At 52.3% G+C, this 57,671-nt stretch carries 49 protein-coding genes (2 of these 49 only partly in view); 11 read left to right on the top strand and 38 right to left on the bottom strand.

All coding sequences use genetic code 11. The annotated features are described in order from the left end of the window. From FIM25_RS01710 to FIM25_RS01675, 8 genes are all read left to right on the top strand, one after another. Nucleotides 1–1,986: the 3' portion of a 6-hydroxymethylpterin diphosphokinase MptE-like protein gene (locus FIM25_RS01710; protein WP_139445543.1), read on the top strand. 1,350 nt of this gene lie to the left of the window's left edge; only the last 1,986 of its 3,336 coding nucleotides appear in the window; its start codon lies off the left edge, out of view; the stop codon is at nucleotides 1,984–1,986. A 98-nt stretch (nucleotides 1,987–2,084) separates the two neighbouring features. Then, nucleotides 2,085–5,924, top strand: coding sequence for a flagellin N-terminal helical domain-containing protein (locus tag FIM25_RS01705; RefSeq protein WP_139445540.1), 3,840 nt, complete (start codon nucleotides 2,085–2,087; stop codon nucleotides 5,922–5,924). 255 nt (nucleotides 5,925–6,179) lie between these two features. Then, nucleotides 6,180–6,473: a hypothetical protein gene (locus FIM25_RS01700; protein WP_139445537.1), complete on the top strand. Its 294-nt coding sequence runs from the start codon at nucleotides 6,180–6,182 to the stop codon at nucleotides 6,471–6,473. 243 nt (nucleotides 6,474–6,716) lie between these two features. Then, nucleotides 6,717–10,625, top strand: a complete 3,909-nt coding sequence (locus FIM25_RS01695) for a flagellin N-terminal helical domain-containing protein (RefSeq protein ID WP_179953075.1) — start codon at nucleotides 6,717–6,719, stop codon at nucleotides 10,623–10,625. Between the two features lie 294 nt (nucleotides 10,626–10,919). Further along, nucleotides 10,920–12,626, top strand: a complete 1,707-nt coding sequence (gene fliD, locus FIM25_RS01690) for a flagellar filament capping protein FliD (protein WP_139445532.1) — start codon at nucleotides 10,920–10,922, stop codon at nucleotides 12,624–12,626. Nucleotides 12,627–12,696: 70 nt separating this feature from the next. Beyond that, nucleotides 12,697–13,281, top strand: coding sequence for a flagellar export chaperone FliS (gene fliS / locus FIM25_RS01685; protein ID WP_179953074.1), 585 nt, complete (start codon nucleotides 12,697–12,699; stop codon nucleotides 13,279–13,281). An 11-nt stretch (nucleotides 13,282–13,292) separates the two neighbouring features. Beyond that, nucleotides 13,293–13,688, top strand: a complete 396-nt coding sequence (locus FIM25_RS01680; RefSeq protein WP_139445527.1) for a flagellar protein FliT — start codon at nucleotides 13,293–13,295, stop codon at nucleotides 13,686–13,688. Nucleotides 13,689–13,706: 18 nt separating this feature from the next. Further along, the gene (locus tag FIM25_RS01675; RefSeq protein ID WP_139445525.1) at nucleotides 13,707–14,135 is read left to right on the top strand and encodes a flagellar protein FlaG; all 429 of its coding nucleotides are present in this window, start codon (nucleotides 13,707–13,709) and stop codon (nucleotides 14,133–14,135) included. A 29-nt stretch (nucleotides 14,136–14,164) separates the two neighbouring features. On the opposite strand, the gene fliW is transcribed toward FIM25_RS01675, so the two are convergent. From fliW to FIM25_RS01510, 33 genes are all read right to left on the bottom strand, one after another. After that, complete coding sequence (gene fliW, locus FIM25_RS01670) at nucleotides 14,165–14,614, bottom strand: flagellar assembly protein FliW (RefSeq protein WP_179953073.1); 450 nt, start codon at nucleotides 14,612–14,614, stop codon at nucleotides 14,165–14,167. 28 nt (nucleotides 14,615–14,642) lie between these two features. Next, complete coding sequence (csrA, locus tag FIM25_RS01665; protein ID WP_139445519.1) at nucleotides 14,643–14,888, bottom strand: carbon storage regulator CsrA; 246 nt, start codon at nucleotides 14,886–14,888, stop codon at nucleotides 14,643–14,645. 26 nt (nucleotides 14,889–14,914) lie between these two features. Further along, a complete protein-coding gene (gene flgL, locus FIM25_RS01660; protein ID WP_139445516.1) occupies nucleotides 14,915–18,109 on the bottom strand; it encodes a flagellar hook-associated protein FlgL in 3,195 nt (1,064 codons plus the stop codon). Nucleotides 18,110–18,113: 4 nt separating this feature from the next. After that, complete coding sequence (flgK, locus tag FIM25_RS01655) at nucleotides 18,114–22,232, bottom strand: flagellar hook-associated protein FlgK (protein ID WP_139445514.1); 4,119 nt, start codon at nucleotides 22,230–22,232, stop codon at nucleotides 18,114–18,116. A gap of 2 nt (nucleotides 22,233–22,234) precedes the next feature. Further along, nucleotides 22,235–22,723, bottom strand: coding sequence for a flagellar export chaperone FlgN (gene flgN, locus FIM25_RS01650; protein ID WP_179953072.1), 489 nt, complete (start codon nucleotides 22,721–22,723; stop codon nucleotides 22,235–22,237). A gap of 202 nt (nucleotides 22,724–22,925) precedes the next feature. Further along, nucleotides 22,926–23,249, bottom strand: coding sequence for a rod-binding protein (locus tag FIM25_RS01645; RefSeq protein ID WP_218961213.1), 324 nt, complete (start codon nucleotides 23,247–23,249; stop codon nucleotides 22,926–22,928). Between the two features lie 210 nt (nucleotides 23,250–23,459). After that, nucleotides 23,460–24,569 carry a flagellar basal body P-ring protein FlgI gene (locus FIM25_RS01640; protein ID WP_139445509.1) on the bottom strand — a complete coding sequence of 370 codons (1,110 nt, stop codon included), beginning with the start codon at nucleotides 24,567–24,569 and terminating at the stop codon, nucleotides 23,460–23,462. 28 nt (nucleotides 24,570–24,597) lie between these two features. Further along, entirely contained in the window at nucleotides 24,598–25,299 is a 702-nt protein-coding gene (locus FIM25_RS01635; RefSeq protein WP_246051952.1) for a flagellar basal body L-ring protein FlgH, read from the bottom strand. 289 nt (nucleotides 25,300–25,588) lie between these two features. Continuing rightward, nucleotides 25,589–26,524 (bottom strand): flagellar basal body P-ring formation chaperone FlgA, encoded by a 936-nt coding sequence (gene flgA / locus FIM25_RS01630; protein ID WP_179953071.1) that lies wholly within the window; start codon nucleotides 26,522–26,524, stop codon nucleotides 25,589–25,591. Nucleotides 26,525–26,534: 10 nt separating this feature from the next. After that, nucleotides 26,535–27,317 carry a flagellar basal-body rod protein FlgG gene (gene flgG, locus FIM25_RS01625; RefSeq protein ID WP_139445503.1) on the bottom strand — a complete coding sequence of 261 codons (783 nt, stop codon included), beginning with the start codon at nucleotides 27,315–27,317 and terminating at the stop codon, nucleotides 26,535–26,537. A 37-nt stretch (nucleotides 27,318–27,354) separates the two neighbouring features. Then, nucleotides 27,355–28,038 (bottom strand): flagellar hook-basal body protein, encoded by a 684-nt coding sequence (locus tag FIM25_RS01620; RefSeq protein WP_139445501.1) that lies wholly within the window; start codon nucleotides 28,036–28,038, stop codon nucleotides 27,355–27,357. Between the two features lie 164 nt (nucleotides 28,039–28,202). After that, nucleotides 28,203–28,508, bottom strand: coding sequence for an EscU/YscU/HrcU family type III secretion system export apparatus switch protein (locus tag FIM25_RS01615; RefSeq protein WP_139445498.1), 306 nt, complete (start codon nucleotides 28,506–28,508; stop codon nucleotides 28,203–28,205). A gap of 24 nt (nucleotides 28,509–28,532) precedes the next feature. After that, nucleotides 28,533–29,585, bottom strand: coding sequence for a flagellar hook-length control protein FliK (gene fliK, locus FIM25_RS01610; protein ID WP_139445495.1), 1,053 nt, complete (start codon nucleotides 29,583–29,585; stop codon nucleotides 28,533–28,535). Then, nucleotides 29,585–30,058, bottom strand: a complete 474-nt coding sequence (locus tag FIM25_RS01605; protein WP_179953070.1) for a DUF6115 domain-containing protein — start codon at nucleotides 30,056–30,058, stop codon at nucleotides 29,585–29,587. Before FIM25_RS01605 ends, fliK begins: the two co-directional genes overlap by 1 nt. A 21-nt stretch (nucleotides 30,059–30,079) precedes the next feature. Further along, the gene (locus FIM25_RS01600; RefSeq protein ID WP_139445490.1) at nucleotides 30,080–30,385 is read right to left on the bottom strand and encodes a hypothetical protein; all 306 of its coding nucleotides are present in this window, start codon (nucleotides 30,383–30,385) and stop codon (nucleotides 30,080–30,082) included. Between the two features lie 88 nt (nucleotides 30,386–30,473). Further along, nucleotides 30,474–32,741: a CBF/MAK21 family protein gene (locus FIM25_RS01595; protein ID WP_139445488.1), complete on the bottom strand. Its 2,268-nt coding sequence runs from the start codon at nucleotides 32,739–32,741 to the stop codon at nucleotides 30,474–30,476. A 19-nt stretch (nucleotides 32,742–32,760) separates the two neighbouring features. Beyond that, the gene (locus tag FIM25_RS01590; RefSeq protein WP_246051950.1) at nucleotides 32,761–33,504 is read right to left on the bottom strand and encodes a FliA/WhiG family RNA polymerase sigma factor; all 744 of its coding nucleotides are present in this window, start codon (nucleotides 33,502–33,504) and stop codon (nucleotides 32,761–32,763) included. A gap of 42 nt (nucleotides 33,505–33,546) precedes the next feature. Continuing rightward, nucleotides 33,547–34,440 carry a MinD/ParA family protein gene (locus FIM25_RS01585; RefSeq protein ID WP_246051948.1) on the bottom strand — a complete coding sequence of 298 codons (894 nt, stop codon included), beginning with the start codon at nucleotides 34,438–34,440 and terminating at the stop codon, nucleotides 33,547–33,549. A gap of 24 nt (nucleotides 34,441–34,464) precedes the next feature. Continuing rightward, nucleotides 34,465–35,706, bottom strand: coding sequence for a flagellar biosynthesis GTPase FlhF (gene flhF, locus FIM25_RS01580; RefSeq protein WP_139445485.1), 1,242 nt, complete (start codon nucleotides 35,704–35,706; stop codon nucleotides 34,465–34,467). Between the two features lies 1 nt (nucleotide 35,707). Next, entirely contained in the window at nucleotides 35,708–37,792 is a 2,085-nt protein-coding gene (flhA, locus tag FIM25_RS01575; protein ID WP_139445482.1) for a flagellar biosynthesis protein FlhA, read from the bottom strand. Nucleotides 37,793–37,898: 106 nt separating this feature from the next. Next, the gene (gene flhB, locus FIM25_RS01570) at nucleotides 37,899–38,969 is read right to left on the bottom strand and encodes a flagellar biosynthesis protein FlhB (protein ID WP_139445480.1); all 1,071 of its coding nucleotides are present in this window, start codon (nucleotides 38,967–38,969) and stop codon (nucleotides 37,899–37,901) included. Between the two features lie 9 nt (nucleotides 38,970–38,978). Further along, nucleotides 38,979–39,767 carry a flagellar biosynthetic protein FliR gene (fliR, locus tag FIM25_RS01565; RefSeq protein WP_139445477.1) on the bottom strand — a complete coding sequence of 263 codons (789 nt, stop codon included), beginning with the start codon at nucleotides 39,765–39,767 and terminating at the stop codon, nucleotides 38,979–38,981. A 6-nt stretch (nucleotides 39,768–39,773) separates the two neighbouring features. Further along, complete coding sequence (fliQ, locus tag FIM25_RS01560) at nucleotides 39,774–40,043, bottom strand: flagellar biosynthesis protein FliQ (RefSeq protein ID WP_139445474.1); 270 nt, start codon at nucleotides 40,041–40,043, stop codon at nucleotides 39,774–39,776. 10 nt (nucleotides 40,044–40,053) lie between these two features. Then, complete coding sequence (fliP, locus tag FIM25_RS01555; RefSeq protein ID WP_139445470.1) at nucleotides 40,054–40,755, bottom strand: flagellar type III secretion system pore protein FliP; 702 nt, start codon at nucleotides 40,753–40,755, stop codon at nucleotides 40,054–40,056. 205 nt (nucleotides 40,756–40,960) lie between these two features. After that, nucleotides 40,961–41,347 carry a flagellar biosynthetic protein FliO gene (gene fliO / locus FIM25_RS01550; RefSeq protein WP_139445468.1) on the bottom strand — a complete coding sequence of 129 codons (387 nt, stop codon included), beginning with the start codon at nucleotides 41,345–41,347 and terminating at the stop codon, nucleotides 40,961–40,963. A gap of 87 nt (nucleotides 41,348–41,434) precedes the next feature. Then, a complete protein-coding gene (gene fliM / locus FIM25_RS01545) occupies nucleotides 41,435–42,433 on the bottom strand; it encodes a flagellar motor switch protein FliM (RefSeq protein ID WP_139445466.1) in 999 nt (332 codons plus the stop codon). A gap of 102 nt (nucleotides 42,434–42,535) precedes the next feature. Further along, nucleotides 42,536–43,057, bottom strand: coding sequence for a flagellar basal body-associated FliL family protein (locus tag FIM25_RS01540; RefSeq protein WP_139445463.1), 522 nt, complete (start codon nucleotides 43,055–43,057; stop codon nucleotides 42,536–42,538). Then, on the bottom strand, nucleotides 43,047–43,694 hold the full coding sequence (locus FIM25_RS01535; RefSeq protein WP_139445461.1) for a flagellar motor protein MotB: 648 nt from the start codon (nucleotides 43,692–43,694) through the stop codon (nucleotides 43,047–43,049). Before FIM25_RS01535 ends, FIM25_RS01540 begins: the two co-directional genes overlap by 11 nt. After that, nucleotides 43,691–44,371: a hypothetical protein gene (locus FIM25_RS01530; RefSeq protein WP_139445457.1), complete on the bottom strand. Its 681-nt coding sequence runs from the start codon at nucleotides 44,369–44,371 to the stop codon at nucleotides 43,691–43,693. Before FIM25_RS01530 ends, FIM25_RS01535 begins: the two co-directional genes overlap by 4 nt. After that, nucleotides 44,361–45,131 (bottom strand): motility protein A, encoded by a 771-nt coding sequence (locus tag FIM25_RS01525; protein ID WP_218961211.1) that lies wholly within the window; start codon nucleotides 45,129–45,131, stop codon nucleotides 44,361–44,363. The genes FIM25_RS01530 and FIM25_RS01525 overlap by 11 nt, the downstream gene beginning before the upstream one ends. A 212-nt stretch (nucleotides 45,132–45,343) precedes the next feature. Continuing rightward, complete coding sequence (locus tag FIM25_RS01520) at nucleotides 45,344–48,088, bottom strand: flagellar hook-basal body complex protein (protein WP_139445452.1); 2,745 nt, start codon at nucleotides 48,086–48,088, stop codon at nucleotides 45,344–45,346. A gap of 65 nt (nucleotides 48,089–48,153) precedes the next feature. Beyond that, a complete protein-coding gene (locus tag FIM25_RS01515) occupies nucleotides 48,154–49,236 on the bottom strand; it encodes a FlgD immunoglobulin-like domain containing protein (protein ID WP_139445449.1) in 1,083 nt (360 codons plus the stop codon). Between the two features lie 16 nt (nucleotides 49,237–49,252). Beyond that, the gene (locus tag FIM25_RS01510; protein ID WP_139445448.1) at nucleotides 49,253–50,974 is read right to left on the bottom strand and encodes a flagellar hook-length control protein FliK; all 1,722 of its coding nucleotides are present in this window, start codon (nucleotides 50,972–50,974) and stop codon (nucleotides 49,253–49,255) included. A gap of 358 nt (nucleotides 50,975–51,332) precedes the next feature. On the opposite strand from FIM25_RS01510, the gene FIM25_RS01505 reads away from it, so the two are divergent. From FIM25_RS01505 to FIM25_RS01495, 3 genes are all read left to right on the top strand, one after another. Then, the gene (locus tag FIM25_RS01505) at nucleotides 51,333–51,980 is read left to right on the top strand and encodes a hypothetical protein (RefSeq protein WP_139445446.1); all 648 of its coding nucleotides are present in this window, start codon (nucleotides 51,333–51,335) and stop codon (nucleotides 51,978–51,980) included. Between the two features lie 7 nt (nucleotides 51,981–51,987). Beyond that, nucleotides 51,988–52,431, top strand: a complete 444-nt coding sequence (locus tag FIM25_RS01500) for a hypothetical protein (protein WP_139445443.1) — start codon at nucleotides 51,988–51,990, stop codon at nucleotides 52,429–52,431. Nucleotides 52,432–52,710: 279 nt separating this feature from the next. After that, nucleotides 52,711–53,697: a hypothetical protein gene (locus FIM25_RS01495; RefSeq protein WP_139445440.1), complete on the top strand. Its 987-nt coding sequence runs from the start codon at nucleotides 52,711–52,713 to the stop codon at nucleotides 53,695–53,697. On the opposite strand, the gene FIM25_RS01490 is transcribed toward FIM25_RS01495, so the two are convergent. The 5 genes in view from FIM25_RS01490 to fliG are tightly spaced (at most 1 nt apart) and all read right to left on the bottom strand, a layout consistent with a single transcriptional unit that may run on beyond the window. Further along, nucleotides 53,687–54,229 (bottom strand): MotE family protein, encoded by a 543-nt coding sequence (locus tag FIM25_RS01490; RefSeq protein WP_139445435.1) that lies wholly within the window; start codon nucleotides 54,227–54,229, stop codon nucleotides 53,687–53,689. The genes FIM25_RS01495 and FIM25_RS01490 overlap by 11 nt on opposite strands. Next, nucleotides 54,226–54,675 carry a flagellar export protein FliJ gene (locus FIM25_RS01485; RefSeq protein ID WP_139445434.1) on the bottom strand — a complete coding sequence of 150 codons (450 nt, stop codon included), beginning with the start codon at nucleotides 54,673–54,675 and terminating at the stop codon, nucleotides 54,226–54,228. The genes FIM25_RS01490 and FIM25_RS01485 overlap by 4 nt, the downstream gene beginning before the upstream one ends. Then, the gene (locus tag FIM25_RS01480) at nucleotides 54,672–56,015 is read right to left on the bottom strand and encodes a FliI/YscN family ATPase (protein ID WP_139445431.1); all 1,344 of its coding nucleotides are present in this window, start codon (nucleotides 56,013–56,015) and stop codon (nucleotides 54,672–54,674) included. Before FIM25_RS01480 ends, FIM25_RS01485 begins: the two co-directional genes overlap by 4 nt. Before the next feature lies 1 nt (nucleotide 56,016). Continuing rightward, nucleotides 56,017–57,060, bottom strand: a complete 1,044-nt coding sequence (locus tag FIM25_RS01475) for a FliH/SctL family protein (RefSeq protein WP_139445427.1) — start codon at nucleotides 57,058–57,060, stop codon at nucleotides 56,017–56,019. After that, nucleotides 57,053–57,671: the 3' portion of a flagellar motor switch protein FliG gene (gene fliG / locus FIM25_RS01470; protein ID WP_139445425.1), read on the bottom strand. It continues 380 nt past the right edge of the window; only the last 619 of its 999 coding nucleotides appear in the window; its start codon lies beyond the right edge, outside the window; its stop codon occupies nucleotides 57,053–57,055. Before fliG ends, FIM25_RS01475 begins: the two co-directional genes overlap by 8 nt.

Genomic DNA, 57,671 nt, shown 5'->3' with positions numbered 1-57,671 from the left:
TGCACAAAAGAGGTCTCCGCAGAGACCATCATCAGCCAGTCCAGCCAGCATGTGCCCTGGAAACAGACACCAGCAGGCACCGAAAAATCGTTAAAATCCACCCTGAAAACCATCCATAAACTGGAAAAGCTTCTGAAGGTTTGCCAAAAAGAAGGAGAGTCGGCACTGCAGGGTGTGGATAAATTGATAAAGGCAGGCAAACAGTATCCAGCCCTCACCACCCTCCCCTCCCCCCTGCGCCGGGCCATTGAGGCAGCAGACAAAGCCCATAAACAGGCAGACCGGGAAAAAATATGGGCTCTTATGGATGATATTACCCTGGAAGGCCTGCGAACCAGCGAGCGTATGCTCATGGAAATTGACCGCCTTGCGGAAAACGGTCCTTACCTCCAGTGGCTCCGCCTCAGCCTTGAAAGACTCAACGAAATCAACCGGGTCAGAATGAACGGCCTGTCTATTATGAAATCCGGTGTGGAAAATGCCATCCAGTCCATGGAAAAAAATCCCGCTTTCCATCCGGAAAAAAAACTTTCTCTTCTGGAGGCACTGCGGTTTTTCCATGAAACGGACGATCTGGCTTCGGCCCGTAAAGTGATCGGCCAGATGTCAGATGAAGAAAAAAATATGGATGAGGTACTCCTGATAAGGGGAAAAATTGCTGCCACATACATGGATTATGAAAAGGCCAATGGTCTTTTTGCCAAAATCCATCCTCCCCCCCTGCAAAAAGAAGTGGATAAATTCAGAAAAAAGTGGGGAGATACCTATACGGACTTTGCCGCACTCAGAACATCAGCCAACATCAGGGTAAGCCTGCGCATGCTGCAGAAGGGACTTGCCATGGCACCGGACCATTACGGACTGACGCTTCTTTTACAACGCTTTTTCCGCAGGATGCTGCACAGCCTGCAGCAGGGGCTGGAGCAGGGCCCTGCCCTCCTTGCCCTGTGGGAAGACTGGCTTTCCGAAAACCCGATGATTCCGGAGCTCCTGTCCCCTTCGGATTTTGCCACATTCCTGGAAATAAGGGCAGAGAAGGAAGAAAAAGACAGCCTGCCGGAAAAGGCCCGTATTCTTCTGGAACTTGCCCAGACAAAAGAAGAAACCGCCCCCCGTCACATCAAGCTCATGCACCTCTGCTTCAGCCTTGAAGAGTTTGCTGCAGGCCTGCAGCACCTTCAGGCTGCCACAGACCTGAATGCAGACATGGCCATGCACTGGGAAAGCATTGGTGACAGCCTGGAGGCAAACGGCGAGGATGCAAGTGCTCTGGAAGCCTACGGTAAAGGCCTTGAACTTCTGCCCCTGCATGCTCCTTTCCATTTGAAAGCAGGGCAGATCCTTTTACGCCATGGAGATATCGGGCAGGCAAGGCATCACCTTGGCATGTATAAAGAGCTTATGGAAAAACCGGCGCAAGCCCCTGAGGAGAGCATACCCAATCAAGCAGAACAGCTTCTGGCCAAAGAAAAACCTGAAGAAGCCCTCCAGCTTCTCATTCCCCTGCAGCACACCCAAAATGAGAATGCAGACTTCTGGAACCTCTTCGGCTGTGCCTGCCACCGCACAGGCCGTATGCAGGATGCGGAGCAGTGCTTCCGGACGGCTCTCACCCTTAAACCCGACCACAGCCTTGCCCACTATCATCTGGGCCTCCTTCTTCAGGAAAACGGCTACTTCCGTGAGGCAGAAGCAGCCTATTCCGATGCCCTCCGTACAGACCCTGAAATGACATCTGCCCTTACCAATCTGGGTGTCCTCGCATTCAACCGGGGAGAATACACAAGTGCCGCAACCCGCTTTGAGAAGGTGATGGCCATTGCCCCCCTGAATGCCGATGCCTTTTATAACTACGCAAAAACCCTGGAGGCCATGGGAGAAAAGCAGAAGGCTCTTAAGGCCTATGATCTGGTTCTGGAGCTGAACCCGGATCACAGCATGGCCCTTTCGGCCCAGGATAATCTCCGTCAGGACAGAAAAAGTTAAAAAAGTATTAAAGGTTTCTTCCCTGTCCTCCGAAAAGTCTGTCAGAGCAACCAAACCGGGCGCATGGACGCGCCCCACTCAACCACAAGGAGGGAACCATGGGTCTTCGAATTAATACCAACGTGGCAGCACTCAATGCCCACAAAAATCTTGGTGCCACCGACGGAAAAATCTCCACATCACTGGAGCGTCTTTCCTCGGGCATGCGTATCAACCGTGCAGCGGACGATGCCTCCGGCATGACCATTGCCAACTCCCTCAAGTCCCAGCACATGGGCCTTGGACAGGCCATCCGGAATGCCAACGATGGCATCAACATCGTACAGACTGCGGATGCGGCTCTGGAAGAATCCATCAATATTGTTAACACCATCAAGGAAAAATCCATTCAGGCAGCCCAGGACGGCCAGACTTCCGAATCCAGGGCAGCCATTCAGGCTGACATCGACAAACTCCTTGAAAACCTGGACACCATTGCCAAAAACACATCCTTCAACAACCAGAAGCTCCTTTCCGGTAACTTCACCAACAAGCAGTTTCAGGTGGGTGCCTACTCCGGCGAAACCGTGAACATCTCCATCGGTGCTTCCCAGTCCAGCAAAATCGGGCATACCACAACAAGCACCCTGACCCTGAAAGACAATGCTCCCGGCACCGTGGATCTGGCCATCTACTCCAACACCCTGGACCAGACCTTCAACATGAACGCCATTGATGTGAAGTACAACAATGACAGGGAAAACGGTATGGGCGCCGTTGCAGACTCCATCAATATGCTCAGTGACGTACTGGGAATTTCTGCCACAGCCTTTGTTTCTTCCACCACGGATCTCAGCGTGGCCCAAGGCCGTACAGACAACGATTTTTTCATCAACGGTACCCGCATCGGCGCCGTAGACGTGCAGAATAACGATGCCAATGGTGCTCTGGTCAGGGCCATCAACCAGAAAACCGCCGATCATGGCGTATTTGCCTCCGTGAATACGGAAGGAAAACTCACCCTCACCTCCACGGATGGCCGGGCCATTAAGGTGGATACGGGCGGTGAGGGTACGGAAACCGTACTCCGCGGTACAGAAATGAGCACCGTAGGCCACATCCAGCTCACCCAGATGACTTCTTCGGAAATCATTATCAACAATGTGGGCGGCGGGGATGCCGTGGCCTTTGAAAACAACATCCAGATTCAGGGCAACTCCGAAGCAACCACCCTGGAATCCACCCTCAAGGAAGGCTCTGTTCTGGCCCAGAACAGTGAACTGGCCGCAGGTTTCACCACAGGTCAAACCCTCACGGGAGCAAGCGTTAAAAACAGCAGCATCAACACCAGTAAAGAAAGTGTTCTGACTGAAGGCTCCGTAATTGTGGCCAACTCCGTTCTGGGCGCAGGGTCTGTCATCGGCGGTCAGGTAAGAATCGGTGAAACACAGGCTACAACAGAGGCCAGCACCCTTGCCAAAGATTCTGTCATTAAAGCAAAATCAGAAATTGCAGCCAACTCCACCCTCGGCGGCAGGGCTACCCTGAGCGGCACAACGGAAAGCACCAACGGAGATTCCCTCCTTATGGCAGGCTCCCGGCTCGAAGCTGGCACCATCATTGCAGCAGACTCCACTCTGGGTGGCAATGTCACCCTAAGCTCCAGCACCGGCTTTACCAGTAAGGAAGGCCACATCACAGCGGGCTCCGAACTGGCTGTTGGTTCTGTGATCGGAAAAAACACAGAGCTTGGCGGTGAAGTTACTCTCGACCATTCAGTAACATACAGCAAGACCACCCAGGACAGTGTGATCACCGCAGGAAGTCAGCTGGGTACAAGCACCATCATCGCAGCCGACACGAAACTGGGCGGGGATGCCACACTGGGTGCTGCCACAACGGCCATCGGGGATAAGGGAGGGCTGGCAAAGCAGGGTTCGGCACTTGCAGTAGGTACCGTCATTGCCGCAGGCTCCACTTTCCAGGGAGTTGCAGCAACACAAATCGCAGCAATGACCGACACAACCACCGAAGAAAGCACCATAGCTCAGGGTTCGCTCCTTGGTATAGGCAGTACCATTGGCAACGGTACGGTGCTGGGAGGTACGGCCACCACCACAGGGGTAACCACAACTACAGACAAAAGCTTCAATATAACCGGAACCCTTGGTTCTGGAGCTGTACTAAGCTGGGATACGGTTCTTGCCAATGGGCAGGCAATAACATCCGCCTCCATGGATGGCACCCATACAGCCATCACCGGAGATGGCAACCTCACCCTGCGCCAGCTGGTGGAAGCCAACAGTGGTGCCACTGCTACCATTGCAACCAATCTCAGTCTTGTAAGTGATGAGACAGTAGCATTTACGGACGGTGGCATTCTGGAAATGGGCATTGGGTCCGAAATAAGCTCAGGCTCCGCTTTATACGCCGGTTCGCAGATCGGTGAGGATCTCACCCTCCGCTTAGGCCTGAGCGTCACCAATGAAATGACCCTTGAGGCCGGATCCCAGCTGATTGGCACCACAAACATAGCCAGAGGCTCCACCCTCTCTGTGGATACAACCACTGCGGCAGTAATGAACCTTGCCTCAGACATGCAGCTCAACGAAGGCTCAAAAATTGCCACCGCCAGTGTACTCAAGGAAGGATCCCGTATTGATGCGGACATAACCCTTGGGAATACAGTCATGGAGGTGAAAACTACCATGACCCTCAATGCTGGCTCCACTCTGAAAGGTGGTGCAGCTGAAGCAACTAAGCTTGCGGCCGGATCCCGGGTGGATACGGACATCACCCTCTCTGCAGATGCCACCATGGACCGGGACATGACCCTGCAGGCAGGCTCCAGGATCGTTAGCGGCAGCACCCTTAACACCAGCAGCCGTATTGACCAGACCATCAACACAACAGGTGTAACCGTTCTGAACCAGAACATGACCCTCAAGGGCGATTCAAAGATAGCCGCCGAATCCCGCCTTGAGGCAGGCTCCAATGTGGGTGCCAAAATCACCCTCAAAAACGACATGCGTCTGGATCAGGACATGACAGCCAATGCAGGCTCTCTCTTTAAAAGCGACACCCGCCTTGCCGCAGGCTCTGTGATCGGTGCGGATGTCACCACCCGCAACAACATGACCCTTACCCAGGATGCGGCCATAAAAGAAGGCTCCACCCTGGTCACCAGCAACGCCTTCAAGGCAGAGGCTGGCTCCACCATCGGCGGCCGGGCGGATCTGGCCACAGACCTTGCCATCACCGCAGACTTCACCCTTGCCAAGGGTTCTGTGATGGCCAACAATACCGTGCTTGCCAACGGCTCCACCATCGGCGGCACCATCACCCTGAGAAACGATGAAACCGTATCCCAGGAAACGGATCTTCTGGTGGCAGCAGGCAGTACCCTCAAGGCCGGCTCTTCCCTTGGGGTTAATACCCTGCTCACCATGGACGTGACCGACTCAGCAGGAAACCTGCACACCGCAGGTACCGTACTCACGCAGGGTATCACTCTGGCCGAAGATCTCACCCTTACACAGGACATGACCCTGCAGGGCGGTTCTCAGGTCAAGGCAGGCTCCACACTGGCGGCCAACAATGCCAGCTCCGATTCTGCCACGGCAGAGCTCGGTGAAACGGAACTGCTGCGGCTTTCTCAGGTGAATGTTCTTACTCAGGAAGGTGCCCAGAAGTCCATCGCAGTGGCAGACGCAGCACTGAAGGATCTGGATAAGATCCGGGCAGACCTTGGTTCCGTACAGAACCAGCTGACCTCCACCATTGCCAACATCTCCACCACAAGGGTGAATGTTATGTCCGCCGAATCCACCATCCGTGACGTGGACTTTGCGGAAGAATCCTCCAACTTCACCAAGATGCAGGTTCTGATGCAGGCAGGCACCTTTGCCATGGCTCAGGCCAATGCCAGCTCCCAGAATGTCATGAGCCTGCTCCAGTAAGCCTTAACCCCGATTAACCCTTAACCTTAAAACCCCCCTCCTGCCGGAGGGGGGTTTTTTGTGTAGGCCCCCCGTAGCTACCCACAACAGGGCAGGCTTCGTTATAGCCCACCCTTCAATCTGGCATTCAGATAAAAAGGGTCACCCCTTTTATTTTTTGGCATTGATATTGCTTTATTTTTTTACAGAAAAACAAAACACAGGGAAAAACCCTGTCACAAAGCAATTTTTCCATGAGCCAGAAGGAGGCATACCATGAGCATCCAGATATCCAGCAGCCAGATCAACACCCCCATGCACAGCACCAGAAAGCCTGCCGCAGAACCCCATGTTCAGGAAAAACACGGGCATCAGAACCCCACCAGCCCTCAGGATAAAACCACCCTTTCCCGGAGCAGCATGGCTGCGCCTGAGTCTGTGCAAGCGGTAAACCTTGGGGAAGAGGATACCAATATGGCAAAAATTGCAGGACTTTCCAAAGCAGAAGGCCTTGCCACCGCCCACAGCCCCATCAGCTATGAAAGGGTAATGCAGCTGCTGGAAGGCTGAGTACCCGACACCAGCCCCCCTTCCCCAGCCGGAACGGATCAGGGCCCCGACCCGCAAAAAGCGGCAGGGGCTTTTTTTAACTCCCGGAAACAGTAAAAGCCCTTTTTCAAACAGATCAAAGCGGAAGAATTTGCCCACTCCCCCCCGCTGTTTTCCCACCCCGCACTGCTCTGCCTCCGAAAAAAAGCCTTCAATGCGCATGACAACACCCGATAATCAAAGAAAAAAGAACAAAAAAACAACGTGGCACCCATTTTGCTATCCATGATTTTTCAGAAAAATCAGGCCAGAGTGGTACCCGTACCCTCGGGCAACAGGACCGAAGATTTATCCGCCAAAGGGGGAAAAACCATGGGCTTTCGCATCAACACCAATATCTCATCACTGAGTGCACACAGACACCTTACCCGGACCGACGGCCACCTTTCCACCTCCCTTGAACGGCTGTCTTCGGGCATGCGCATCAACAGAGCCGCCGATGATGCCTCCGGCATGACCATAGCCGACTCCCTGAGATCCCAGCACCTGAGCCTGGGGCAGGCCATCCGGAATGCCAGTGACGGCATCAATATAGTACAGACAGCCGATGCGGCTCTGGAAGAATCCATCAGCATTGTCAATACCATCAAGGAAAAATCCATTCAGGCCGCCCAGGACGGTCAGACCACGGAATCCCGTGCCGCCATCCAGTCCGACATTGACAGGCTGCTGGAAAATCTGGATGCCATTGCCAAAAACACCTCTTTTAACAACCAGAAACTCCTCTCCGGAGCCTTTACCAATAAAAAATTTCAGGTAGGTGCCTACTCAGGAGAAACGGTCAATATTTCCGTTCCCGCTTCCCAGTCCAATAAAATCGGCCACACAACCGTCAGCCGCATGACCCTGAAGGATGATCAGCCCGGCACCGTGGATCTGGCCATTTACTCCAACATTACGGATCAGACCTTTGATCTGGAAACCGTGGAGGTACAATACAACAACAGCCGGGAAAACAGCATGGGGGCCGTGGCCGATTCCATGAACCGCTTAAGCGATGTCTTAGGCATTTCCGCAACGGCCTTTGTATCCTCCACAACGGAACTCAGTCTGGCGGCCGGAACCACGGATCATGACTTTGCCATCAATGGTGTCACCATCGGTGCTGTCGATGTGAAGACCAATGACAGCGACTACGCCCTGGTGAAATCCATCAATCAAAAGAGTTCCCAGCACGGGGTGGTGGCATCCATCAATACCAGCGGGCAGCTCACCCTTACCTCCAATGATGGCCGTGCCATTGGCGTTACCGCCGGAGAACAGACCGAAGCTGTTTTCCGGGGCACGAACATGAGCACTGTGGGATATATTCAGCTTACCCAGATGAGCGCATCGGAAATCATAGTACACAATGTGGGTGGCGGTGACGCGGTTTCCTTTGAAAGACCCATCGAAATTGAGGGAAATTCGGATCGGACAAGCATGGAAGCCCTGCTGAAGGAAGGCTCCGTTCTGGCTGTGAACAGTGAGCTGGGTGCGGGATTCACTACGGGGCAGGAAATCACCCATACCCTGATCAAAGATAACATCCACACAAGCAAAGAATCCCACTTCAAGGCAGGCTCCGTTCTGGCAGCCAATTCTTTTCTTGCGGCAGGGTCTGAACTGGGTGCCCGTACCCGCATTGCCAAGACAGAACCCACCACATCTCCCAGCCGCCTTGCCATAAACTCCATTCTGGCCACAGGCAGTATTATAGCCGTAAACTCCACGCTGGGTGGACGGGCCGTTCTGGCCGAAGATTCCCAGCGGACCAACGGAGACTCCTACCTCACACAGGGGTCACGGCTGGAATCAGGCAGCATCATCGCCCCGGATTCCACCCTGGGAGGCCCCGTAACCCTTGATGCCAATACGGGCTATACCAGCAAAGAAACCGTCATTACAGCAGGATCGGAACTGGCATCGGGATCTGTGATCGGAAAAAACACCCTGCTGGGAGGAACCATCACCCTGCAGGATCCTACTCCTCCTCCCTACAGTAAAACCATAGTGGACAGCACCATAGCCAAGGGGAGCAAACTGGGTCAGGGATCGACTATTGCCGCCGGAAGCAAACTGGGAGGAGACTGCACGGTAAATACGGCCACCCAGGCCACATCCGGCGGAGACAGCCTCCTCAAATTAGGTTCCACCATTGTGACAGGCTCCACCATTGCCAAAGATTCGGTCTTTGGTGCCGACATTCAGATCACGGGGATGCAGGCCACCGTACAGGAAAGCACCCTGGCACCGGGCTCCATTATCGTTACAGGCAGCGTTATCGGTGCCAACAGCACCCTCGGTGCGGATATCACCCTGTCTCCGGCTGTGGTCACCACGGATATCAGCACGAATATCACCGGCACTCTCAACGCAGGCAGCCTTCTTTCCTGGGATACGGTTCCTGCCAAGGGTCAGGAGATACCCATTGCGTCCCCCGTAACGGGCAACGGGACAGCCACCCTGCGGCAGCTGGTGGAAGCCGAAGGGGGAACACCCGCGGGCTCCACTGCGACCCTTACGGGTCCAGCAGATCTGAATGACGGAGGCATCCTCGTTCTCGGAATCGGTTCAACCATTGATGCTGGTTCCGCACTGGGCATGGGTTCCAGCATTGGTGCCGCCATAACAGCCAGTATCACCTCCGCCCACCTTACCAATTCCATGGTACTGGAATCAGGATCCCAACTTGCGGATGAAAGCACCGTAGCCCGGGGTTCCGTTCTTTCCGTAGGCGTGGATACCCACGCCAGTGCCACCCTTGTAACGGACATGGAGCTCACCCAAGGGTCCCGCCTGGCTGCCAACAGTATCCTGAAGGAAGGTTCCACCCTCCATGCGGATATCACCCTCGCCGACACCGCAGATATCAGCCAGACCATGACCCTCAAGGCAGGCTCCACCCTTTCCTCCACGGCCGGTGAGAAAACCGTACTCACAGCCGGTTCCAGAGTAGATACGGATATTATCGTATCCGGGTCTGCCACCATAGATAACAACATGAGCCTTCAGGCAGGCTCCATGGTAACCGCAGGCTCCCGCCTCCAGACAGACAGCAGGCTGGATGTGGAAATCACGACCGCAGGTGTCAGCATCCTTGAAAAAGAAATGGTTCTGAAAGGAGACTCCCTCATCGCTCAGGGGTCCCGCATGGAAACGGGCAGTCGTATAGGTGCGGAGATTAAACTGGAGTTTGCCATGCGGCTGGATCAGGACATGGTGGCACAAACAGGTTCTGAATTTGAAAACGATACCCGGCTTGCAGCAGGCTCTGTTATTGGCGCCAAGGTTCATATCCTTGACAATATCATTCTCGAACAGGATGCCACCATTAAGGAGGGATCCACCCTTCTTACGGGAAGTGCTTTCAAGGCTGCCGCAGGCTCCACCATTGGCGGAAGTGCGGTGCTCACGCGAAACCTTGCCATTGAAGATGACTTCGTCCTTGCCGAAGGTTCGGTCATGGCCAGCCGAAGCCTCCTTTCCAGCGGATCCACCATCGGCGGCACCATTACCCTGAAACATGACGAGGTGGTTGCAAGGGATGCGGATCTTTTTGTCCGGGCTGGCAGCATACTGACCGCAGGCAGCACCATAGCCGAAAACACGGTGCTCACGGCGGACATGACGGATGCGGCAGGCAATTTTTACAGGGCCGGAACCATCCTGACCCAGGAGATCATCCTGGGAGAAGACACGAAAATTCCCAATGACATGACCCTGCAGAGCGGCTCCATACTCAAAGCCGGGTCCGAACTGGCCCCCAACAACGCCATCTCCGGAACGGCCGAGGCCGAAATAGGAGATACGGAAATGGTACGGCTTTCCCAAATCAATGTACTCAATCAGGAAAACGCCCAGAAAGCCATTGCCGTTGCCGATGCGGCCCTGAAGGATCTGGACAGAATCCGGGCAGACCTCGGCTCCGTGCAGAATCAGCTGGCCTCCACCATAGCCAATATCTCCACCACCAGAGTGAATGTGAATGCTGCCGAATCCACCATCCGGGATGTGGACTTTGCCGATGAATCCGCCAACTTCACCAAAATGCAGGTGCTCATGCAGGCAGGTACCTTTGCCATGGCTCAGGCCAATGCCAGCTCCCAGAATGTCATGAGCCTGCTGCAGTAAAACACATCAGAGGGCAGGAAGCTGCTGTACCTGAGCCAAGGGGCTCCCCGGGCGTTCCCCTGCCCGGCAAAGGCCGGTTTCTTTGAAAAAGGAAACCGGCCTTTATTATTCAAAAGAGTGGCCACAACCAAAAAGATGGCACTATTATTGCCTGATAAAGACAAAACAGTGGGTATGGAAAAATTTTCACAGATACCTTAAGGTTTTAATGTCTGTTTACCGATAGAAACCATATGGCAGGGGAAGCGGCCCCGGCTACTGGAAAAGCGGGGCTTTCCCCGCAAGGAGGACACCATGACACTGGGAACCATCAGCACCGTCGGACTGGGATCCGGCCTTGGACTTCAGCAGATGCTGGATGATCTGCGTGAAATTGATGAAGCCCCTATTAAAAGGCAGAAAGAAAACCGGACCCTTATGCAGGCCCAGGCCCGGACGCTGGACACCCTGAATGCCGATCTTATGGGTGTCCGCTCATCTGCCAGAACCCTGTCCCTGGAGTCCCACTTCCTTGGACGTAAAGTTTCTTCGGGCAAAGACGATGTGGCAACGGCCACGGCCTCTTCGGGTATTGCCACAGGCAGCCACAGCCTTGAAGTTCACTCCATGGCCAAAAAAAGCACATGGCAAAGCAGCGGGGGCTTTTCCGACCCATCGGCAGCCTTCTATGAGCATCCCAAAACCGGGCTCCTTTCCGGAGACAGCGTGGCACTGGAAGACGCAACCACCATTCATCTCACCTTCGGAAGCCGGGAAGAAAAAATAAGTGTGGATATTCCCGCCGGGGCCACCCTGAATGAGGTGGCGGAAGCCATCAACAATGCCCCCGGTAATCTGGATGAAAACGGAAAACCCCTCATGAGGGCATCTCTGGCCACGGCCCCTTCCGGAGACAGCTATCTTTACATTCAGCCCGCCGATCCGGATGAAACCGTTCATCAGAACATCATCATTGAAGGCACAGAAGAAGGTCCGGACCTCAGCTTTTTGAAATCAGACATTACCTTTTCATTTAAAGTGGGGGCTGAAAATGATCCCATTTATGTCCGCATACCACCGGGAAGCAGCTATCAGGGCATGGTGAGTGCAATCAATGAACAGGCGGAAAAGCATGGGATGGATGCATCCATTATCAATGACGGAAGTTCCAAAGACCCCTATAGATTCACCCTGACCGCAAGGGAAACCGGGGAAGCCAGCCGTATTTTTTTAAGCCCCAACTTTGCCGGTATCATGGATGAAGTGCAGGGCGGTGAAGAAGAATCCCTGAATGCAAGGTTCACGGTCAACGGTATTACCTATCAGCGAAACAGCGACAGGGGCCTTGAAGATATAATTCCCGGCCTCAGCCTGAATCTTGAAAGCGAGGGGAAAACCACCATATCCATTACTGCGGACCATGATGGAGTAAAAGAATCAATCATGGAAATGATGGAAGGCATCATTAAATTCTCCGAAGACATTGCAAGACATACCAAAAGGGAACCGGAAGAAGAGGACGAGGGGCTTCTGAAGGATCTTTCTTCCGTAAGAAACATCGAAAGGGAACTGAAAACCCTTATTTCCCAGAGGGTGGGACAGGGAAGCGTAAGCTCTCTCTATGATCTGGGCCTCTCCTTTGACGGTGCCGGGCGCATTTCCTTTGACGAAAACAAGCTGGATAAAATGCTTGAATCCGATCCCGAAGCCGTAAGAAACTTCTTCCTCGATAATAAGGAGACAGAGCAAAAGGGCTTTGCCAGCATAATGAACGAGCGGCTGAGCCAGCTGACTTCGGACACGGGTCCCCTCTCCCTTCAGAAAAATACACTGGAAGAAAGGGAAAGAAGGCTTGAAACCACCATAGAAAACGCCACAGTCCGCCTGGACAAAAAATACGAAATTATGACCCATGAATTTATCCGGCTGGACAAGGCTATCAATTCCCTGAACAGTCAGGCCGACTTTATGAAAAGCATGTTCGATTCCTTTAACAATGCAGCAAACAACAATAAAAAATAGTTCTAATGATTCTGAATATTTTCCATATACCGAATACATACAGACAATCTTCCCATCAAGGAGGAAACCCATGAGTGCAGCCACAGCTTATAAAACCTACCAGAGCAATCATTTTGAAGGCATGGATCCAAGAAGACTGATCCTCATGCTCTACGATGGTGCCCTGCGCTTCCTTAAGGGTGCCCGTGAAGGGGCTCTGGAAAACAATCCACAGAAACGGGGAGAAAATATTGGCCGCGCCATTGCCATCATCACTGAGCTTCAGGCTTCTTTGAACCCAAACATGAACGATGATGCCACAGAATTTCTCAGGGGCCTTTACACCAGCATTCTTGCGGAACTTCCCACGGCCTCCATTGCAAACAATGTCAAGCCCATTGAACAGACGGAACGCTACATTGCCCAGCTCAGAAAAATCTGGGCCGAAGAGGTCATGGCCCTTCCGGCTACCCAAACCGATGCCGTTAAAACCACACTGAACCAGCAGACAGAAACCGTAGCATCTTCCCAGGAACAGGCCGCCAAAACACCTGCAGCTCCCCAGCCGGTTCCCGGAGGCTATCCGCCCCAGCAGAAGCCTGCTGCCCCGCCTGCCCCCGGATACGGTGGCAAGGGACAGGCTGCACGGAACTACGGACGCAGCTTCACCGTTTAAGGGGGTTTTTTATGGATTTTTTACCGGAAACTCTGATAAACAGTTTTGATACATATATCAGGATGCAGAAGAATCATCTTCTGAACCTTGAAATGCCGGAACCGGACATGGAAAACATGAATTTCGAAAGGTCCAGAAATTATGCAGATCTGGAACAGGAACTCCGTAACCTTTTGCGCCAGATACAGACACCTGCTTTCAACGATGAAACCAGAGAAGAAATGGTGACTGCCTGTAACCGCAGAATCCGTGCAATTATGGATACGGACGCAAGAATCACAGAAAAGATACGGCAGCACAAAGAGGAGCTGTCGAAAAAAATGCAGGAAATAAAAAGGGGGAAAACCGCAGTCAGCGGATATGGCGCTGGAATTAAGGGAAAAACTCTGGTTCGGCTTTCAGGGTAAAGAGAAAAGGGGGGCATCATGGAAATCAGTGTAAATCAGGGAGTAAAACAGACTGGCGAAATCAGTAAAGTTAAAAATATTTCCGAGGCTCAGGGGCTTCCTGATAATAAAGCCAGATCCGGCCAGGAAAAAAGAGCGCAGTCCAGCGAGGAAGCCTTTAAGTTCAGGACAGACACAAACCTTGAAAAAGCCCGTCAGACGAAGGAAAAAGGCAAGGACACTCCGCTGGAAGACCTTGAAAAGGCAACGAAAGATCTCAACAAGTACATGGATGAACTTAAAACAAGCTTAGGCTTTACCATCCATGACGAGACCAATGAACTTCTGGTGAACATCATCAATCGGGATACCAAGGAAATCATCAAGCAGATTCCTCCTGAAGAACTTGTGGCCATACGGGAAAAAATGGCGGAACTGGCAGGTATTCTTCTGGATGAAAGGGTCTGAAATCATCAGACCCTGAATCCAAAAGAGCTTCATACCACAGGATGTTCATAGGAATAATGGGTATCGTACATGACAATCTGTACGGCCTGCCGTTTTTCTGCGTTCACCAGAAGGGGGCTTGCAAGATTGGCCACCAGACGAAGGGCGGCCTCCTTTTCAGGATTCGCAGCCTCTTCCGAGTACATGCGAACCACAACATAAAGTAAAAGATCATTTTCCGGTTCACCGGTCCACCCCATCTCCTCACGGACGGGGGCCAGATCCACGGAATAGTCCGGTTTGAAAAGACAGGGATCCATGAGCATCAGGGCAATGTCCGGCACATCCACACACTGCAGCCAGCAGAAAGGTCTTGTGTCTTCCTTGTCCAGAATCACAAAACGCTCTTCACCGGGAAACCCCGCCAGACCATAGGGCAGATAAAGAATTTTTTCTTCTTCAACCTCAATCACACCAAATTTTGCCGTTTCAATCTGCATCGCTTCCTCCGGATCCAAAGTGATTGTTTCAGCTTTTCTCCATACGCTCTTTCCAGAGACGCAAGGCCGCATCCATGGGCCGCAGCCGTACATCTTCCATGGCAGCAAGGTTGCACTGCCTCACCCTCTCAAAAACCTCTTCCCTGTGTATGGCAATACTTTCCGGCGCCCTGATTCCAAGCTTGACTCCGCCCTTGCCCAGCTCCAGCACCTGAATTGTAATATCATTTCCTATCCGGATCTGTTCACCGGCCTTTCTTGTCAGAACCAGCATGATCATTCTCCCGGAAAACAAAAGGCCTACATATAATCCATGAGGCTCATTTTCATAATTTTGGATGTGGAACTCATGGCTGCCTGATAGCCCAGCTCCCGGGCCTGCAGATTCATGATGGCCTCTATCATATCCGCATCTTCCAGATGGGACCGGTGATCTTTGATGCTAAGCCGCATGTCCTTATGAATACCCTGCTGAATTTCAAGACGGTTAAAACGGATACCCGTGTCCGCATGCAGGGAGTTCACATGCTGAAAAGAGGTTTCCAGACGCTGCATACCCTGCTCCATTCCCTCCACATCATTGGATTCAAGGTCAGCCATCAGATCGGTCATCGTACGGAAAAGACTCCATTCCACATCCCGGCTGCTCTGCATGGGCATAAAGGAAATATCTTTTTCGGAAAAACCGATAATCCCGGCCATGCTCTTACCCGTACCGCCAGTATCTGCAGAACGATTCCGGCCGGTTTCAAAAAGAAGGTCCAGTGAATGCAGACGGTCCGACTCCTCACGGATGACGAATTTTCCCGTTTGTTCATCGTAAGTAACATCATAACGGATACCGTAGCCCTTGTCACGGGATTCCTTTTCCATTGCCTTTTCAATGGCTTTCGCTAAATCCTGCATGTCCGTAAAAACCAATTCCGTCCAGTCATCCGGTGGTTCTGGTTTCGGGAAAGGTACCACAGAGGCCGTGAGTTCACAGAACTCCTGATGCTCCCCTTTTCCCACGACCTCTCTGAAGTCCAGACGATTATTATTCTGATCCAGCACAACCCGGACCACCTTATCATCACTCATGGGAAATCCGGCCACCGTATCCGCAGCAGGATCAAAGCCCAGGGTCTGCCCTGCGCTTCTGTGGGCGTTGGGCCCGCTGTTCCACAGAAAACGGACCTCACTCACCTCCTGAGTACCGCCACGGATGGAAAAGGTATTCGTGATTTCGTTATAATCCACGGCGTACGCCAGCCCGGAAGGGGAAGTCTCCCGCAGCTCTGCCTGTATATCCGCCGCCAGTTCACGGGGATCCGTATATTCTTTCATCGGCAGCATAATGGAAAGTACCTTGCCCGGATTGCCGCTTTCATCCACTTCCTGGAAATCCAGATATCTGTTTTCCTTGGTGATACGAAAAAGAACCGCATCACCATCCGCCGTGTACGTAATGGGCGTTGTATCCGGAAAAGATATTTCAAAATCCTGAGCATCATAACCCAGCATGGCAGCCATGCTTCGGTGGCTGTCCCCGCCACTTTCCCAAAGAAAACCAATGGCAAAAGGATCAGCGGGTGACGGCACCACGGAGGAAGCATCCACTTCCATGGAAAAACGCCTGTCTCCCGTTCCCGTAAGGGGATCATAACCATAGCTGAGATCATAGATCACGCCGTTACCCAGCATCTCGGAGGTATCGGTCATGGCTTGGCTGACAGCATCCTCAAAATCGGCCACGCTGGTGTAGGCTCCCGCAGGAATAACGGCCGTGAGGGTTCTGGTTTCCATTTCCCCATCGGCATTGACAAAGGATTCCGTAAAATTAATGCGGTTATTTTCCGGTGTCACATCAAACAATACGGCAGCATCCCCCACGGGAGACTCTACAACCATATCACTGACATGAAAACCAAGGCTTTCTCCCGCACTGCTCACCCGTGAAGCTGGTCCCGTTTCCCAAAGGAGTTCCAGTTTCTGCAGGGTGCTGCCTTCCTCACGGATCATGAAACGGCTGGTGGCCGGATCATAGCTGACAGCATAGAGAATTCCGGGACGGGGAGGAACTTCAAGCTGACCCGCATCATGGGAAGCCTCTTCCATGGCCCTTTTGATCTCTGCGGTCAGCTCTTCCATGCTTTCATAATTTTTATGGGCTATACTGGCCGTAAGTTCAGCGGAGCTGCCATCCGGATGGATTTCCCTGAAATCAATGTGCTGATTGGTTACGCCAATTTCTATGGCTGTGATATAGGGTGGCTTTGTGCTGCTCATCGGAGGCAGAAGACTGGTATTGCTGCCGTAAAAACCCATATCCCTGCCAATGGAGGTCATACCGGTAAAAGGCACCAGATTCAGCTCAATGCTGTCTCCGGCCTGAATACCTGTCATATCCACCGTTATTTCCAGATCCGTGCGGCCATTGTCGCTGAGGTCCAAAAAAATTTTTCCGTTCACCGGGCTCACCTTACCCGGAAGAACATAGCCCGGATTGTTTTCAACGGTAAAACTGTCCTTCCCGTCCCACACAAGCCGCATGGGCTCATTCTCCTGGGTGGCAAGGGTGAGATGTTCCGGATTTCTCAGGTTCACGGTAAGGCTTTCGGGCAGAATGGAGCCCGTTACGGCGGCATTCTCCACCCGGGCATTGCCTCCCGTATCCCAGAGAATTTCCGTACGCACAAAGCTGTCCGTACCCGCCCCCTTTTCCCGGATGACATAGCTGCTGGCTTCCTTATCATAGCGTACGGTATAAGTCAGCCCGTACCCGTCTTCTGCGGAGGCCGCATTCATCTGCTTCTCCACTTCAATGGCCAGTTCCTCTTTCGTATAGGAACCATGGGGAATTTCAACGGTCATGGTTTTCCGGTAGGCGGGTCCCAGCCCCCTGTCTTCCTGAAAAACAAGGCTGTGGTTGGTTTTATTCACCTTCAGATAATCCATATAAAAAATGGTTGACCCGTCCCTGCCCACTTCCATGGATTTCTGATCACCCGTACGGATACGAAAGGCCTCATCATCGCCCTCATAGCTGACACGGGGGGGATTCTCCCGGTCATGGTAGATAAAAGGCGGCTTATCCGTACGGGATCCCCCGAAAATATAGCTTCCGTTCACCTGGGTATTGCCCAGATCCACAATCTGCCGCAGCATTCCGTCTATGCGGGCAATGGCATCATTTCTCTCCTGAGGCCCGGCAGCGGAACTGACCAGCTGGCTGATCTCCAGATTCACATCAATGATCAGCTCCTTCATGCTGTCCATGGCCGAATCCGCAGCATCCAGCCACGTTTTGCCCATATCCATATTTTTATTGAGCTGTTCAAGACCGGCAATGGAGGAATTCAGGCGCATGACCTGGGCCAGACCCATGGGATCATCATGAATATGGTTAATCCGCTTGCCCGTTGTCACCACCTCATTGGCCTTGTAATAGGCACTGCTCTGGCTGCCGAGACGGTGGGTGGAAGTATCAAAAAGGATTTTATTGGGTACACGCATGGAATCACCTCATATTGACGAGGGTGCTGAGCATTTCATCGGATACGGTGATCAGTTTGGCCGCTGCCGTATAAGCCTGCTGATACTTGATGAGGTTCACCATTTCCTCATCCAGTGACACGGCGGAAAGGGAATCCCTCTGCTGGCCGAGATTGTAAAGCATGGTACCGTAAAACTCCATGGAGCGAAGCTCTGTCTGATAGCGGGTTCCCATATTGCCTACTATTTTCTGATAATAGCCTTCCAGGCTGGCATCGGTCTGGGTGGCAAAGGCTTTACCGCTGCGGGAAAAACGCCACTCTTCAAACTGAATGCTCTTTCCCTGAAGATCGGCCATGGCAATGGCTGTGCTGCCGTCACCGGGACGGATCTTTCCCGTGGCCGGATCTATGGTGCCTGCACTGATCAGCCCCGTTTCCTTCACCACATCATTCACCTTTATACTGGAGGCATCCGTACCCGTATAAAAAGTGTTCACACCCAGAGCTGCGGCCAGACCGCTGTTATGGGCCTGTTCACCGGAAAAGGCAAATCCGTAGTGATCGGGCTTTCGTTTCAGAATATCCATCTCCACATAACCGGAACCCGTAACGGGCTGATCAAAACTGAGCTGAATATCCGCAAGGCCGTTACCGTTGAGGTCTATGCCGAAACCGGAATCATCGCCATCTTCGGGTACAAGTTTTGCCACACCACGGGTATAATCATTACGGATGGACCACTTGCCGTCTTCATCCCTTTCCAGTCCGAAATCAAGGGCTTCTTCCTGAAGGGCCGTTGCATCCAGTATGGTTATACGGGTGTTCACATCACAAAAACCATTCACACCGGAGCAGCCTAGATCTGAGATGGCAAAGGTGGGCGTTTTCGTGGTAAATTCAAGACTGCCGTCATGCAGTACCCGGGCCGTCACGCCCTCACCCTGTCGATTGAACTGGGCAGCAAAGCTGTCTGTGGTCCAGTGCCAGTCCGATCCTTTGAGCAGGGTGCCATTACCATTGGCATCCGTTTCGATGACAAAAATATCATCTTTAAAAAGAATTCCGGAATCAAAACCCAAACGCATGCCATCCACTTCTACGTAGATCGGTGGTTTTGTGCGTTCATCCACCTCCACCACCACCTCCCCATGGCCGTAACGACTTTCCCACTGAAGGGTAACCGTTTCTTCTCCGAGGGCACCACCGGGGGGTTTTACCGTAAAAATATAGCTGTCATTGATGCTCCCGGCCCGACCCTTTAACGACATATTCAAAGGAGCTGCCCTTCCTTCATCATCCGTATTGATGGAAAAGGTATTGCCCGCCACAAGGGTTCCGGGGGCAAGATGAAAGGAAAGATCCGTGCCACTCAGCCCATAGGGACCGGAATCCTGAATGGAAATCAGCCCCGAACGGCCCGTAAACTCACCATGACTGTCATATTCCCGCCACTCCATAGCAGCACCCGTACCGAAAACAGCAGACTCCGCATGGGGACTGGCATTGTCCAGAACCGATTGAAAAGGCCCTTCCAGTCCAAAACCGCTACCCGTGACCACACTGAGTTTAGCCGCCAGGTTATCGTCAACCTCAAATTCTGAAATGCGGATGTTTTCCCCGTCATTACGCAGAATGGAAACCGAGCTGCCCGATCCTGCAATGCGGTACAAAGAGGCATCCAGCCCGGCACCCAACAGGGCTGTTTCCAGATCTCCGGCAAGCGTGCGGTCATCCGATGCCGTGACAGGGAAGGTCACGGTCACACCATCCACCTGAAAAGAAACCTCATCCCCCACATTAAAATCCGTAAATCCACCGTCACCGCCCAAGGTGAGGATGGCATTGGCCGCAGGCACAGAGCTGTCCGCCGTGACATTGAACAGGCTGCCTCTGGCCGGATCCGCACTGCTGCGGATTTCCATTCCCGGTGCGGCAAAAACGGTAAAGGTAGCTGTTTTCATAGCAGAATTGTGCCCGACACCGCCAAGGGTTTCTGAATCCACACCCAGCGTTACCATACCGCCAGACTGTTCATAGGGAGCCACCGTCACTCCGGAAACGCTATCCCCAACCAGGTTAACACTGCCTGCGTCCGTATCATCCACAAGGGTTCCGGAGGCTCCTGTCACCCTAAAGCCACCGGTTCCCGCACTGGCTTCATCATCCAGTCGGGTATTCAGGCCGCTGATGTCCATCGCCGCGCCGCCGCTCCCCCGGAGGTTTAGGGCATTGCCATTCCGCTCCCATGAAATCCCACGGCTCTGCAAAGCCGTCTTTTCCCGCATCAGGGCCGCTTCCAGATTTTTTGCCGTCGCTTCCTGATCGCTTTCATCTATATGAAAACGGATCTCCACCCCTCCAAGGGTAAAAGAAGCCAGACCGGGGCCATCTCCATCTTCCACAAAAGTATCCAGTGTGATGCTGGCATTATCCACTACCCGGAAATCAGCAATCCCCAGATTCTCACCCTTTGTGCTCTTCAGAACCGCCACCGTAGTACCGGCAGAAGGATCGAACTCCAGATTCAGATCCTCGGACTGATCCACAACAGCCCTCAGGGCAGCATCAAAATTGGAGCGTGTGGCCGCATCATCCTCCCCAACCCGGAATACCACCTCTTCCCGGATATCGCCCGCTATCAGGGTAAACATGACCTCATCATGTTCCTGCATATGTGCACTGCCCATAATGGAATCCATGTCCAGTTCCAGCTGATTGGAAAGACTGTAGGACTGCAGACCGTCCACCCCGTTCAGGGCCGCCGCAATGGCGGCGGATGAAGGCTCGATCATCCCTTCTCCATGACCGATCTCAAGGGTCTGCACATTCCCGTTGCCATCCGTAATGGTAAGGGTCTGCCGCCGGATGGCCTGGGCCAGGGCCGTTTCCGGATCAGCAGCCGTCTGCACCGTACCCAGATTCTGCCCGTCAGCCAGCCAGAGGGATTCTCCCGTGGTGCCGCTTCGCACCACCTCAAAATCATAACGGCTGTCCGCAGCTCCCGTACCCGACCAGTTCTGGACAGCAGCCGTGGAAACCCCCATATCCACAACGGTCTGGGTGTAGGAAGAGGGAATGGTACCCTTGTTTTCCACCCACATACCAAAATCCTTTGAATAATCGATACGATCTCCGTAAGGAAGGGTGGCCAGCCAGTTGCTTTGTCTGGGCTGATAAGTCCCTTTCAGGGGTTCGGTCATGTAGTAGGAACCGGCCCCCATGCTATGGCTTTTGTTCACATTCCAGATGGTTTCTCTGGCCAGTGCGTCCATTTCCCTCCGGTAACGGGGAATCTCCACATCCCGCATTTCCAGCCAGCCCCCAAGTTTTCCTCCCTGTATGCGCTCTGTGATATCCACCCTTCCACCGTCCGAAGCAACCCACTTCACCTGACCGGATTCGTACTTCAGATCATAGGATGAATTACCGGAAACCAGAGGGAAACCTCCTGCTGTGGTAATGGTTACCGCACCCTTTTCATCCTCAAAACTTTTGATATCAATAATTTCCGAAAGCTCTTTGATTTTTTCATTACGGAGATCCCTGTTATCATTGGATGTTCTCTGGCTTTCCTGCCCCATGACAGACTGGTTCAGACGGGCAATTTCAACGGTCAGCTGATTGACCCTGTGTACACCATTCTGAATATCTGAATGCAGATCCTGCTCCAACTGCCAGAGATCCCTTTCCATAATATTAAAACGCTCACTGAGCTTCACCCCGTTTTCATACACATTCATACGCTCCGCAGCGCCATCGGGGTTATTGGCAAGGGTGTTCCAGGAATCCCAGAAATCCGGAAGAAGCTGGCTGATGCTCGTATTGGAGCTTTCACTGAACATCCCGGACAACACCTTCATATAGTTCATAAAAGCTTCCGATGCGGAAAAAGCCGACTTCTGGCTTGTGATACGATCTTCCAGCAACTGGTCCGCCGTCTGACGGATCTGCTGGCTCATGACCCCGTTACCGATGAGGTGCCCGGACTGAACAAGGGGGGCATTGGCAGCCTGGGACACGGACTGACGGGAAAAATTCGGGTTGTTCACATTGGCAATATTGTGGCCCGTTACGTTAAGGCCAAGCTGCTGGGCCGCAAGTCCCTGCTTTGCAATGTTCATGGTGCTGTTGATTCCGGCCATGGTCAGACCCTCCGGTTGACATACCCGTTTCCGGTTCCGGTCATACGACTGCTGCGGTCATAGCCCGCCTGCTTCTGCGGCCGCATGAATACGGACATCATTTCACCCACCACATCCAGACAGAGACTGACATAGGTGATATTGGCATCTGCTGCGCTGCGCACCTGTTGCCCCAGATCCTCTGCTTTAAGAAAAAAAGGCTCCAGATCTGCCTGCTCTCCGTGGGAAAGCCTGTCCTTGAGCACCCGGGACTGGAAGTGAATGGCTTCCACATCCAGCGGCCTGCCTGCCCTGACCATGACCTGCTTGATGCGCTCCCTTACTTCCATGATGGCTCCGGCGGCCTTCTGCTTCTCCTCAGCCAGAGGCCAGAGGGGGGCCACATCTCCTGATTTAAGAATATCTGCTTCTTTATCCAGCACGGAAAGAAGGTTCTCAAAGCAGGCAATTTTTTCATTGTAAAGGCTCTGAAGTTCCGTTGTCAGTGTCATGTCTGCCTCCTCCATGCTGAATAAAGCGATGATGTATATTCAGGATGCCCTGCCGTTTTTTTTGAAAAAACATGAGCCGAATCAAAAAGGGCATAAAAAAACCTATGCAGAAGATCGGCATATCCGAGCCTCTGCATAAGTTTTTTTGCATAATATGTGCCAGAGCTTTAAAGCTCTCTGCTTCGCATGAATCAACCTGAAATCAGCCGTCCCCGCCAGACCTTGAAAGCTGCCGGTAAAGGAAATCCCGCAGCCCCGGACTGTTGCCTCCCTTGGAAATGCGCTCAGCAAGCTCCTGATCCAGCCGGGACTGCCAGATCTCCTCGGCCTGTCCCTGACCAAAAATACCATCCCCCGGCAAAGTTTGCCGCATACCCTTCAGCATGGTCTGCAGCATAATAGCTTCAAAACCGGCGCATGCCTCCTTCAGTCTGGCATCTTCAGCAGCCCTGGCCGCAGCCTTTGCATCCCCGGCCAGCCGGGACTCCGAAACCATAGACATCTGTACATCGCTATTCAGGCGCATAGGGCATCTCCCTGCTGTTTGAACTTCCATTAAGGTGCTTAAACTTTTTAAGGTCTTTAGAGTCTTTAGGGTCTTTAATGAAGGCAGGCACCAGAGGCCTGCCGGGTTTAGAGCCTTTAAGGTCTTTAAAAAAGGCTGTGAGGGTAAAAGGTGTTGTAGGGGCAGACCCCTGTGCCTGCCCGTCTTTAATGTCTTTAAGGACCTTAGACCCTAAATAATCTCAAGATCCGCCTGTAAGGCTCCGGCAGCCTTGATGGTCTGAAAAATACTGATCATATCCCTTGGTGTAACACCGATGGCATTCAGGGCCCGCACAAGCTCACCAATGGTGGCCCCGCCGCCCATGAGCATGACCTTGGCCATTTCCTCATCCACATCAATCTCGGTTTCCGGCACAACAACGGTTTCACCTTCACCAAAGGCCTCAGGCTGACTCACCCTTGCCATCTCCCGCACGGAAATACTGAGATTGCCATGGGCAACGGCAACGGTGGATATCCTTACATTTTCTCCGATGACCACCGTACCTGTTTTTTCATTCACCACAATGCGGGCAGGCATATCCGGATTCACCTCCAGGGCTTCAATACCTGCAATGAACATGGGAATGGAAGACTGGAGGTGTTCAGGCACATGAATCTGAACAGCTCCGGAATCCAGTGCCATGGCAAGGGGCTTGCCAAGGGCATTGTTAATGGCTTCCGTCATCCGGATCACCGTTGTAAAATCCGGCTGATACAAAGAAAGGGTCAGGCTGGATCTGCCGTTCAGTTCAAAGGGAAGCTGCCGCTCCACAGAGGCACCTCCGGCAATGCGCCCCACAAGCAGATGATTTTTCACCCTGGCTGCTCCGGCACCATCAGCACCATGCCCCCCCAGAGCGATGGCACCCTGGGCAAGGGCATAGACATTACCATCCACCCCCTTGAGGGGAGTCAGCAGAAGAGTGCCCCCCGCAAGGCTTTTGGCATCTCCCATGGAAGAAATGGTCACATCTATCTTATTACCCACACGGGCAAAGGGAGGCAGGCTGGCCGTTACCATGACCGCTGCCACGTTTTTGACATTGATCTGGTTCCTGTCAATGCTGATACCCATACGGTCCATCATACTGGCCAGGGCCTGGGTGGTGAGGGGGGTATTCTTGTCCCCTGTGCCATCAAGGCCCACCACAATGCCGTACCCCAGAAGCTGGTTGGAACGCACCCCCTGAAAGGCGGCCATATCCTTGATTCTCGCCCCGTGCGCAGGAAAAACCAGCACCCATACCAGAAGGCTCAGCAGAAAAAAGATGCTCTTTTTTGTATAATCATGCGCCATGGCATCCTCCGGGTTCTTTCGGTATTCTCTAAAATGGCCAGTATCTGTCAACAAAGCGTGTCATCCACCCGGGCCTCTGCTTTTCATCAATCACGCCCCTGCCGGAATATTCAATACGGGCATCGGCCAGCACCGTGGACTGCACCCGGTTGTCCGATCCGATATCCTTGGGCCGGATTACCCCGGAAACGGTGATAAACTGCGTCTCATGGTTGACTTTAAGCTCCCGGCTGCCATAGACCATGACATTTCCGTTGGGCATGACCTTGATGACCCGGGCTCCGATGGATGCGGTGATACGGCCGGACCTGTCACTCTGACCGGAACCCTTCAGCTCGGTCCGGGTGTTGGCTTCAAAAAGGCTGGCCGCATCAATGTTGCCTCCGAGATTCGAAGTAAGACCCAAAGCATTGGGTATACCTGCCCTTGTAGTGGTTTCCCTCTTCAGGTTGGTGTTGGCCGCCACCTGGGAAGTGGCATTTTCAACAATATCCACAATAACCGTATCCCCCACACGTCTGGCCCGCTGATCCGTAAAGAGCATATCTCCTGAATCACTCCAGAGAGATCCCTCCGGTGGAGGCACAGCCCCAAAAAATGCTGGCGGCGCCTCCATGCCCATGGGCTGAGGCACCAGAGCTGCCTGGGGTACGGACTGGGCTGCACAACCTGCCATTAGAAAAAGACAGAAACCCGCCAATATAGAATTCAGCCCCATTGTATTTTGCATCCCTCGCCTCCTTCGGGTCATTACTCCTGACTCCAGTATCTTTTATGCCATCCCAGACCAGTAAACCTCAGTATCTTTAGGCTATTTCCGAGATTATACTCCACTCGGCCATTCATAGGATATTTGACAATTTGAACAATACTTATCAGCACTGTTCTTGTGACCTTTCATTAAGGGACGGCGTTTCAAAAATAGCCCTGTAGAGTATAAAATATTTAGGAAAAACCAATGGACATAATGCCTTTTAAAGCTTTCTTTCCACTCTCCACTTCCAACTCCCAACTTTCCACTAAAAAGCCAGCCGTACCTGCCCTGCCGCCGTCACTTCTCCCTGTACAACCTTGCCCGTACGAAGATTTTCCACGGGTATGCGTTCCCCCATCCCCCCATCCCTGAGGGCCTGACCTGCGGTATGAACCATAAGGGTCTCACTCTGCACCACCATCCGAACCCGGTCTCCCCGCCGTACCAGAGGCGGGACCATCAGCCGGTCCGCCCGAAGGGCATCTCCTGCACTGATTCTTAAGCGGACAGCCATCCCATAGACAGCCTCAGCATCCAAAACCACATCATCCCGCAGCTCAGAAAGATTCCTGCGTTCCATTCGCAAATCATCAGGACCAATGACGGCATCCCTCTCCATCGTACGGACCGCAACAGCCACACTGCCCATGCGATCCACCTGGGCGGCAAAACGGAGATTCCCCATGGACTGCCCGTCAACAAAAACAGGAAACTGTCCCCGGATACGACTTCCCGTACCGGAAAATTCCAAGGCCCCCAGGGTCAGCCTGCCCAATGCAAAGGTATCCTGCCCCTGAAGGCGCAGATCCCTGATTTCAATGGAAGCGCCAGGATATCTTTTCCGCATGGAACTTTGCAGCAAAACCTTCACCCTTTCCTCGGAGATACTCTGCCCCGGCCGCTCCACCCTCAGTACACCTGGGATTTCGTGTTCCGCATCGGGAAATTCCCGTAAAATCAGAATACGGATGCGGCTTCCCGGAAGGGAAAGGGAATGACCAGGCCTTGGGCTTCGCCCCAGAACCAGTTTATCAAGCTTTGAAGTACCCTCTATACGGGCAACTTCCCCCAGAAGAATTTCATCCCCCGTCACACGTACAGACTCCGGAAGCACCACCCGCACCGATGCAGAAGAAGACACAGCACTTCCCATAATCAGCCAGAACAGTATCCATCCGGAAATCCGTACGATACGCTTCATAATTTCACCCCTAACGCTTGAGGCCGTTTGCCAGTCCCAGCATGGCATCGGCCGTCTGCACACTCTTGGAGTTGGCTTCATAGGCACGCTGTCCCACAATCATGCCCACCATCTCTTCCACCACACTCACATTGGACATTTCCAGATAGTTGTTGGCAAGGGTGCCCAGTCCGTCTTCTCCGGGAATACCTTCAATGGCAGGACCTGAACCTTCCGTAGGACGAAAAAGGTTCTGCCCCATGGCAAAAAGCCCCGAAGGATTCACAAAATTATGGATGGTGATCTGCTCCTGAACCAGAATTTCATCGCCCTGTCCATGGGCCGTAAGCAGGCCATTGGACTGCAGAGTCACCAGAATGGTTTCCGGCGGAATGGCAATTTCAGGCTGCAAGCGATCCCCGGCAGGGGTGGTGATAAAACCCTCAGCATCCCTTGAGAAATTACCGGCACGGGTATACACAGGCTCCCCGTTCTGCATCACCTGAAAAAACCCCCTGCCTTCAATGATAAAATCCAAGTCATTGCCCGTCTGGGTATAATCCCCTTCCGTAAATACCTTCTGCACGCTGGCAGGACGCACCCCCATACCCACCTGAATACCCGAAGGAATCTGACCGCCACCCGGCGTAATGGCTCCGGCCACCAGCATGGTCTGGTACATCACGTCCTGAAAATTAGCCCGGCTTTTTTTAAAGCCCGTGGTATTGGTGTTGGCAAGGTTATTGGCAATGACATCCGTCTGCATCTGCTGAGCCACCATGCCTGAGGCAGCCGTCCATAGACCTCTTATCATGGGGTCCTCCCTTCATTAAAAACAGGTAAAACAGCCATCAGGCTGGCGAACGTCCCAGCTCCGTGATGGCCTTGGTGTCCATCTCATCTATGGTCATCATCATCTTCTGCTGAATTTCATACATGCGGTGTATGGAAATCATATGGCTCATCTCCTCCACAACCTCCACATTGGCCATTTCCAAAGCCCCCTGCTTCAACCTTATGTTGGGTGGCGGCAAAGCATCTGCATCATCGCCCTTGTAACGAAAAAGGGTTCTCCCCTCCTTTTCAAGCCCTTCAAGGTTTCCAAAGGTGACAACATCAAGGGCTCCCACCAGTTCTTCATCCACAAAAATATTGCCCTGGGCATCGGCAAAAACCCGGCCATCGGCCACACCCAGAGGCGCACCACCGGAAAGGACAGCTTCACCCTGCTGTGTCACCAGAAAACCATCGGCATTCACCGTGAAGTTACCGTTCCGCGTATACCGTGGTCCCCTGTTGGTCTCGATGACAAAAAAACCTTCATCTTCCAGGGCAAAATCCAGATCATTGCCCGTCATACGCACCGGTCCCTGGGTGAGATCCGTATGGAGCTGTGCCCTGAAAGCCTTGTCAAAGGATACAATGTCTTTTTTAAAACCCGGCGTATCCGCATTGGCCAGGTGATTGGATGTGTTTTCAAAATGTCTTTCCTGCCGCAGGCCACCCTGCACAGGGCGTGTCATCTGAAGAATCATGGCGTCCTCCCTTTCGCTCTGACCTGATTCAAAGCAAAAAAAATGCCATGAAACTCAAAAGCCCGCAAAAGGCCCTTTGAAGAATTCCATGACACCTTACACAAGAATTTACGCCACTTCATTGACGCAGGCTGCCCGGCAATTTTGACAGGGCAGGGAAAAAACTACCCGGATGGAATCAGGGCTTTCGTTTTCTTTCCTGTTCTGTAAACAAAGGCCAGAAGCTCCGCCACCACCTGATACAGCTCCGGCGGCACTTCCTTTCCCACATCCAGCGCTTCCAGAAGATTCACAAGATCCCGGTCTTCCTTCACGGGGATACCATGTTCTTCCGCCAGCTCCATGATTCTTCTGGCAATACTTCCCCGGCCCTTGGCCATGACCTTGGGAGCCGCATCCTCCAGCACCTTATAACGAAGAGCCACAGCCTTGAGCGGCCCCTTACCACCCTTTCCCTTTTCCTCCGCCATCGGATTTCCCCCGCACCATAGAAATCATACAACCACCCCCCAGCCATCTCCCGGTACAGCACCCTCCTCCTCCCAGACATCATTATTCTCCAGAAGCTGATACCTTACGGGAAGAACCCGGAAACCAAGCCCCTTAAGCCGCTGCACCAGCTCAGGCATCTCTTCTTCAAAAAGGGCTAAAACCTCAGGATCTTCCGCCCAAAAACCCAGCTGCAGCTCTTTAACGAAAAGGAGGGCATCCGCCCGGATACGGCCAAGACTTTCCAGATCCAAAGACAGACCGGCACGGAGAACCTTCGGCTCCGAATCCCCTCCGCCGCCTTCTCCAAGATCCATGAAAAAACGGCCCATAAAAAAAATTCCGTCCATGCTTAAAGGCAGAGGCAGGGAAATACGACCCTGATCCACCAGATTTCTGGCAATCATCTCCCTAAAATCCTGCACCAGCTCAGAAGCTTCCTTTCCTCCTTCTTTTTCAGCAAGGGCAGCAAGGGAAAAAAGCATGTCGTCCTTGAATCCTGCAGACAAAGGCTCCCGCATTGCTGAAGGCTCATGGAAAAAAGATCGCACCAGTGAGGTCAAAGCCTGCTGATTTGCCTTAATATCGGAAGCCATGGATAAAAAAGGCAGAGAAACTCCTTTTTTTTCAGAGCCTGAAGCCTGCATACTCCTGCCCTGCACAAGGGAGGAAAAAAGCTGCAGCATACGACCCATGGGCCTTGCCCCGTGGACGGATCGGCCAGCAGATGCCTGTCCGGACAGAGAAGATGTTTTATCCTGAAGAGAATCCCGGGAAGAAAGGGTGGCTGTTTTTTCATCTTTCAGAGACTGGGGCAGAATTTCCAGAACTGGACCTTTGGGAGTAGCATGGATACGCAGCTCCACAAAAGAACCGGGGACAAGGGGTTTTTCCGGACGAATCAGAAGAGTCTGGCCCGCAAAACTCAGACGCACCCTGCCATCGGCAAGGCCCGCTGCCACCTTTGCGCTGTAACGGGCTCCGGGCCTGAGCAGGGCTTCCAGACGGCTCTGTTCACGGATTCCCGGAAGGGATGAGAGGGACAGGGAAAATGACATCAGCGGGAAAGGGCATCCAGTTTACGTTTCAAATCCAGAATAAGGCTGACTTCACCGGGACTGACGGCCAGCTCCCTGGCAATGCGTTCCGCATCCCTGCCCTGATCTGCCAGATCCAGAACAGCACCCTGCAAATCCATGGACTCACTGTTATGGCGTTGACTTTCAGCAGATTTCAAAGTGGCCTCCGCACGATTCACCATAAGACTTAAAGCTGTGATTCTGCGGTCCAGATTTTCATTCAGGCTATGAATAAGACGCTGCTTCTCCCGAAGCTGTTCATCAAAGGCCATGGAAAGATTCCGTGCCTGATCCACCAGTGGAGCAAGGCTTGCCAGCACACGGTCCACCGCCTTATGCACGGCCTCATCCTCCAGGCGGCGCATCAGACGACGCAGACTCAGAATCACAAAAAATATCAGAAAAATATTGGCCACCATGGGTATGGCAACCCAGTAAAGAAGCGTATCCACAGAGTCCTCTTCCAAAAGATGTCAGGCCCGGGTATTCACAAGACTTCCCACGCCTCCGGAGTGCTGCGTTTCCAACGCTTTCTCCTGCTTCTCCTGCCCTTCCCTTTTTTCCGAATCCCGGCCTTCCTGCCTGCCTTCCTTACCATCTCTCCCTGCTTTAAAGGCTTCTTCGCTGAGCTGTACTTCTTCACGCCTGCGGGCATCCCGCTCCGGCTGTACAGCATTGGCAGCCTGGGAGGAATCATAGGGCTGCGCCTTAAGATTATGGGCTTCCCGTACGGCCCCTCCCTGTTGAATCACCATATTGAGATTGGGTATGGTCGTCATGATGGCCTCCCCTTAAAAAGGTTTCTTAAATCAAAAAACAAAGCCCTTAAGGACTTTTTCATAAAAATAAGAAGCCCTTTATGAAAGATCAACCAATGGAAATGCGGGTAAAGACCACCCGGAGTACCGGAGCGTCATGGAAAGACTCATTTAGAGCATCAATCAGGCTCTTTTGCAAGTTTTCTTCCGTAATTTCCGTATTTTTAGATGCATCCACAGCCCTTTTCAAAGACTGAAAAATCACATCCCGGAAACGGGCGGGTTCTTTCTCAAAAGATATGGCAGCCTGCTGGGAAAGGTCGATGGAGAGATCTGCCATGAGGTAGGCCGTGTGGGTAACCCCCGGCGAAGAAGGCACAATAAAACCGGGAAGGCCCAGAGAAACAATGGCAGGCTGAACCGGCAAAGGACTTTCCTCCAAAGGAAGAGATTCAGGAATTACGGATTCTGCCATGAAGACCTCCTCCACAGGCGAACCGAAGAACCACCACCCACCCACCCCAGCCATCATCAGGAAGGCAATGCCCGCAGCCAGCGCCATGGGCCATTTTTTCCGCTTCTTTTTTTCAGATGCTTTTTTTTCATCCACAGGCATAAGAACCACACGGTCCTCTTCCTGAGGCTTTTTTTCTTCAGGTGCGGGCTTTTCTTCCTGCACAGGTGATTCTTCGGAAGCAGACTCCGTGGGTATTCCATCAAAATCTACAACTGCCTCTGCCTCATCCTCCATGTTGTTCAGAAGAGCATCCAGATCCTCCTGACTGAGAACCTCCTTACCCTCCTGAAAAGGCCTTTCTTCCCGGGCAGATTCTTCTGATAGAAACGAATCTTCCACCACCACATCTTTCATCAGATCTTCAAGATCCTGCTGAGAAATCAGCAGTTCTGCATCCGGATCCGCCTCTCCACCGTCCCCTCCGCCCTCAGACGATGCAGTGTTACCCAGCAGTTTTTCAATGTCATCCTGGGAAATCAGAAGATCCTCTTCCACATCCCCCTTGCTTTTTTCTTCCCCCATGCCGGATAAAAGACGGTCAATGTCATCCTGCCCTATGAAATCATCTTCTCCCTTATCCTCTGCAAGCACCTTCTTTTCTTTCTGCGGCTCAGCAATTGCTGTCTTTGCAGCCTGTTCTGCCTGGTGTGCCTTAAGGAGGGTATCAAGGAAATCCTGACTAAGAAGATTCGAACCCTCTTCTGTTTCATAGGAAGGTAAAGACAGGTCCTCCTGGGGTATGTCAGTTTCCAGTGCGGGAGATTCCGGCGCAGCAAGACCCATCAGTCTGTCAAGCTCATCCTGAGAAATTGCAGGACTGTCCTTATCCCATTCTGAATCCTCCGGTGGCGGTGATGTTTCCGAGCTTGCATTGCCACCGGATAAAAGGGCTTCTATATCGTCCTGACTCAGGGTGGCATTGCCCATATCATCTTCAGGAGCCGCTGGCTTTTCCGACGGAGGGGCGCTTTTGCCGCCATCTCCCGATAAAAGGGCCTCTATGTCATCCTGACTCAGGGTRTCACTGCCCATATCATCTTCAGGAGCCGCTGGCGTTTCCGGTGGAGGGGCGCTTTTGCCGCCATCTCCCGATAAAAGGGCCTCTATGTCATCCTGACTCAGGGTGTCACTGCCCATATCATCTTCAGGAGCCGCTGGCGTTTCCGGTGGAGGGGCGCTTTTGCCGCCATCTCCCGATAAAAGGGCCTCTATATCATCCTGACTCAGAGTGTCACTGCCAAAATCATCTTCCAAAGGAGGGGCTGGTGCAGGGGCCGCTGATTGCGGTTTTGCATCACCACCAGAAAAAAGAGCTTCTATGTCGTCCTGGCTCAGGGTGTCGCTGCCAAAATCATCTTCCACAGGAAGGGCTGTTGCAGGGGGTGCTGCTTCCGGTTTTGAACCACCACCGGAAAAAAGAGCTTCGATGTCGTCCTGACTCAGGGTGTCGCTGCCAAAATCATCTTCCACAGGAGGCTTTGTTTCCTGAACGGATGGCGCACCAAAATCACTGCCCGCAAACAGGGCATCAATATCCGCCTGCCCCACCATTCCCGATGCAAAGGGGTCCGCCTCCTCCCCGGAATGTGCAGCATCTGTTTCCGGGGTTCTGGTTTCAGGGGAAGGAACGGAAAAATCCCCCCGCAGAAAGGCATCAATTTCATCCTGGGTGACCGTATCAAAATCAGATCCGGCGGAAGAGGCTTCTGCGGCTGCCTCCGCAACCCCGCCTTTTTTTTCATCATGCCCGCCCGCAGCATCCAGCCCCCTGGCCTCCGTTTCCAGACCACGCAGCAGATCATCAATGTCATCCTGACCGATCTCAAGATCAATTCCGGATTTTCCATTTTTTTCCGCCATGCCCAGCCCCTTTTATTCTTCAGACATCCATTTCAGCTCCCCGCAGTCTTGTGCGCATTTTTACAAGGGCTGCGGAATGAATCTGGCAAACACGGGATTCGGTACGGTCCAGCACCTCACCGATTTCCTTTAATGTCAGATCTTCAAAGTAATAAAGAGAAAGCACAAGCTGTTCCTTTTCCGAGAGACCTGCTATCACCTTTGCCATGCGGGCCTTCATCTCTTCTTCTGCAAACCGGTCTTCCGGGTTGTCCGGACCCGTCAGCTGATCCTGAAAGGATTTTCCCGAATCCCTGTCCTTATCTGCTCCCCGGATACTGGCATCCAGATTCAGAAGGGCAGCACTGTGAATTTCTGCAAGAACATCCTGATAGGCTTCCAGAGAAAGGCCCATGGCCTCTGCCACTTCGCTTTCCTCCGCAGGCCTTCCCAACGCCCTTTCCACCCCGGCGAGGGCCTTTTCCACATCCTGGGCCTTTTTACGCAGGGATCTGGAAAACCAGTCCAGACTGCGCAGCTCGTCGAGAATGGCTCCCTTGATGCGGAACTGGGCATAGGTTCTGAACTTCACGTCCTTTTCAGGATCAAACTTATCCACAGCATCCATAAGACCAAGGCTGCCCGCACTCATCAGTTCATCCAGGGAAACGGACTGGGGAATGCGCATGGAAATACGCAGGGCCACACTGCGGACCAGATCCGCATGGGCCACGATCATGGCCTCCCTTTCATCGGCTGAGAGAATCCCTTTCAAAACAATCACGCCCTTTCATTCTGATATAAGTCTGCCCACAGGGAATAACCCTCAGACAGGAGGCAATGCCGTAAAACGTTTGAAAAAAAGCTTGATGGAACCTTCCGTATCATGGCGACGGGGTGCAGTGACAAGCATTTTGGCCAGCTTTGCTATCTGCTGGCTGCACTCTGCCCGGGGGTAAGCCGTAAAAACCGTTTTCCTTTCCTGAACGGATTTCCGCAACATGGGGTCCATGGAAATATGTCCCATATATTCCAGAACCACCCCAGTCAGAAAACGCTCCGCAGCCTGGTTCAAGGTAAGAAAAACCTGCTTGGCCTCTTTCACACTGCTTACCATGTTTACCACAAGTTTAAAATGCCTGGGACCATGCTCGGCCGTCATAACCTTCATCATGGCATAGGCATCGGTAATGGATGTGGGCTCAGGCGTTGCAACCAGCAGACACTCATCCGCCGCCAGATTAAAATAAAGCACATTTTTGGAAATACCCGCCCCCGTATCTATCAGAACCACATCCGCTTCCAGATCCGCGCTTTCAAATTCTCCCAGCAAAGTGAGCTTCTGGCCTTCCGTGAGGTGGGTCAGACCACTGGTACCGGAGCCTGCAGGAATTATGCGGATTCTGTCCGAAGGGGAAACCATGACCTCTTTCAGAGTCTTTTCTCCGTTCAGAACATGGCCTATATGAAAGGCCGGACGGATGCCAAAAAGAATATCAATATTGGCAAGACCCAGATCCGCGTCCAGAATCAGAACCTCTTTTCCCATCCCTGCAAAGGCACGGGCCAGATTGCCCACAAGGTTGGTTTTTCCAACCCCGCCCTTACCGCTGCTCACGGCAATCACCCTTGGCTGATCTGAAGACAGGGCTGCCACAGCCTGTCTCCGCTGAGCTCCCTGGCGGCTGATCATTTTTCTCAAACTCGTTGCCTGATCCACCCTTTTCTCCCTTCTTCCTGAACCTTACGAGGTTCCTGAAGTTTCAAAAATACGCTGTAAAAGGCCCTTGCGGGTCACAGGATGAATATCTTCGGGAACCCGCTGCCCATCGGTCACATAGGATACGGGCAGCGGATAATCCGCCAGCTGATCCAGAATCCCTCCCCTTTTGCGGGTTTCATCCAGCTTTGTGAATACATAGGATCTCGGGGAAAGCAGGGAGAAATTCTCCGCAGCCTCCCTCATGTTTTCCCGGCCGGTGGCCGCACTCAGAACCAGATGGGTAGCAATAGCCTGACGCCCTCCCAGAAGTCCGGCCAGCTCTTCCATGCGTGCGTGATCCAGATGGGAAAGACCTGCTGTATCAATGAGAATCACTTCACGGTTCTGCATCTGCCGCAGGGCTGTCTGCAGATCTTCCCTGTTAAAGGCAGGAAGACAGGGAATCCCCATAATCCCTGCATAGGTTTTCAACTGTTCCAAAGCACCAATACGATAGGAGTCCACGGAAATCAGCCCAACCCGCTTTTTTTGTTTCAGGCTTAAATCTGCGGCCAGCTTGGCAATGGTTGTGGTTTTGCCCACACCGGTGGGCCCTGCAAAGGCAACCACAGAGCGCTGTCCCGTAAGGGAATCAAAGGGCTGCATGCCTTCAATCAATGCCATCATCTCCACAAAAACCCTGCGGGAAAGGGCGTCCTTGCCAGCCCCTGCGGCCTGAGCCGATGTTTCCATGAGCTGCCTTGCCCGTTTTTCCGTAAGGCCCGTACGCACCAGACGGGTATAAAGGCTGAGGCTTTCCGGATGCCTTGTAATAAAATCAGGAATATTCTCCCCCTGCTGCAGAAGAAAAAGCATATCCCGTATACTCACAAGCTCATGCTGAACCTGCTGCCAGCCCACACCGGAGGAAGGAGGAGCAGCAGCGGAAAAATCATCGGTGACCCGATCCAGAACAGCGGCCATATCCTCTTCTTCGTCCTCGCCCTTTACGGTAAATTTTCTTTCCGTATTCTTCCCCGAAGCCTTCAGGGAAGCTCCCCCGGTGCGCAGGCGCAGATTCCGTACAGGCGCTTCTTTTCTGATCAGGGGCTTTTGCTGTTCTTCGGCAGCAGCAGTGACCTCAAAACCACCGGTTCCATATGGATTTCTTGGATCAAGGGGAGATTTCCGCGTAGAAAGAATCACGGCATTCACACCCAGTTCGGATTTAACCTGTGACAGGGCCTCCTGAATGGAAGATGCCCGAAAAGTTTTCACGCTCATCTTACAGGGTCACCTTTCCAATGGACTGAATGTTGACGTTCTGCACAATTTCCGCATGGGATGTGACGGCAAGGCTGGGAATACTCTGCTCCAGAAGCCGCCTCAAATGCCGCCTTAGAGTTGGGTTACACAGAAGAACCGGCTGAATATTCTGATTCATTGCCTTTTCCATTTCTCCCCTTACACCCGCCATAAGCTGTTCCGCCATACGGGGGTCCACAGCAAGATAAGCTCCGTGCTCCGTATTCTGAATGCTTTTGGTCAGGGTTTCTTCCAGCTTTCTGTCCAGGGTCAGTACGGGCAGGTTGCCATCGGGTCCCATGTAGGAAGCAAGGATGGAGCGTGAAAGTTTCTGACGCACATATTCCGTTAAAAGATCCGGATCCTTGCTCATGGTTCCGTAATCCGCCAGAGTTTCCACAATGGTGAGAAGATCCCGGACTGAAACCCTTTCCGCAAGAAGATTCTGAAGCACTTTCTGTACCATGCCAAGGCTCATGATCGAAGGAACCAGCTCTTCCACGGCCTTGGGACTGTTTTTAGCAAGATTATCCAGAAGATGCTGTACTTCCTGTCTGCCCAGAAGTTCCGCAACATTACTGCGGATTATTTCCGTAAGATGGGTGGCCACAACTGTGGAATTGTCCACCACAGTATATCCTGAGAATTTGGCTTCTTCTTCCAGGTCCGCTGAAATCCAGATGGCCTGAAGCCCGAAAGCAGGTTCTGTAGTGGGGAAACCATCCATACGGCGGCTCACATCTCCGGGATCCATGGCCAGCACATGGTTGACCATAAGCTCATACCGGGTCATTTCCACACCCTTGATCAGCATACGGTATTCCGCAGGCCTCAGATTCAGGTTATCCCGGATATGGATGGGCGGAATGACTATCCCCATCTCCGTTGCAAACTGCCTGCGCATGGACCTTATACGGCTCAGAAGGGTTCCGTCCTGGGAGCTGTCCACCAGGGGAATCAACCCATACCCCACCTCCAGCTCCATGGCATCCATATTCAGAAGGTGCTCCACCTCTTCCGGTCCGGAGACCGGTGCTGCGGCATCATCTTCTCCAGCCGCTTCTTTTTCTGCGGCCTCCTCCTGGCTACGGCCCTTTGACATAAGGTAAAGGGTTCCCCCCAGTGCCAGCCCCAGACTCATAAAGGGAATACCGGGAAGACCCGGAACAAGCCCCAGTGCAAAAACCAGACATGAAGCCACATAAATAGGCGTAGTTTTTGAAAAAATCAGCTTGGAAAAAGCCTGTCCAAGACGATCATCCTCTCCACCTCTGGAAACAAGAATACCAGCGGCGGTGGAAATGATAAGGGCAGGTATCTGGGTTACCAGACCATCCCCCACGGTGAGCAGGGTATAATTGGCTGCGGCCTGCCCCACGGGCATTCCTGCCAGAACACCTATGATCAGACCACCCACAAGATTAATGCCCGTTATAATAATCCCTGCTACGGCATCCCCTTTGACAAACTTGGAGGCACCATCCATGGAACCATGGAATTCAGATTCCCGGGCAATGGTAATACGCCGCTCCTTGGCCTCCGTTTCATCAATGATACCGGCATTTAGATCCGCATCTATGGCCATCTGCTTACCGGGCATGGCATCCAGTGTGAAACGGGCCGCCACTTCCGCAATGCGGCCTGCACCCTTGGTAATAACCATGAAATTGATCAATACCAGAATAACAAATATAATCAGACCCACAACATAATCACCGCCCACAACAAAATTACCGAAGGACTGGATTACAGTTCCTGCGGCCTGGGGACCTTCGTTGCCCCGCAGAAGAATCAGGCGGGTGGAGGCAACGTTCAGGGCCAGCCGGAAAAGGGTCAGTACCAGAAGCATGGTGGGAAAAATGGAAAATTCCAGCGACCTTTTAGTGTACATGGTGGTGATAAGTACAATGATGGCAAGGGTTATGTTGAGGGCCAGAAAAAAGTCCAGAAGAAAGGCAGGCACAGGCAAAAGCATGGCCAGAAGAATACCCACCACCGCAAGAACCATTACGATGTCGGCATACTCCTTGCGCAATCCCTGAAAAAAACCGCCCGCTTCTGCCATTGAAAACCCCTGTCAGATAAAAGTATCTTTTAAAAAAACGGTCAGCCGGACTGATGGTCCGTCAGCATTCTGACACGCAGCGCCATAAACCGTCATTTTTTTGGCCTTATTTTCGGCCCTTGCCCTTTAGTTTATACACATAGGCCAGAACCTCCGCCACGGCCTGATAAAGATCTGCTGGGATGGCCTGCCCCACTTCTACCCATTGAAACAAATTCCGTGCCAGAGGCTTATTCTCAACAATGGGGACACCTGCCTCCTTTGCCACGGCCTTGATACGTTCAGCCATACTTCCAGCACCCTTGGCCAGCACCTCAGGTGACTGCATATTGATGGCATCATATTTCAGGGCTACAGCAATATGGGTGGGGTTGGTCACCACAACATCAGCTTTGGGTACATCCTGCATCATTCTTTTTTTTGAAGCCTCAAACTGAAGCTGACGGATGCGGCTTTTAATGAGAGGGTCTCCCTCGGTCTGCTTGCCCTCATCCTTTACCTCCTGCTTGGTCATCTTGATCTGCTGATCAAAATTCCAACGCTGAAAAATGAGGTCCATCAGAGCCACAAACACCATAGCCAGCAGCACCCATAAAAAAATCTTGAAGGTAATTTTCACTATGAACAAAAGAATAGTGGCCACATTGTGATCATAAAGGCGCATCATATGGGGCATCTCCCCTTTAACAGCCCTCCATGACACATAAAAAATAATAGTAATTTTCAAAATACTCTTAAAAAGCTCCATCAGACTTTTTTTGGAAAAAATCCGGCCCAGCCCCTTTATGGGGTCAATTTTACTGGGTTTAGGCTCTATGGCTTTCCAGGCCAGAACAAAACCCACCTGAAAGGCATTGGCAAAAAAAGAAGCCAGAAAAACCGCCAGAAGAAGTGGAGCAATGGTCCAGAAAGCCTGCATACCATAGGTCTTCATCCACAAAACAGCCTGTTGTATATGGACTTCAGGAATACTGGAAAAGGTAAGGGATTGCCGCATCACATTGCCCATGCGATCATAAATAATACCAGCCATGGCATAAAGGGTGGCAACAGCGATGAGAAGAACCACAACAGAAGGCACTTCCGTACTCTTGCCAACCTGCCCTTCTTCCCGGCTCTGCTGACGCTTTTTTGGGGTGGCATCCTCTGTTTTTTCCTGTCCGCTTTCTTCTGGCATCCTTTCTCCCTATCCGCTGCCGAACATACGCAGCACATAATGCAGCATGCCTGGAAAATCCTGAATATAAGCTCTGGTAAAACGGACTATCACTTCAAAAACCGCACCAAAGAAAATCAGACCCACTGCTATTTTAACAGGAAAGGAGATGATCAGGACATTCATCTGGGGAGCAAATTTGGCTGTTATGCCAAAGGCCACGGACACAAAGAGAAGGGCCACAATGGCAGGGGCTCCGATCTTGATACCCGTAATGAACATGGAGGCAGTCATCCCCATGATCTGATTAAAGAAAACCTCGGGCAGAGCAAAACCGCCCGGCGGCACCATCTGAAAACTTTCCACCAGTGCCCTGAGCAGCATGTAGTGGCCATCCAGAAGAATAAAAACAGTCAGCACCGTCCAGTAACCCAGCTGCTCCATTACGGCCACCTGACTGCCCGTCTGGGGATCCATGACATTGATCATGGAAAAACCCATCTGAAAACCTATGAGAAGACCTGCCAGCTGAACGGCTGCAAAAAAAAGCCGGACCACAAGGGCTATAACCAGCCCAACAAAAAGCTCCGATACCATAAGAACAGGAGCCATCAGCACTTTATCTGGAAAATGGGAAGGATCCGTGGATACGGTGGAAAACAGCACCAAGGATACGGAAAGGGCCAGCCCAGCCTTTACCAGAACAGGAAAGGATTCGCTGCCAAAGAAGGGAAAAAGAAAAAGAATCACCGAAACCCTTGTCAAAACAAGGAGAAAGTGGCGCATTTCATCCGGGGAAAAAAGGTTCAGAATTTCCATGGGAGATCACCGGATGTACATGGGAATGTTTTCAATGACCCTTGCCGTATAACTGGTCATCTTTTCCAGCATCCATGGGGCAAAAAAGATCAGAGCAAAAAAAACCGCAAGAATCTTAGGTACAAAGGAAAGGGTCATTTCCTGAATGGAGGTCACCGCCTGAAAAATACTCACCATAAGACCCACGCCCAGCCCTATCAGTAGAAGCGGGGCAGCAATCTGCAGTGTCAGCCATACCGCTTCCTGTCCGAAACTCACAACAAATTCTGGCGTCATACGGCATCTCCTATGGTATGGCAAAACTTCGTATCAATGAGCCTGCAATGAGATGCCAGCCATCCACCAGCACAAAAAGCATGAGCTTGAAAGGCAGAGAAATCATTACAGGCGGCAGCATCATCATGCCCATGGCCAGCAGCACACTGGCCACCACCATATCAATGATCAGAAATGGCACATAGATCACAAAACCGATGATAAAGGCGGTCTTCAGCTCGGATATAACAAAGGCTGGAATCAGGTGCAGCAGGCTTACACTGTCCCGGTTCTCGGGTCTTTCAGCCTTGGCAGCCTTAATGAACAGGGCCAGATCCTTTTCCCGGGTATTGACCAGCATAAATTCACGAATGGGTTTTTCCGCATTGGCAAAGGCTTCCTGATAGGTGATCTGATCCTCCAGATAGGGATCCAGAGCATTCTCATAAACCTCGGTCCATACCGGCTTCATGATAAAAAAGGTCATGAAAAGGGAAAGGCCTATCACCACCTGATTGGGCGGGCTGCTCTGGATACCTATGGCCTGACGCAGAAAATGAAATACCACCACAATGCGGGTAAAGGAGGTCATAAGCACCAGTATGGCCGGTGCCAGGGTAAGGATGGTGAGGAGAGCCAGCACCTCCAGGGCAATGGCCACATCCCTGGGGCCCGTGGCCTCTTCCACACCAATGCGGATGGAAGGCAGGGGAAAGGTCACGGCCTGGGCCATGAAGGGGAAAAAGAGTCCTGCGCCAATAATAAGAAGGAAAAAAAAACTGATTCTATTTTTACTACGGTCTTCAGGTGGCTTCCTGAAATAGAAAATCCTTTTTTCCCCCTCTCCATGCGGAAAAGGGCTGGGGTGATGAACCAAGTTACGGCTATATTCAATCTCTGAAACTGCCTGCCAGCTTTTACTTTTACTTACATCTGTTTCAAGGCACATTCATGACCTCCGGAACCTCTGTCGCTTCCGTTTTCTTTCTCTGTGCACCGGACAGAAAATCCGCAAACCCCGGCCGGGATAAAGAAGCCCCTTCATTTTCCGCCTCAGAGAACTCCGCAAGGGTGCTGATGGAAGAGGCCGTCACCCCTAAAAGTAACTCCCTTTTACCAAGGGCAACAAGCACCACCCTCTCCTTCGGCCCAACCTGAAGGGCTTCCACCACACGCAAACGCCCTGAAATTCCCCTGAAACTGCTTAAACGCCGAAGCAGGTAAAGGGTCAGCAGCAAAAGGGCCAGAACCAGTATCAGGGTAGAGCCACCCTTCAGGACCAGCATACCGAAATCCGGGACCGCAGCCCCTACTCTTTCTTCCATAAGCCCACTCTCCGGCTCAGATTTTTATACTCGCCAAGGTCATCAAGTACTTTTTACTCTGCACGGCAATTTTTCAGAGACTCGCCGTCAGGCCAGGGTCCGAACCCGCTCCATGGGACTGATGATATCCGTCAGGCGCACACCGAATTTTTCATTAACCACCACCACCTCACCCCGGGCCACCAGCTTGCGGTTAATATAAATTTCCAAAGGCTCTCCGGCCAGCTTGTTCAGCTCCACAATGGAACCCTGCCCAAGCTGCAGAAGGTCATTGACAAGCATACGGCTGCGGCCCAGTTCCACGGAAAGCATCACGTCAGACTCCACTATTATTTCCTTAAGCCGCCGCTGCCAGGTATAATCCACATCCTCCACCTCGGCCTGGAAGCCCGATGAAAGTTTATGTCGTAAAGGTTCTATCATGGAATAGGGCTGGCACAGCACCAGTTTACCTGCAGACTGTTCCAGCTCCACCTCAAAACGGGTTACAATGACAAGGTCTGTGGGCAGAACAATGGTGGCAAACTGGGGATTCACCTCACTGCGTACAAGGGTTGTCTGTATGGGTTCCACGGGAGCCCAGGAGTTTTTCAGATCCTCCAGACAGGAAAGAACCACCTTGCGTATCATGACCTCCTCGATGGTAGTAAATTCCCGGCCTTCCACCTTGGCTTTGCCCGTCCCCTTGCCACCGAAAAAGGTATCAATGAGATTGAAAACCAACTGGCTTTCCAGTACCAGCAGGGCGTGACCTCGCAAAGGATCCATACGGAAAACATGGAGGCTTGTGGGAACAGGAAGGGATCTGCCAAATTCGGAAAACTTCAGGGTATCCAGAGATTCTGAGCTGATATCCACGTTGGTGTGCAGCAGCATGGAAAGACTGGAACGCACCTCACGGGCAAAACGCTCATTGATCACCTCAAAGGTGGGCATACGCCCGCGGATGACCTTGTCCTGACTGGAAAAATCATATTGCCCGATGCCTTCGGCATCCATGGGCATATCCTGTTCAGACTCCACCTTTCCGGTACTTAAACCGTCCAGCAGACTGTCAACTTCTTCCTGGGTCAGAATTTCACTCATACATCACCCTCTGTTTTTATTCCCACCAGCAACAGGTCCAACCCACTCAACACAAAAAATCCAGATATTCCTTCACAAATACTCATGCCACAAAAAGCTGCCCTATGTGGGCCAGTGAATCATATAATCTGTAATATAAAGACCTTTTACCCGGATACCGCCTGAGGCTTTTTCCACCAGATCTGTCAGCTCATATTTCAGTTTCAGTTTACCTGCCACACTTTCCCAATCTTCGGCTCTGCCCTTTTCCACATGTTCCCGAATTGCAGTGATAATCCTTTCTCTGTGCCGGAGCAGTCGGGGCAAGCCCTCAGGCCCTTCCTCCGCAACGATGGCAATACCTAAGCGCAGGGGAAGACGTATACCTTCTTCAACTGTCACAGGGATCTTCATCACAGGGAGCTGCCAGAGTCCGGGAATAACTGCTACAGCATCCAGCACCGCAAATTCATAGACATCTTCCTTTTCCTCTGGCTCCTCTGGAGTACTGAACAAAAAAAATGCAAGCATCATGCCTGCACATACCAAAGAGAGCAAAAAGGCAAGCAGCCAGACCCACAGAGCAAAAGGCCCTTTCTTTTCCCGCAGCTTCATACCCATAACGTTTTTTTTCTTATCGGACATCCCCATCCTCCAAAATCAGAAAAGTAACCCTACGGTTCCAGGCCCGGTGCCGACTGTCCTCACCGGTATAAAGGGAAGGATATTCCCTGTCCAGAGCAATACCCATGGCATCCGCAGCCAGTCCCGCCTGTTCCACAAGATAACGCCGGACTTCCACGGCCCTTTCCATGGCAAGGGCTGCGGCAGCCTCCTCCCCCATTCCGATATCGGGATATCCCTGCACCAGCACCATGGTCCCCAGAGGCCTGAAAATATCGGAAACAGCCTGCAGAAACAAAGGCGCTTCAGGCCGCAGGGCAAAGGCTCCCGCATCAAAAAGTCCATCGGACTCCAGAATCAGGCGGAGGTGTTCTGCACTCTCTTCCAGATGCAGGCTTTCTGCAACACCTGCGGGGAGTGCTGCCAGCTCACGGCGAAGCCTCAGACTTAAGGCACCGGCCAGCACCCCCTCCTCCCTTTCTTTTACGGCTTTTTCCTGCACAAAAAAAGAAAAGGCTTCCTGCAGCCTTTCCTTTTCAAGGGTCTTCATGGCAAAAAGCATCACAAAAAAAGTAAGCAGCAAAAGCAGAAGATCAGCAAAGGTGTGCATCCATTCCGTCCGGAAAGGTCTTATTTTCTGTTTCTTTTTAAGACTCATGGATTCTCCGAAAAGACCCGGAAGAAAAAATCCCGGAACATGAAAGGCCCGCCGCCGGAAGATCCCCTCCCTGAAAAAACCAGAAGGACCCTTGCATTTTCTTCATCCCGGCCCAGCCCGTAGGCAAACTCAGGAACGAGATCCCCGAATCCCCAGACCTGCATTGCAGACCCCATCCCTTCGGCAACAGCCAATCCCCGGAGCAGGGTCCCGCGCAATGCGGCATCCGGACTGCGGCCTTCCTTCCGCCGGGCATGGACCATGATGCGCTTTCCTTCAAAATATTCCGGGATCGTGGCCCGTATTTCTGCCAGCAGTACCTCTCCGCCACCGGAAAGGTGATGGGATTCCGGACCAAACAGGGCCTTTTGCGGAAACCGTATCCAGAAATTCCCCTGAGCATCCACCATATATCTGCCTTCCGGTCCCAGTCTTGAAACCAGATCCGTCAATTCCATGACACCCGGTTCATCAAAACGATGCCGCCATACTCCCGGCCGTAAAGCCCCCAGATCCGAAACAGCACCAAAGCCTGTCCGCACGGACTGCCGCACCCTTTCTCCCCGTATGGCATCCGGAGAAGACAGGGCATTGAGAAAGGCAAAAAAAGCCAGAAGAATTAAAAAAAGCGCCACCCAAAGCATGGCGTTTCCGGAGAAAAAAGCCTTATTTCTCATCACTTTTTCCTGCTAACGACTTAAGTGATGGCTGCCTGTGGGCACGCATGCGCCAGGCCAGCACCCTCGGGTGCTCTCCCCTTGCAAGGGAAACCAGCCCATCCACCAGCATCTGTTTTTCACGGGCTTCCTGCCTGTCCAGTGCCCGCAGCTTTCCCGCAAGGGGAAGAAAAACAAGGTTGGAAAGAAGGGCTCCATAAAAGGTTGTGAGAAGGGCCACGGCCATCCCCGGCCCGATGGCATCGGGATCATGGAGGTTCTGCAGCATCTGTATCAGACCAATGAGGGTACCCACCATGCCAAGGGCCGGTGCATAACTTCCCATGGTGGCAAAAATTTCAGCACCCGCCTCATGGCGCTCACCGGATGCTTCCAGCCCCGAAAGCATAATTTCCCTGATGATGGCAGGTTCTACACCGTCCACGGCCAGTTGCAGACCTTCCGCAAGGAAAGGGTCCGTCTCCTTTGGTATCATTTTTTCAAGGCTGAGAACCCCGTCACGTCTGGCCTTCTGGGCCATGGCAGTTAGCTTTTCAACGGTGGCATCCCCTGTGTCACCGGAGGAGAAAAAAACCCGCATCAGCCGTCTGAAAACCGGCAGGAGATCCCTCACCGGATAATGGATCAGCGTCGCCCCCAGAGTCCCTCCCACCACAATGAGAAAGGCCTGCAAATTGAAGAAAAAAAGCAGCCCCCCTCCCATGAAAACCGCAAGTCCCACCAGTCCGAAGGCCGATACAATGCCAATAAGGGTTGCCATATCCATTAAAATACCTGTCCTGCCTTAAAATGCAGCCTTGATATCAAAAACCTCACCCATGGAGACACACAAGATGTTTCAGGGCGAAACCCGGAGAATGAATGATCAGAAAGTATCTATACCATTGCCTTCCATCCAAAAGCAAACCGGATTCCTGCCTTTGAAAAGGGCAGGAATCCGGTAAGAAAGTCCTGTTTATGGAAAAAGAGAAATCAGCGTTTCATCTGAATCACCGTTTCCAGCATACCATCCACCGTGGTTACGGTCTTGGAGTTGGCCTGAAATCCCCTCTGGGTGGTGATCATTCTTACAAACTCATCACCGATATCCACATTGCTCATCTCAAGGGAGTTGGGAGAGAGCTTGCCAAGGCCGTTGGAACCGGGACGGCCCGTAATGGCGCTGCCACTGTCCCGGGTTTCCCTGTAGAGGTTCCCCCCCTCCTTATACAGGCCCTGATTGTTCATGAACTTGGCCAGCCCCACCCGGTAGAGGGGAATGAGCTGCCCGTTGGAGTACATACCCGTCATCACCCCTTCGGAAGAAACGTTCACCCCTTCCAGATCCCCGGCACCGTATCCGTCTGCCGTCTGATAAATGGTGGAAGAGGTCCGGGCGTACTGTGTTGTAGTAAGGGATGAGTTGATGAAATTCAGGCCATCAAAGGCCGTCCCGATATTGAAAGCAATTTTCTGTTCTGTGGTGCGATAGGTTCCGTCCGTGGCCATGCGGCCCGCACTGCCAAGGAAGTCGGCGGTGAATTCATAGTAACCCGCATTGTTGATATCCCTTGCCCCCAGCTGTCGCCATGAAGTGCCACCCTGTATGTCAAAGGAAATAACACTGTTTTCCACACTGGCCCCGTGCCGCATGGGCTCTGTGAAGGTAAAAACAATGTCTTCTCTGTCCTTGTCTCCGCCGGAACCGTCAAGATCTATGTAGACCCTGTCCTTATCGCCCCGGATCACCGCATTGGGATAGCCCTCCGGTGTGGTTCGGGGGTCGAGTGAAAACGTAAAGGTCTCCTCGTCCCCAGCTGCCGCCGGCGTACCGCCTGCATCCTCAAAACTCCAGACCACATCCGCGTTGTTGTTGCCATCAAAGCTGATGGCCAATCTGCCGGGATCCAACGGCGTATCATTCAGAATCCTTGCATTGGGATATTCTCTGGGAGGACTGGCCGTTATGGAAAAAACAATGTCATTACCGCCAAAATCAGCCGGTTCCTCCGGAGTGAAGCTGATATCCGCCGTGCCGTTTCCGTCCAGATCAATCTGTACCCTGTCGCCATCCCTCCGTATCTGTGCATCGGGATAATCCGCCAGGGCTGCAACAGCAGCGAATGGAAGTACTTCCCACCCCGTTGTCAATGCTAGATCATCATAGGCAGTCTTAGGAACGGTTATCACCGCCGCTCTGTTCAGAACCATGGCATTATGAACCGTAAGCTCCCCTGCCGTACTGGCCGCGCCAACACTGGCCGTACCGCTGGAGCTTCTCCAGACCCAGCCTTCAACAGCATCCCACTCCACCTGCATGCCTGCCGCATACTGATTCAGCACCGCAGGATTCAGCACGGTCTCACTGGCACCGTCAACAGCAGTCATGCCGCCATAGTTCTGGCCGGTCACGTTTTGTTCGCTGGGGTTACTCATGTACCACTCGCCCCGTCCGTCCACACCGCCTCTGGGATTCCAGACCAGATTCATCCCCTCCATGTCCCTTGTCATGACACCGGGATCATTGATGGTGAGGGTGGTATTATCGTTGCCCGTATCACCCCGGTAGGTAAGACCCGTAACATTCTGCACATGGGCATCTCTGGGCTTATTGATGTCAAACTTCAGGGAATCCGTGGCCACGGCATTGGAAGCAAGGCGGATTACCATATCCGGTTCCGGATCCGTATCCGCAGGGTTCCGGTTCAGAACAATCTCGATGCGCCGGGCATCGGAGTAAATGATTTCCGCATTGGGATAGGCGTCCGGCAGATTCTGAAACTGCCAGCGGTCACCATCATATTCCACATGGAAATCAAAACCGTCTGAATCCATGGGCTCCGTAGAGTTTAGCACAAAGGTGAGATCATCGTAGCGGTTCACCCCTTCAGAACGCACATTACCGATGCGGCCCGTATATTCCTCCATGGTCATATCCGCAATGGAACCATCGGATTCATTAAAATGAATCACCCCTCTGGCCAGCAGGCCCTGCCCCGGAGTTCCCTGCACACCGAGACGCTTGTCTTCGGAAGGATTCATGGTAATGATGTACTCCCAGTCCGAACCGGATTTTTTATCATAATAAATGGTAATATCATGGGTGCTGCCCAAAGCATCATAGGCTTTGACCACGGTCTGATACTCATAACTGTTCGGTGGTATGGGCGGCTGCTTCGTTGCATCCCAGGCATTGGAAAGCACAACGGACTGGCTCGTGGCATCGGCATCCAGATTGGTGATGGCCGTAATTTCAGAAGTCTGTTTCGGCGGAGACGTGAAAGACTGCATGATAATACTGGTCATGGCACCCATATCATTTCCCGTATCCGGATCCAGCTTCCACCCCTGAACCACCATACCCTCAGGGGTCACAAGTTTTCCGTCTTTATCAAAATTAAAATTCCCGGCACGGGTATAATACTCCTGATTGCTGGCCGGATGCCGGACCACAAAAAAACCGTTGCCACCAATGGAAAGGTCAGTGGTATTCCCCGTGGATTCAAAGGAACCCTGATTGTGAAGGTTATCCACGCTGCCAAGGGCCATACCACGACCCATCTGGGCTGAGCCGGACTGGGTGCCCACGGTCTGGTTGAGGACATCGGCAAAGGTATAGCGGCTTCCCTTGAAACCCACGGTGTTCACATTGGATATATTGTCACCGATCACCTGCATGGACCTGCCCATGTTGGTGAGACCGCTGGTTCCCGTATAAAGAGAGCTTGTGAGAGACATAAGGCACCTCCGGATCAAAAAACGTTAAAAAAAAGACTCCGGTTCCGGAATACTTTAAAAAATACTTATCCGACACTCCGGACGGCACCGGAAGAAACCAGACTCCCATCCACATTCAGATAGGGGATTCCATTTCTGTACACAAGGCCCGTAACCTCGCCGGAAACCCGGGTATCTGCCACGGCCCCCTTGCTGAGAACCCTGTAGGAATAGATGCCGGGAGCCACGGTCACACCAAAGCGATCCTTGCCATCCCAGGAAATCTCATGAAAATCCCCACCGGATTTTGTTCCTTCATACAAAGACTTCACAAGATTGCCCTCCCTGTCATAGATCTCCACCAGCACCTCATCTTTCCGGTCCAGGGTGTAGCCGGGAATATTCCCGAGAATACGACCGTCAAAATCAATGCTGGCCGCTTCCGCAGTCACCTCCCTGCCTATATATTCCATGGGGCTGATCACCGGGGCCGTGGCAGGTTTTTCCCACACCTTGAGAAGGCTTTCTGGATCCACAAAGGTACCCTTAACCTGAAGATAGGCTTTTCCGTTGGCATAGAGAATACCCTCCACCGTTCCCTCCACCGTGGTCTGTACCCGCGTCATCCCACCGGGCCCGATGGCAATAACATCATAACGATAGGAACCATCCGGAACCTGCCGGTCTCCGGCGTCCCTTGCATCCCAGGAAATGGGGTGGGAACCTGCCTCCTGCTGGCCCATAGAAAGGGTTCGGACCTGCTGACCCTTTTCATCATAGATATTAATGGTGACAGAAGCGTTCTCTTCCAGGGTGTAAAAGCCACCCACGGCCTTGCCACTGGAAACCTCTATGGAATCCACCTCCGCAAGGATTTCCTTACCCATGTATGCTTCCAGATCCCTTGAAGAACCAGCCTCCATGGCTTTAAGAATACTTTCCAGGGTTTTATTGGTATTAAAGGCCGCTTCCAGCTGGGAGAACTGGGCCAGCTGGGATGTAAAATCCGTTCCTTCCATGGGGTTCAGGGGATCCTGATTCTGAAGCTGGGCCACCAGCATGGTGAGAAAGGCTTCCCTTCCCAGGGGATCCTTCTCCTCATCTTCCCTAGCCTTGTAATCTGCTGCAACCCTTGCCAGTGCCGCATTACCCATTACATTTGTTTCCATTTGTGCCCCCTTATCCTCAAGCCATCAGATGCAGCCGGGAATCTCTGCTGTTTTTTGACATGGATACCGGATTCTCATCCAGTGCCGGAGAAACGGCCATGCCCGTTGCCCGCTTTTCCCCGTTTCTTGATCTGCGGGATTCCCGATCCCTTTCCCGCTCCCGGAAAAGGGCTGAATCAAAATCAGGGGACACAGTAACCTCAATACGCTCCACCCGCATCCCCTGCTCCTGCATCTGGGCCTTAAGCTCCGCAGCCTGAGCAAGGAGCATTTCGTGGGTTCCCTTCTGCTCCGCAAGAATTCTGATATTCACAACCCCTGCAATATTTTCAATGCGCATATGCAGGCGACCAAGGTGTTCAGGTTTCAGCTGAAAACTCACCTCATTCTGTCCATCACGGATGGCATCGGCCATTTTACGGCCCACCTGATCCATTACATAGGCCGGAGGGGGTGGAGGTGGAGCAGGGTCAGCTCTCGTTATCCGGTTTTCAGCTCCCCGTGTTCCCTGTGCTCCTAAAACCGATTCTGAAAGCTGACCGTCTCCCTTTGAATTTTTCTTCTCCATACCGCTAAACATATCCTGTGGCCCGGCCCCTCGTCTGGAGCCATTGTCTTCTCCACTTTCTTGACCCTGAAGCTCTCCCATGGATTTTACCTGCCCCCAAAAAGAGTCATCACCTTCCTCACTGCTATCGGAATCCAAGCCAGAACCATATTCTTTAAGATTCCACTCTTTTTTCAGAGATGCAGAATTCAAAACCAGCTTTTCTGCAACAGGCTCCATGCCATTCCGTACATCTGCCCACTCATATTTCATAGCTTCAGGATTCACGGCACCTTTTCCTGCTACAGGCTCCCTTGCCTCCGTAACCCCTAGAGCTTTGTCCCCCGGCTGCATCTTGCGAAGAAAATCCGCTGCAACCTCATGGGCAGGTAAATAGAATTCCGCCTTCCTGTCAGAAGCCATGGCGGACATATCCCTGTCTGCCATGGCAGACAGTACGGACCGTTCCAGAAGCCTTGCCGTATCATGGGAAAAGCCCTTCTCCGGCCCGCCTGCACCCATAGCCCTCAGGCTCTCAAGCATACTGTCCAGCACTCCGATGACACCAGCCCTGGATATACCCTCTGAACCACCGGGCCCTGCCTGACTCAGATCCTGCCGCAGAAGGGCCATCTCACGACCCAGCCTGTCCAGAGAAAAACCCTGGCCTTCCATAGCGGAACGATCCAGCATTGTATGGATTCTTTCCTGAGAGATTCCAATATCTTTAAAAAAATTATAAATATAAGGCAGAGAACCCAGAGACAGGCCTGATGAATCAACGGAAAGTTCGATATCCATCTCCTCTGATGCCATCCTCAAACGGTCCAGCAAACGCCCCATGGAAACATTTCCCCTGCTGCCATTTTCAATGACATCCAGAAGAGCATCCCTGCTCTTTTCATCAAGGCCTGCACCCTGAATCATCTGCCTGAGCCAGTCCATGGCTTCCGGATCTGCGGACATATCCTGCCGCCCCATACCCATAAAAGCCTGAAGCTGCATACGCATCCTGTCCAAAACAGTCTGCAGGGAAAGCTTTGGGTCGGTCTTTGAGTCACCCTTTTCTTCCAGCCCCCGGGCTTTTTCAAGAAAAGTATCAAAATCCATTCCACCACTGCCCTGGTTACCAGACCGGGAGGGCATGAAACCCTTTTCAAAAGACATGGCTGGTGCTGGAGAAAAAATCATGGGGGCTTCCTTTCTTCCGGGTAAAAGATCTCTGACCAAAACAAACAGGATCCCGAAGCTTGCCTGTTTTTCTTTTAGCAATCCATGTGCCACCCCTCAAAAAAGGAGAAAGGCCTTGATTTAAAAAGATTAATATGACTGACACTACAATCTTTATGCCGCTGCTGAAACAAAAAAGGCAAATCTTTCCTCCGCAACCCGGAAAAAAAAGCCGGATACATATCCTCCCGGCAGGTAAGGAACAGAGCCTACCAAACATGAGGCCATGGCACACTTCATGCTTAATGTGTTACCAACGGAAAATCCTGCCCGTTGTAAACCGTTTTTTCCGTTCAACAACGAAGCTGAAGAGGTGACCATGAAGATCTTCCACCGTACCCATACCTGTTTAATAATTATCCTGCTGCCTGCCCTTGTCTTTCTGACGGGCTGTGGTATCACAGGCCATCAGGTTCTTAAATACAAGGAACCTAAAATGTACCGCCATAATTTCATTCCGGGCATGGAACCGGAAGAAGCTGCCAATACGATACAGGTGGCGGTCATCGGAAAAGGCCTGGCTCCTGAAACCGGATCTCCCCAGCAAAGACGCCTGATGGCGGAACGTGCTGCGGTCATTGACGGCTACCGTCAATTATCCGAACGCCTGGCCGGCACCATCATGCAGGTGTACACGGAAGCCGGGCACAACACCATCCGGCAGGATATGGTAATAAGTGAAACCAATGCCTATCTCCGGGGTGCAAGAAACTATGAGCTTAGCTACGAAGACGGCATTGCCACCACAAGGGTAGTTGTCTTTATCCACCCCAGGCAGCTCAAATTCTACCATGGTTCAGAACTTTCACGCGTGCTGGCAGGGGCCCTTGCCGGAGCTTCTCTGGGTGCTATAGCTGGCGGAGCCGCCGGAATTCTTACGGGATCAACGGATGCAGTCATATATAGGACCATGGGTACAGCTGCCGCAGCAGGAGCCGCAGGCGGTGCCATCATGTCCACACAATAGGCCGAACATGAAACCCTGGCAGATGATTTTAGCAGGCATAATCAGTCTGGGTATAGGTTCTCTGGTCTACATACTTGACAGGCCGGTGGGTATTTTTTCTGTTTTCGGAAATGGTGTGGAGGGCATAGGGTTCGGCAGTATGGGAGACTGGCTTCCCGATGCAATGCATCCCTTTGGCATGGCTCTTATCAGTGCCGGAATTGCCGGTGGCAGGGCTGCATCTTTACGCTTCTGGGCTGTCTTCTGGGGAATTGTGGGACTTATCATGGAAACGGGTCAGTATTACGGAGAAAAAGCAGCCGCCCTTATACCGGAAAACTGGAAAAGCATTCCGGTTCTGGATCACATATCTCTTTATTTTATCCACGGAACCTTTGATCCCATAGATATTATGGGTATAATACTGGGCAGCACAGCAGCATGGCTAATTTCCACCATTCATTCATCCTAAAAAATAACACTTCTAATTAATTTACCTCTTCAACCCGCAGCAAAAATCCTTACAAACAGACAACAACAAAAAAATTCAAGTTTTTCTTTCCCGCATACGAAATGTTACTAAATAGGGACAAAGATACAGTCCCGAAATCTTAAAGCCGAGTCAGTAAAGCTGAATTGCAGATATCGGGTAGAAAATTAGCTATCATACATTATGGAAAATCAGATTAAAGTTCCACCAGCTTTAAAAAACTGTTTCTTGAACGGATTTTCAAAAGAAAGGATTCAGCAAATGCTGTTATCCATACTCAGATCTTGCTCGCTTCTTCTCATCATGGCCCTTGGCTTCGCCCTGATTGTGGCAACGGGGGACGGCGACTCTTCCAAGCCTGCGCCCCCTGCACCCCAGCCAAGTGAACCAACGCCACCCCAGATTACTATCCATGAACCCAAAGTGTCTTTTTTTGAAGAGGGAAGTAACATTTATTTCCGCGGAGAAGTCTATGATCCTGAAACAAAAAGCTATCTTCAGGGTTCACAGCTTATATGGACTTCAGATCTTGTTGGCCAAATAGGAACAGGTGACAGCTTCTGGCTTAACTGGCTTTCAACGGGTACCCATGAAATCACCCTTGAAGCACGTAGCAAAAACGGGACAACAAACAGTAAAACAATCAGCCTGTCCGTCAACCCCTACAACAATACACGCCCAACAGCAAAAATTCTTTCCCCTGCAAGCGATAGTTATTTCCATATAAATAGCACGATATTATTCTCCGGTACGGCTGAAGATGAAGAAGATGCCATGTTTTTACCCAAGCAGCTAGTATGGAAGTCCAGCAGGCATGAAAAAGAGCTTGGAAAAGGCTTTGAACTTCAAATACAGGCCAATACCCTGGCCCAAGGTGATCACACCATATCTCTTACGGTTTGGGATTCCCAAAACATGCCCAGCAAGCCTGATTCCATAAGCATTCACATCACAAACAACCACCTGCCCGTACCCAAAATCCTCAGCATAAAGCCCAACGCCCCTACAGTTTCTGAGTATATAATTTTTCATGGGGAGGCCTGGGACAGAGAAGACGGGAAAATCCCATGTGACGATCTTGAATGGTATTCCAGCAGTCAAATTCTCAGACTAGGTAGAGGATGTCTACTGAGACAGATACAACTACCTGCAGGAGAACATACCATCACTCTGATTGCCACAGACAGCGACGGAGGGCAGGGAAGAATATCGGAAATAATCACCGTAAAACCTGATCCTACTCCCTGACCCGCACATCCCTTTCGGCCATTTTCTGACTGATCACCGCAGCCCTCTCTGCATTCATCCGGCCGAGGATATTTGCCGCCGCCTCGGGCCGCATTTCCCGGAAAATGTCCCTGGCCACATCGGGATCCATGGCATCGAAAATGGGCCCAGCCTGATTAGGCCTCATCCCCGCATAAAAACGGGCCAGCTGCTGCACCTTGGCCAGCTCTTCGGCTTCAGCCTGTCGTTCTGCCTCACTGCGTCTTCTGGCAAGACGCTCCAGACCTTCCTCTACCTGACGGTTCAGCTCCTGCAAACGCTCAATTTCCTCTTCCACCTCCCGCCGGAGCTGGGCCAGGCGTCTGCGTTCCTCATTCAGGGCATCCATTTCCCTGCGGATCACCTCCCGCCTTTCTGCCAGCCCTTCCAGCTCGATCACAACGGCTTCTTTTTCAGGGGCTTTCTCTGCCAGAGAGGCCGACTGGAATACAGGAGTAAATAAAAAACCAGCAGCAAGGCCCATGACAAGACTTCTGAATTTTTCTTTTTTCATGACATGCCCTCCCGGGCTTTGCGTATGGAAACCATATCATCGGTCTCTTTCTGCTGCCAGAGATCCATCTCCTTCATATAGGCTTCCCGCTGCCCTTCCTTAAGGTTTTCAAGGGCTTTTTCAGCCATTCGGGCCTGATCCAGCAGCTTCTGTTTTTCCCGGAGCTGATAAAGGATACGCTTTTTTCTTTCCTCCATCTTCAGCATACGCATTTCCATATCCGCCAGATAATCCGTATGCAGACGAAAACGCTCCCCGGAAATCCCTTCCTGTGTTTCCTTTTCCAGCAATATCAGAGCAGCCTGCTGATCCTCCCCCAGCTTTAGTATCTCTGCCTCACACTCTTCCAGCAGCTTCTGTACCACCATAAGGGCCTGCAGGGCCTGTTTTACCTGAAAACTCCGGTAACGAAGCAAAGATTCCAGGCGGAAAACAAAGCGTTTCATGGATTTTTATCCCCGGAAAGAATACCCGCAAGGGTGGAAAAGCCATCTTCTGAAGTAACCCGCACATCCACACGCTGACGAAGAAACTCCTGTATTTTCGGTGCCATTTTCTTGGCAATGTCGATGGCAGGGCTGGCCCCGTCCACATAGGCCCCTATCTGTATCATATCTTCGGCCTCCCTGTAGGTGGCAAGGATACGCACAGCCTGATCCCGCAATGCCAGATTCTCAGGCCGACTGACATCCCTTGCCACACGGCTGACACTGGCCAGCACGTCAATGGCAGGATACTGCCCCCGGCTGGCAATCTGCCGGGAAAGCACAATATGCCCGTCCACAATGGAACGAACCGTATCCCCCACAGGATCATTCATGTCATCGCCTTCCACAAGCACGGTATAAATTCCCGTGATGCTCCCCTTGCCCTTTACCGTGCCAGCCCTTTCCAGCAGAATGGGTACCTGCACAAAAAAAGAGGGAGTATAACCACGGGTGGTGGGCGGCTCCCCCGCAGCAAGACCCACATCCCGGCTGGACATGGCATATCGGGTCAGAGAATCCACCAGCAGCAGCACATCCTTTCCCTGATCCCTGAAATATTCTGCCATGGTGGTGGCAAGGTAAGCTCCCCGCATGCGCACCAGGGGCGGAACATCGGAAGTCGCAGCAATAACAACTGCTTTCTTACGGCCTTCCTCCCCGAGGATATCCTCCACAAAATCCTTGACCTCCCGGCCCCGCTCTCCGACGAGACCAATCACCACCACATCCGCTGCAGTATGCCGGGTCATCATGCCCATAAGTACACTTTTCCCCACACCGGAACCTGCCATAATGGCCACACGCTGCCCCCTGCCCAGAGGGATCATGGTGTTGATGGCACAGATCCCCACATCCATTGGGATTTTAACAGGATCCCTGTCCAGGGGATTTATGGGCTTACCATAAAGGGGATAGGAAGCATCGGCTTTCACAGGCCCGAGGCCATCGAGAGGTTCGCCCATACCATCGATGACACGGCCCAGATAGGCATCCCCAACAGGGGCAAGGGGCCTTGATGCCTCCACAATCACCCGGCTGCCGGGCCGGATACCGCGGGTACTGCCATAGGGCATGAGGAGGGTATTGGTTTTCCTGAAACCAACAATCTCAGCCAGAACATCACCACCATCATCCAGAACAATTCGGCAAAACCCCCCGATTCCCTGCCCCATGCCCTCGGCCTCGGCAATAAGTCCCACCACCTGAACAACCCGCCCTTCCGGAGCAGGCGGTGGCATCTCCCTGACCAATCGGTGATAACGGGAAAAATCCATATGGAAATCAAAGGATGCTGCCATCTCAGCCCCCCTTAGTATCCGCAGCCATAATCATGGTTTCCTTTAAAACAGACAGGCGCTGACTCAGATCTTCACGTATGCTTCCCGATGCGGCCGTGATACGGCAGCCTCCCCTTCCCACACCCGGATCCGAAGAAAGATCCAGCTGACGCAGTTCCGGCACAGCCTCAAAAAAACGTTCCCTGGCCATCTCCACCTGCTGAAAATCCTCCGGATGAACGGACACCGTTACCTTCAAAGGATCGGGAAGGCGTTGAAGGGCAGAAATCACAGCCCTTTCCACCACAGCATTATCCACGGCAAGTGTTGCCTGAACCAGTGTTTCTGCAATGTCTGTGGCAAGGGAAACTATCTCCTTTTCATAGCGAGTCAGAATCAATACCCACTGTTCCTGCATACTGGCCATTAGCTGTCCCAGCTCACCTGACCGGGCTTCCAGATCGGAAAGGCCCGCCTCCCTGCCTTCATCATATCCTTTATCATAGCCTTCGGCAGATCCCTGGGCCAAGCCCTCTTCCCGGCCTGAGGCAAAGCCTTCTCCATGGCCTGCTGCAAGACCTTCGCTGTAACCTTCTTCCCTGCCCTTTGCAAAACCTTCATCATATCCCTGCTTCCGGGCTGCTTCTTTCTCCTCTTTAAAATCAGTTACTCCCGACCGTTTTTCCTCTGCAGCAACCGGAACCCTAAGATCCGGCTGCTGCAATGGGGGTGGGGAAGAAGGTACGCTGCCCCCTTTCCCACCTGCCCGACCTGAGGGAAAGGCATCCTGAAAACCCGGTTGTGGCGCTGCTGCAGCTCCTGATCGAGCTGCTCTCCCGGCTGAAAAATCCTGCTTCGGAGTCACAGGAGGCAATCTGTCTCCAAAGGACTTAAAGGACTCTTCCGGGCTATGCTTGCGGGTATAGACACTTTCGAAGGTATCTTCCGCTTCCTTATTCCGTGCAGCAGGTGGAACCACAGGAATATCCTCCCGGATAAATTTCCTCAGATTCCCCACATCCATCTGCTGCCAGACTTCAGCATTATCTTTTTTCTCATCAGACAAGGATATCGTCCTTTCCTTTACCACCCAGACTGATGGTTCCCTGCTCCTCCAGCTCTTTAGCAGCACGGACAATATTCATCTGCGCATCTTCCACTTCGGAAAGTTTCACAGGTCCCATGACCTCCAGATCCTCCAGCAACATTTCCGAAGCACGGGCCGAAAGGTTGCCAAGAATTTTCTGACGCATATCCTCGCTGGTGGCCTTGAGGGCCAGAGTAAGCTGGCCGCCCTCCACTTTTTTGAGAATCTCCCGCATGTCCTTGTCGCTGACACGGACCAGATCTTCGAAAACAAACATCAGCTCCCGGATTTCCGTAGCCATATCAGCACTCTCAGATTCGATCAGCTCCATGACCACCTCTTCGGTGCTCTTGTCCACACCGTTGAGGATATCCACCAGAACCTGAAGGCCACCGGTTTTGCCAAGGCTTGCACCCACAAGCTCAAGATCCCGGCGCAATGCAGTATCCACATCCCTCACAACCTCTTCGGGCACCTGCCCCAGCAAGGCTATACGATAGGCAATATCTCCCTTTTTCTCATTGGGTATCACCATCATGATTTCCGAAGCAACTTCAGGTGGCAGATGGGCGAGAATCATGGCAATGGTC

The organism is Desulfobotulus mexicanus, assembly GCF_006175995.1.
GTDB lineage: Bacteria > Desulfobacterota > Desulfobacteria > Desulfobacterales > ASO4-4 > Desulfobotulus > Desulfobotulus mexicanus.
The sequence above is the reverse complement of the archived record's forward strand: the minus strand, read 5'-3'. Positions and strand labels throughout refer to the sequence as shown.

What these genes read in the sequence shown, in the direction of transcription:
- FIM25_RS01705 (WP_139445540.1), top strand. Translation starts at nt 2,085, where the DNA reads ATGGGTCTTCGAATTAATACCAACGTGGCAGCACTCAATGCCCACAAA.
- FIM25_RS01700 (WP_139445537.1), top strand. Translation starts at nt 6,180, where the DNA reads ATGAGCATCCAGATATCCAGCAGCCAGATCAACACCCCCATGCACAGC.
- fliD (WP_139445532.1), top strand. Translation starts at nt 10,920, where the DNA reads ATGACACTGGGAACCATCAGCACCGTCGGACTGGGATCCGGCCTTGGA.
- fliS (WP_179953074.1), top strand. Translation starts at nt 12,697, where the DNA reads ATGAGTGCAGCCACAGCTTATAAAACCTACCAGAGCAATCATTTTGAA.
- FIM25_RS01680 (WP_139445527.1), top strand. Translation starts at nt 13,293, where the DNA reads ATGGATTTTTTACCGGAAACTCTGATAAACAGTTTTGATACATATATC.
- FIM25_RS01675 (WP_139445525.1), top strand. Translation starts at nt 13,707, where the DNA reads ATGGAAATCAGTGTAAATCAGGGAGTAAAACAGACTGGCGAAATCAGT.
- fliW (WP_179953073.1), bottom strand. Translation starts at nt 14,614, where the DNA reads ATGCAGATTGAAACGGCAAAATTTGGTGTGATTGAGGTTGAAGAAGAA.
- csrA (WP_139445519.1), bottom strand. Translation starts at nt 14,888, where the DNA reads ATGCTGGTTCTGACAAGAAAGGCCGGTGAACAGATCCGGATAGGAAAT.
- flgL (WP_139445516.1), bottom strand. Translation starts at nt 18,109, where the DNA reads ATGCGTGTACCCAATAAAATCCTTTTTGATACTTCCACCCACCGTCTC.
- flgK (WP_139445514.1), bottom strand. Translation starts at nt 22,232, where the DNA reads ATGGCCGGAATCAACAGCACCATGAACATTGCAAAGCAGGGACTTGCG.
- flgN (WP_179953072.1), bottom strand. Translation starts at nt 22,723, where the DNA reads ATGACACTGACAACGGAACTTCAGAGCCTTTACAATGAAAAAATTGCC.
- FIM25_RS01645 (WP_218961213.1), bottom strand. Translation starts at nt 23,249, where the DNA reads ATGCGCCTGAATAGCGATGTACAGATGTCTATGGTTTCGGAGTCCCGG.
- FIM25_RS01640 (WP_139445509.1), bottom strand. Translation starts at nt 24,569, where the DNA reads ATGGCGCATGATTATACAAAAAAGAGCATCTTTTTTCTGCTGAGCCTT.
- FIM25_RS01635 (WP_246051952.1), bottom strand. Translation starts at nt 25,299, where the DNA reads ATGCAAAATACAATGGGGCTGAATTCTATATTGGCGGGTTTCTGTCTT.
- flgA (WP_179953071.1), bottom strand. Translation starts at nt 26,524, where the DNA reads ATGAAGCGTATCGTACGGATTTCCGGATGGATACTGTTCTGGCTGATT.
- flgG (WP_139445503.1), bottom strand. Translation starts at nt 27,317, where the DNA reads ATGATAAGAGGTCTATGGACGGCTGCCTCAGGCATGGTGGCTCAGCAG.
- FIM25_RS01620 (WP_139445501.1), bottom strand. Translation starts at nt 28,038, where the DNA reads ATGATTCTTCAGATGACACGCCCTGTGCAGGGTGGCCTGCGGCAGGAA.
- FIM25_RS01615 (WP_139445498.1), bottom strand. Translation starts at nt 28,508, where the DNA reads ATGGCGGAGGAAAAGGGAAAGGGTGGTAAGGGGCCGCTCAAGGCTGTG.
- fliK (WP_139445495.1), bottom strand. Translation starts at nt 29,585, where the DNA reads ATGTCATTTTCCCTGTCCCTCTCATCCCTTCCGGGAATCCGTGAACAG.
- FIM25_RS01600 (WP_139445490.1), bottom strand. Translation starts at nt 30,385, where the DNA reads ATGACGACCATACCCAATCTCAATATGGTGATTCAACAGGGAGGGGCC.
- flhF (WP_139445485.1), bottom strand. Translation starts at nt 35,706, where the DNA reads ATGAGCGTGAAAACTTTTCGGGCATCTTCCATTCAGGAGGCCCTGTCA.
- flhA (WP_139445482.1), bottom strand. Translation starts at nt 37,792, where the DNA reads ATGGCAGAAGCGGGCGGTTTTTTTCAGGGATTGCGCAAGGAGTATGCC.
- flhB (WP_139445480.1), bottom strand. Translation starts at nt 38,969, where the DNA reads ATGCCAGAAGAAAGCGGACAGGAAAAAACAGAGGATGCCACCCCAAAA.
- fliR (WP_139445477.1), bottom strand. Translation starts at nt 39,767, where the DNA reads ATGGAAATTCTGAACCTTTTTTCCCCGGATGAAATGCGCCACTTTCTC.
- fliQ (WP_139445474.1), bottom strand. Translation starts at nt 40,043, where the DNA reads ATGACGCCAGAATTTGTTGTGAGTTTCGGACAGGAAGCGGTATGGCTG.
- fliP (WP_139445470.1), bottom strand. Translation starts at nt 40,755, where the DNA reads ATGGCCCAGGCCGTGACCTTTCCCCTGCCTTCCATCCGCATTGGTGTG.
- fliO (WP_139445468.1), bottom strand. Translation starts at nt 41,347, where the DNA reads ATGGAAGAAAGAGTAGGGGCTGCGGTCCCGGATTTCGGTATGCTGGTC.
- fliM (WP_139445466.1), bottom strand. Translation starts at nt 42,433, where the DNA reads ATGAGTGAAATTCTGACCCAGGAAGAAGTTGACAGTCTGCTGGACGGT.
- FIM25_RS01540 (WP_139445463.1), bottom strand. Translation starts at nt 43,057, where the DNA reads ATGTCCGATAAGAAAAAAAACGTTATGGGTATGAAGCTGCGGGAAAAG.
- FIM25_RS01535 (WP_139445461.1), bottom strand. Translation starts at nt 43,694, where the DNA reads ATGAGTCTTAAAAAGAAACAGAAAATAAGACCTTTCCGGACGGAATGG.
- FIM25_RS01530 (WP_139445457.1), bottom strand. Translation starts at nt 44,371, where the DNA reads ATGAGAAATAAGGCTTTTTTCTCCGGAAACGCCATGCTTTGGGTGGCG.
- FIM25_RS01525 (WP_218961211.1), bottom strand. Translation starts at nt 45,131, where the DNA reads ATGGCAACCCTTATTGGCATTGTATCGGCCTTCGGACTGGTGGGACTT.
- FIM25_RS01520 (WP_139445452.1), bottom strand. Translation starts at nt 48,088, where the DNA reads ATGTCTCTCACAAGCTCTCTTTATACGGGAACCAGCGGTCTCACCAAC.
- FIM25_RS01515 (WP_139445449.1), bottom strand. Translation starts at nt 49,236, where the DNA reads ATGGAAACAAATGTAATGGGTAATGCGGCACTGGCAAGGGTTGCAGCA.
- FIM25_RS01510 (WP_139445448.1), bottom strand. Translation starts at nt 50,974, where the DNA reads ATGATTTTTTCTCCAGCACCAGCCATGTCTTTTGAAAAGGGTTTCATG.
- FIM25_RS01505 (WP_139445446.1), top strand. Translation starts at nt 51,333, where the DNA reads ATGAAGATCTTCCACCGTACCCATACCTGTTTAATAATTATCCTGCTG.
- FIM25_RS01500 (WP_139445443.1), top strand. Translation starts at nt 51,988, where the DNA reads ATGAAACCCTGGCAGATGATTTTAGCAGGCATAATCAGTCTGGGTATA.
- FIM25_RS01495 (WP_139445440.1), top strand. Translation starts at nt 52,711, where the DNA reads ATGCTGTTATCCATACTCAGATCTTGCTCGCTTCTTCTCATCATGGCC.
- FIM25_RS01490 (WP_139445435.1), bottom strand. Translation starts at nt 54,229, where the DNA reads ATGAAAAAAGAAAAATTCAGAAGTCTTGTCATGGGCCTTGCTGCTGGT.
- FIM25_RS01485 (WP_139445434.1), bottom strand. Translation starts at nt 54,675, where the DNA reads ATGAAACGCTTTGTTTTCCGCCTGGAATCTTTGCTTCGTTACCGGAGT.
- FIM25_RS01480 (WP_139445431.1), bottom strand. Translation starts at nt 56,015, where the DNA reads ATGGCAGCATCCTTTGATTTCCATATGGATTTTTCCCGTTATCACCGA.